The 57,671-nt window shown below is 33.4% G+C and carries 60 protein-coding genes, 1 other RNA gene and 1 pseudogene (2 of these 62 running past the window's edge); 53 read left to right on the top strand and 9 right to left on the bottom strand.

Annotation, left to right across the window (positions count from 1 at the left end; genetic code table 11):
• The 5 genes from P3U32_RS10330 to gdpS all read right to left on the bottom strand — a co-directional run.
• On the bottom strand, positions 1-778 hold the start of the coding sequence (locus tag P3U32_RS10330; protein WP_323704877.1) for an APC family permease. 1,049 nt of this gene lie to the left of the window's left edge; 778 of the gene's 1,827 nt are visible here — the first part of the coding sequence; it begins with the start codon at positions 776-778; the stop codon falls past the left edge of the window.
• Positions 779-1,500: 722 nt separating this feature from the next.
• Positions 1,501-2,727 carry a peptidase T gene (gene pepT / locus P3U32_RS10325; protein ID WP_323703053.1) on the bottom strand — a complete coding sequence of 409 codons (1,227 nt, stop codon included), beginning with the start codon at positions 2,725-2,727 and terminating at the stop codon, positions 1,501-1,503.
• 34 nt (positions 2,728-2,761) lie between these two features.
• Positions 2,762-3,226, bottom strand: coding sequence for a threonine/serine exporter family protein (locus tag P3U32_RS10320; protein ID WP_323703052.1), 465 nt, complete (start codon positions 3,224-3,226; stop codon positions 2,762-2,764).
• A 13-nt stretch (positions 3,227-3,239) separates the two neighbouring features.
• Positions 3,240-4,007, bottom strand: coding sequence for a threonine/serine exporter family protein (locus P3U32_RS10315; protein ID WP_323703051.1), 768 nt, complete (start codon positions 4,005-4,007; stop codon positions 3,240-3,242).
• Between the two features lie 96 nt (positions 4,008-4,103).
• The gene (gene gdpS / locus P3U32_RS10310; protein WP_323703050.1) at positions 4,104-5,174 is read right to left on the bottom strand and encodes a GGDEF domain-containing protein GdpS; all 1,071 of its coding nucleotides are present in this window, start codon (positions 5,172-5,174) and stop codon (positions 4,104-4,106) included.
• A 254-nt stretch (positions 5,175-5,428) separates the two neighbouring features.
• Between gdpS and P3U32_RS10305 the strand changes: the two genes are divergently transcribed.
• The 3 genes from P3U32_RS10305 to P3U32_RS10295 all read left to right on the top strand — a co-directional run bounded on the left by P3U32_RS10305 (position 5,429) and on the right by P3U32_RS10295 (position 7,295).
• Entirely contained in the window at positions 5,429-6,487 is a 1,059-nt protein-coding gene (locus tag P3U32_RS10305) for a glycosyltransferase family 4 protein (protein WP_323703049.1), read from the top strand.
• A 163-nt stretch (positions 6,488-6,650) separates the two neighbouring features.
• Positions 6,651-6,839 carry a type II toxin-antitoxin system HicA family toxin gene (locus P3U32_RS10300; RefSeq protein WP_323703048.1) on the top strand — a complete coding sequence of 63 codons (189 nt, stop codon included), beginning with the start codon at positions 6,651-6,653 and terminating at the stop codon, positions 6,837-6,839.
• Positions 6,840-6,890: 51 nt separating this feature from the next.
• Positions 6,891-7,295 carry a type II toxin-antitoxin system HicB family antitoxin gene (locus tag P3U32_RS10295; RefSeq protein WP_323703047.1) on the top strand — a complete coding sequence of 135 codons (405 nt, stop codon included), beginning with the start codon at positions 6,891-6,893 and terminating at the stop codon, positions 7,293-7,295.
• 52 nt (positions 7,296-7,347) lie between these two features.
• Here P3U32_RS10295 and P3U32_RS10290 read toward each other — a convergent pair whose 3' ends face one another.
• Positions 7,348-7,989, bottom strand: coding sequence for a YigZ family protein (locus P3U32_RS10290; protein WP_323703046.1), 642 nt, complete (start codon positions 7,987-7,989; stop codon positions 7,348-7,350).
• An 80-nt stretch (positions 7,990-8,069) separates the two neighbouring features.
• Between P3U32_RS10290 and P3U32_RS10285 the strand changes: the two genes are divergently transcribed.
• The 24 genes from P3U32_RS10285 (at position 8,070) to whiA (ending at position 32,974) form a co-directional block, all read left to right on the top strand.
• Positions 8,070-8,585, top strand: a complete 516-nt coding sequence (locus P3U32_RS10285) for a hypothetical protein (protein WP_323703045.1) — start codon at positions 8,070-8,072, stop codon at positions 8,583-8,585.
• Between the two features lie 73 nt (positions 8,586-8,658).
• On the top strand, positions 8,659-9,525 hold the full coding sequence (gene fakB1 / locus P3U32_RS10280; RefSeq protein ID WP_323703044.1) for a fatty acid kinase binding subunit FakB1: 867 nt from the start codon (positions 8,659-8,661) through the stop codon (positions 9,523-9,525).
• A gap of 58 nt (positions 9,526-9,583) precedes the next feature.
• Positions 9,584-10,870 (top strand): DEAD/DEAH box helicase family protein, encoded by a 1,287-nt coding sequence (locus tag P3U32_RS10275; RefSeq protein ID WP_323703043.1) that lies wholly within the window; start codon positions 9,584-9,586, stop codon positions 10,868-10,870.
• A complete protein-coding gene (locus P3U32_RS10270) occupies positions 10,867-11,532 on the top strand; it encodes a ComF family protein (protein WP_323703042.1) in 666 nt (221 codons plus the stop codon). Before P3U32_RS10275 ends, P3U32_RS10270 begins: the two co-directional genes overlap by 4 nt.
• Before the next feature lie 66 nt (positions 11,533-11,598).
• Positions 11,599-12,171, top strand: a complete 573-nt coding sequence (hpf, locus tag P3U32_RS10265) for a ribosome hibernation-promoting factor, HPF/YfiA family (RefSeq protein ID WP_323703041.1) — start codon at positions 11,599-11,601, stop codon at positions 12,169-12,171.
• A gap of 164 nt (positions 12,172-12,335) precedes the next feature.
• The gene (secA, locus tag P3U32_RS10260; protein WP_323703040.1) at positions 12,336-14,867 is read left to right on the top strand and encodes a preprotein translocase subunit SecA; all 2,532 of its coding nucleotides are present in this window, start codon (positions 12,336-12,338) and stop codon (positions 14,865-14,867) included.
• 12 nt (positions 14,868-14,879) lie between these two features.
• Positions 14,880-15,987, top strand: a protein-coding gene (prfB, locus tag P3U32_RS10255; RefSeq protein WP_323703039.1) for a peptide chain release factor 2 whose coding sequence is annotated in 2 segments (ribosomal slippage) — positions 14,880-14,951 and positions 14,953-15,987 — 1,107 coding nt in all. Because the reading frame shifts where the segments join, the coding sequence is not laid out codon by codon here.
• Positions 15,988-16,230: 243 nt separating this feature from the next.
• Positions 16,231-16,551 (top strand): cytochrome c551, encoded by a 321-nt coding sequence (gene cccB, locus P3U32_RS10250; protein ID WP_323703038.1) that lies wholly within the window; start codon positions 16,231-16,233, stop codon positions 16,549-16,551.
• Between the two features lie 310 nt (positions 16,552-16,861).
• Positions 16,862-17,794, top strand: coding sequence for a LysM peptidoglycan-binding domain-containing protein (locus tag P3U32_RS10245; protein WP_323703037.1), 933 nt, complete (start codon positions 16,862-16,864; stop codon positions 17,792-17,794).
• 115 nt (positions 17,795-17,909) lie between these two features.
• Positions 17,910-18,485 (top strand): TlpA family protein disulfide reductase, encoded by a 576-nt coding sequence (locus P3U32_RS10240; RefSeq protein WP_323703036.1) that lies wholly within the window; start codon positions 17,910-17,912, stop codon positions 18,483-18,485.
• Complete coding sequence (locus tag P3U32_RS10235) at positions 18,485-19,135, top strand: HD domain-containing protein (RefSeq protein ID WP_323703035.1); 651 nt, start codon at positions 18,485-18,487, stop codon at positions 19,133-19,135. The genes P3U32_RS10240 and P3U32_RS10235 overlap by 1 nt, the downstream gene beginning before the upstream one ends.
• Positions 19,136-19,143: 8 nt before the next feature.
• Positions 19,144-19,374 (top strand): DUF2198 family protein, encoded by a 231-nt coding sequence (locus P3U32_RS10230; protein WP_323703034.1) that lies wholly within the window; start codon positions 19,144-19,146, stop codon positions 19,372-19,374.
• A gap of 178 nt (positions 19,375-19,552) precedes the next feature.
• Positions 19,553-21,538: an excinuclease ABC subunit UvrB gene (gene uvrB / locus P3U32_RS10225; protein ID WP_323704876.1), complete on the top strand. Its 1,986-nt coding sequence runs from the start codon at positions 19,553-19,555 to the stop codon at positions 21,536-21,538.
• 5 nt (positions 21,539-21,543) lie between these two features.
• Complete coding sequence (gene uvrA, locus P3U32_RS10220) at positions 21,544-24,378, top strand: excinuclease ABC subunit UvrA (protein ID WP_323703033.1); 2,835 nt, start codon at positions 21,544-21,546, stop codon at positions 24,376-24,378.
• Between the two features lie 16 nt (positions 24,379-24,394).
• Entirely contained in the window at positions 24,395-24,721 is a 327-nt protein-coding gene (locus P3U32_RS10215; protein WP_323703032.1) for an SHOCT-like domain-containing protein, read from the top strand.
• A gap of 158 nt (positions 24,722-24,879) precedes the next feature.
• Positions 24,880-25,812, top strand: coding sequence for an HPr(Ser) kinase/phosphatase (hprK, locus tag P3U32_RS10210; protein ID WP_323703031.1), 933 nt, complete (start codon positions 24,880-24,882; stop codon positions 25,810-25,812).
• The gene (lgt, locus tag P3U32_RS10205; RefSeq protein ID WP_323703030.1) at positions 25,812-26,630 is read left to right on the top strand and encodes a prolipoprotein diacylglyceryl transferase; all 819 of its coding nucleotides are present in this window, start codon (positions 25,812-25,814) and stop codon (positions 26,628-26,630) included. Before hprK ends, lgt begins: the two co-directional genes overlap by 1 nt.
• 20 nt (positions 26,631-26,650) lie before the next feature.
• A complete protein-coding gene (locus P3U32_RS10200; protein WP_323703029.1) occupies positions 26,651-27,133 on the top strand; it encodes an acyltransferase in 483 nt (160 codons plus the stop codon).
• A gap of 8 nt (positions 27,134-27,141) precedes the next feature.
• Positions 27,142-28,578: a tetratricopeptide repeat protein gene (locus tag P3U32_RS10195; protein WP_323703028.1), complete on the top strand. Its 1,437-nt coding sequence runs from the start codon at positions 27,142-27,144 to the stop codon at positions 28,576-28,578.
• Positions 28,579-28,641: 63 nt separating this feature from the next.
• On the top strand, positions 28,642-29,592 hold the full coding sequence (gene trxB, locus P3U32_RS10190) for a thioredoxin-disulfide reductase (RefSeq protein ID WP_323703027.1): 951 nt from the start codon (positions 28,642-28,644) through the stop codon (positions 29,590-29,592).
• 192 nt (positions 29,593-29,784) lie between these two features.
• Positions 29,785-30,690, top strand: coding sequence for an RNase adapter RapZ (rapZ, locus tag P3U32_RS10185; RefSeq protein WP_323703026.1), 906 nt, complete (start codon positions 29,785-29,787; stop codon positions 30,688-30,690).
• Positions 30,687-31,673 (top strand): gluconeogenesis factor YvcK family protein, encoded by a 987-nt coding sequence (locus P3U32_RS10180; RefSeq protein ID WP_323703025.1) that lies wholly within the window; start codon positions 30,687-30,689, stop codon positions 31,671-31,673. The genes rapZ and P3U32_RS10180 overlap by 4 nt, the downstream gene beginning before the upstream one ends.
• A gap of 77 nt (positions 31,674-31,750) precedes the next feature.
• Positions 31,751-31,900, top strand: coding sequence for a hypothetical protein (locus tag P3U32_RS10175; RefSeq protein ID WP_323703024.1), 150 nt, complete (start codon positions 31,751-31,753; stop codon positions 31,898-31,900).
• A gap of 132 nt (positions 31,901-32,032) precedes the next feature.
• Positions 32,033-32,974: a DNA-binding protein WhiA gene (gene whiA, locus P3U32_RS10170; RefSeq protein ID WP_323703023.1), complete on the top strand. Its 942-nt coding sequence runs from the start codon at positions 32,033-32,035 to the stop codon at positions 32,972-32,974.
• Positions 32,975-33,295: 321 nt separating this feature from the next.
• Here the strand turns inward: whiA and clpP are convergent, their stop codons facing one another.
• On the bottom strand, positions 33,296-33,889 hold the full coding sequence (gene clpP, locus P3U32_RS10165; protein WP_323703022.1) for an ATP-dependent Clp endopeptidase proteolytic subunit ClpP: 594 nt from the start codon (positions 33,887-33,889) through the stop codon (positions 33,296-33,298).
• Positions 33,890-34,329: 440 nt separating this feature from the next.
• On the opposite strand from clpP, the gene P3U32_RS10160 reads away from it, so the two are divergent.
• The 13 genes from P3U32_RS10160 to ssrA all read left to right on the top strand — a co-directional run bounded on the left by P3U32_RS10160 (position 34,330) and on the right by ssrA (position 47,730).
• Positions 34,330-34,572 (top strand): glutaredoxin family protein, encoded by a 243-nt coding sequence (locus P3U32_RS10160; RefSeq protein ID WP_323703021.1) that lies wholly within the window; start codon positions 34,330-34,332, stop codon positions 34,570-34,572.
• A 149-nt stretch (positions 34,573-34,721) separates the two neighbouring features.
• Complete coding sequence (locus P3U32_RS10155) at positions 34,722-35,738, top strand: sugar-binding transcriptional regulator (RefSeq protein WP_323703020.1); 1,017 nt, start codon at positions 34,722-34,724, stop codon at positions 35,736-35,738.
• Positions 35,739-35,787: 49 nt separating this feature from the next.
• The gene (gap, locus tag P3U32_RS10150) at positions 35,788-36,798 is read left to right on the top strand and encodes a type I glyceraldehyde-3-phosphate dehydrogenase (RefSeq protein ID WP_323703019.1); all 1,011 of its coding nucleotides are present in this window, start codon (positions 35,788-35,790) and stop codon (positions 36,796-36,798) included.
• 114 nt (positions 36,799-36,912) lie between these two features.
• Complete coding sequence (locus P3U32_RS10145; RefSeq protein ID WP_323703018.1) at positions 36,913-38,103, top strand: phosphoglycerate kinase; 1,191 nt, start codon at positions 36,913-36,915, stop codon at positions 38,101-38,103.
• A 22-nt stretch (positions 38,104-38,125) separates the two neighbouring features.
• Complete coding sequence (gene tpiA, locus P3U32_RS10140; RefSeq protein ID WP_323703017.1) at positions 38,126-38,887, top strand: triose-phosphate isomerase; 762 nt, start codon at positions 38,126-38,128, stop codon at positions 38,885-38,887.
• Positions 38,887-40,419 carry a 2,3-bisphosphoglycerate-independent phosphoglycerate mutase gene (gpmI, locus tag P3U32_RS10135; RefSeq protein ID WP_323703016.1) on the top strand — a complete coding sequence of 511 codons (1,533 nt, stop codon included), beginning with the start codon at positions 38,887-38,889 and terminating at the stop codon, positions 40,417-40,419. The genes tpiA and gpmI overlap by 1 nt, the downstream gene beginning before the upstream one ends.
• A gap of 32 nt (positions 40,420-40,451) precedes the next feature.
• Positions 40,452-41,756: a phosphopyruvate hydratase gene (eno, locus tag P3U32_RS10130; RefSeq protein WP_323703015.1), complete on the top strand. Its 1,305-nt coding sequence runs from the start codon at positions 40,452-40,454 to the stop codon at positions 41,754-41,756.
• Positions 41,757-41,908: 152 nt separating this feature from the next.
• Positions 41,909-43,252 carry a 3-phosphoshikimate 1-carboxyvinyltransferase gene (gene aroA / locus P3U32_RS10125; RefSeq protein WP_323703014.1) on the top strand — a complete coding sequence of 448 codons (1,344 nt, stop codon included), beginning with the start codon at positions 41,909-41,911 and terminating at the stop codon, positions 43,250-43,252.
• Positions 43,253-43,321: 69 nt separating this feature from the next.
• A complete protein-coding gene (gene secG, locus P3U32_RS10120) occupies positions 43,322-43,555 on the top strand; it encodes a preprotein translocase subunit SecG (RefSeq protein ID WP_323703013.1) in 234 nt (77 codons plus the stop codon).
• 136 nt (positions 43,556-43,691) lie between these two features.
• Positions 43,692-44,432, top strand: a complete 741-nt coding sequence (locus tag P3U32_RS10115; RefSeq protein ID WP_323703012.1) for an alpha/beta hydrolase — start codon at positions 43,692-43,694, stop codon at positions 44,430-44,432.
• Between the two features lie 33 nt (positions 44,433-44,465).
• A complete protein-coding gene (gene rnr / locus P3U32_RS10110) occupies positions 44,466-46,817 on the top strand; it encodes a ribonuclease R (protein ID WP_323703011.1) in 2,352 nt (783 codons plus the stop codon).
• Positions 46,818-46,833: 16 nt separating this feature from the next.
• Positions 46,834-47,295, top strand: a complete 462-nt coding sequence (gene smpB / locus P3U32_RS10105) for an SsrA-binding protein SmpB (protein ID WP_323703010.1) — start codon at positions 46,834-46,836, stop codon at positions 47,293-47,295.
• Positions 47,296-47,373: 78 nt separating this feature from the next.
• Positions 47,374-47,730: a transfer-messenger RNA gene (gene ssrA, locus P3U32_RS10100) on the top strand.
• 49 nt (positions 47,731-47,779) lie between these two features.
• Here ssrA and P3U32_RS10095 read toward each other — a convergent pair.
• A pseudogene (locus P3U32_RS10095) lies at positions 47,780-47,959 on the bottom strand (site-specific integrase); the annotation flags it as partial.
• Between the two features lie 308 nt (positions 47,960-48,267).
• Here P3U32_RS10095 and P3U32_RS10090 point away from each other — a divergent pair.
• The 13 genes from P3U32_RS10090 to P3U32_RS10025 all read left to right on the top strand — a co-directional run bounded on the left by P3U32_RS10090 (position 48,268) and on the right by P3U32_RS10025 (position 57,247).
• Positions 48,268-48,552, top strand: a complete 285-nt coding sequence (locus tag P3U32_RS10090) for a hypothetical protein (RefSeq protein WP_323703009.1) — start codon at positions 48,268-48,270, stop codon at positions 48,550-48,552.
• Positions 48,553-48,618: 66 nt separating this feature from the next.
• Complete coding sequence (locus P3U32_RS10085; protein ID WP_075577747.1) at positions 48,619-48,771, top strand: Rv0909 family putative TA system antitoxin; 153 nt, start codon at positions 48,619-48,621, stop codon at positions 48,769-48,771.
• 427 nt (positions 48,772-49,198) lie between these two features.
• Entirely contained in the window at positions 49,199-49,645 is a 447-nt protein-coding gene (locus tag P3U32_RS10075; protein WP_323703008.1) for a GNAT family N-acetyltransferase, read from the top strand.
• Between the two features lie 181 nt (positions 49,646-49,826).
• Positions 49,827-50,585, top strand: coding sequence for a hypothetical protein (locus P3U32_RS10070; RefSeq protein ID WP_323703007.1), 759 nt, complete (start codon positions 49,827-49,829; stop codon positions 50,583-50,585).
• Between the two features lie 214 nt (positions 50,586-50,799).
• Entirely contained in the window at positions 50,800-51,207 is a 408-nt protein-coding gene (locus P3U32_RS10065; RefSeq protein ID WP_323703006.1) for a YjdF family protein, read from the top strand.
• A 289-nt stretch (positions 51,208-51,496) separates the two neighbouring features.
• Positions 51,497-52,063, top strand: a complete 567-nt coding sequence (locus tag P3U32_RS10060; protein ID WP_323703005.1) for a hypothetical protein — start codon at positions 51,497-51,499, stop codon at positions 52,061-52,063.
• A gap of 409 nt (positions 52,064-52,472) precedes the next feature.
• The gene (locus P3U32_RS10055) at positions 52,473-52,637 is read left to right on the top strand and encodes a hypothetical protein (protein ID WP_323703004.1); all 165 of its coding nucleotides are present in this window, start codon (positions 52,473-52,475) and stop codon (positions 52,635-52,637) included.
• Entirely contained in the window at positions 52,630-52,986 is a 357-nt protein-coding gene (locus P3U32_RS10050; protein ID WP_323703003.1) for a hypothetical protein, read from the top strand. The genes P3U32_RS10055 and P3U32_RS10050 overlap by 8 nt, the downstream gene beginning before the upstream one ends.
• A gap of 192 nt (positions 52,987-53,178) precedes the next feature.
• Positions 53,179-53,733, top strand: a complete 555-nt coding sequence (locus P3U32_RS10045; RefSeq protein ID WP_323703002.1) for a cysteine hydrolase family protein — start codon at positions 53,179-53,181, stop codon at positions 53,731-53,733.
• Positions 53,734-53,756: 23 nt separating this feature from the next.
• On the top strand, positions 53,757-55,121 hold the full coding sequence (locus P3U32_RS10040; protein ID WP_323703001.1) for an MFS transporter: 1,365 nt from the start codon (positions 53,757-53,759) through the stop codon (positions 55,119-55,121).
• Positions 55,122-55,226: 105 nt separating this feature from the next.
• Positions 55,227-55,868, top strand: a complete 642-nt coding sequence (locus P3U32_RS10035) for a DUF3800 domain-containing protein (protein WP_323703000.1) — start codon at positions 55,227-55,229, stop codon at positions 55,866-55,868.
• Between the two features lie 131 nt (positions 55,869-55,999).
• Positions 56,000-56,488, top strand: a complete 489-nt coding sequence (locus P3U32_RS10030; protein ID WP_323702999.1) for a GNAT family N-acetyltransferase — start codon at positions 56,000-56,002, stop codon at positions 56,486-56,488.
• 231 nt (positions 56,489-56,719) lie between these two features.
• Complete coding sequence (locus tag P3U32_RS10025; protein WP_323702998.1) at positions 56,720-57,247, top strand: YagU family protein; 528 nt, start codon at positions 56,720-56,722, stop codon at positions 57,245-57,247.
• Positions 57,248-57,301: 54 nt separating this feature from the next.
• Here the strand turns inward: P3U32_RS10025 and P3U32_RS10020 are convergent, their stop codons facing one another.
• Positions 57,302-57,671: the 3' portion of a sugar O-acetyltransferase gene (locus P3U32_RS10020; RefSeq protein ID WP_323702997.1), read on the bottom strand. 260 nt of this gene lie beyond the right edge of the window; 370 of the gene's 630 nt are visible here — the last part of the coding sequence; the start codon falls outside the window, past its right edge; the stop codon is at positions 57,302-57,304.

The following is a 57,671-nucleotide window of genomic DNA, read 5'->3' as shown; positions in this document are numbered from 1 at the left end:
AAATACTTCCCATCATTACTAATGTCTTAACAGCATTTTTAGGTGCTGGATCTTTAAAGTTATTAACAGCATTTGATATTGCTTCTATCCCAGTTAAAGATGATGCACCAGAAGAAAACGCTTTGAGCAATAGGAAAATCGTGACACCTGGTACAGAAGTGCCAATAGCAGATGTCTGTTGAGGCTCAACTTGACCAGTAGCAACTTTCCATATACCCACGAGAATGAGTGCGATTAATCCGAATATAAATAAATACACAGGATATGACAACACTGTTGCTGATTCAGTTAATCCACGTAAGTTCAGAATTAATATAACGATGACTAAAGAACAAGCAATCAAGATACGCTGATCATATAAATTTGGAAATGCCGCAATAAATGCATCAGTCCCAGAAGAAATACTTACAGCAACAGTTAATATATAATCTACCAGTAAAGAACCACCGGCCAATAAAGACCATTTTTCTCCTAGATTAAATTTTGAAACTGTATAAGCGCCGCCACCTTGAGGGTAAGCGTAAATCACTTGTCTATAAGATAATACTAACGTAATGAGCAGTATCAATATAAACAACGTTAAAGGCAAAGTATACCAAGCAGCAACAGCACCTAGTACCGATAAAACAATTAGAATTTGTTCAGGACCATATGCAACAGAAGACAATGCATCTGACGAAAGAATAGCTAGAGCTTTTTTGTTACTAATCTTTTCATTTTGAAGCTCTTTATTTTTCTTTGGCTTACCAATTAATAATCTCTTAGCTTGTGAAAATATCATTTACAACCACCCATTTATTTTTTTGTTAAAGATATAATACTTTTTAAAATCAGAGGATAACAAAATCATATATATACTTATACGCTTAAACAAAATGAAAGTATATAGCTAAAAACGGAATTATGAGTAAATTTACATCTTTTTTAGAGATTTAATTTTGGTGGAATAATTGTGAAAATAGTATGTTCGGAAAATGAAAGGGAGATAGAGATCGAGGAAATGTGATGGATCTATTGTGGAGTTAACACATGACAAGGGCCAACTCTTGGATTAACTAAGGAGTTAACTCACGACATGGGTGAAGTCTTGGATTAACTGAGGAGTTAACTCACTAGAAGGGAGAAGTCTTGGATTAACTGAGGAGTTAACTCACTAGAAGGGAGAAGTCGTCGCTTAATGAGAGAGTTAATCTACAAGATGAGTGAAGTCGTCGCTTAACGAGAAAGTTAATCTACAAGATGAGTGAAGTCGTCGCTTAATGAGAGAGTTAATCTACAAGATGAGTGAAGTCGTCGCTTAACGAGAAAGTTAATCTACAAGATGAGTGAAGTCGTCGCTTAATGAGAAAGTTAATCTACGAGATAGGCGAAGTCGTCGCTTAACGGAGAAGTTAATCTACGACTCAGACAAAATAATCACTTAATGCCAAAATTAATCTACTCAAATAAAAAGAGAGGCTGGGACATAATAAAATGTCTCAGCCTCATCTAGTCTATAACTTATGATTGTTGTTCAAATTCTGATACGATGCCTACTATTGTTTGTACTGCTTTTTCCATAACGTCTATTGAAACGTATTCAAACGGACCGTGGAAGTTTGCACCACCTGTAAATAGGTTTGGAGTAGGTAAGCCCATATATGATAATTGAGAACCATCTGTACCACCTCTAATTGGTTCAGTGATAGGTTTGATTCCTAATGATTGAATAACTTTCTCTGGTATTGCTGTAAGTTCAGGATGTGGTTTAATTTTTTCCCCCATATTAAAGTATTGATCATTAATCGTAACTTTAATTAAGTCGTCTTCATACTGACTATTTAATAATTTTGCAAGATCGAGTAGATGATTTTTTCTACGTTCAAATTGCTCTCTATCGTGATCACGAATGATATATTGCAATTTTGCTTTTTCTACAGATCCTGACATGTCAGTTAAGTGGTAGAAACCTTCATAACCTTCAGTGTGTTCAGGGACTTCATCAGAAGGTAATTGATCATTAAATGCCATTGCTAATGTGTTTGCATTAACCATAACGTCTTTAGCTGATCCTGGGTGAACGTTGACACCATTAATTTCAATAACTGCTGAAGCGGCATTGAAACTTTCGTATTGTAATTCTCCTTCTAGACTTCCGTCTAATGTATAAGCAAAATCAGCATTAAATCGTTCAACATCAAAGTGATGTGGACCTCTACCAATTTCTTCATCTGGAGTGAAACTAAATCTAATATCACCATGTTTAATTTCAGGATGTTCTTGTAAATAAATGATTGCTTCCATTATTTCAACAATGCCGGCTTTATCGTCTGCGCCTAATAATGATGTACCATCAGTTGTCATTAAAGTATGACCAATGACATTTTTTAGTTGTGGAAATGTTTTAGTACTAAGCACTTTCTCAGTATCGCCAAGTTTAATATCTTTTCCATCATATGACTCTACAATATTAGGTTTCACATTTGTAGCATTGTAATCAGTTGCAGTATCAACATGTGCTAATAAGCCTATTGTTGGAACTTGCTTGTCTGTGTTAGAAGGTAATGTTGCCATTAAATATCCTTTATCATCGACAGACACTTCAAGGTTTAATGCTTGGATTTCTTCTTGAAGTAAGTTGATTAAATCCCATTGTTTTTCAGTAGATGGGGTAGTTAAGCTTGTTGGATCAGCTTGTGTATCTATTTTTACATATCTTTCTAATCGTTCAATGAGACGTTGTTTCAAAATTGCTCGCTCCCTTTACATCAATTTAGGTATATTATACGCCTTTTTGTTTCCTAGACGCAAAGGAACGCTTTGTACGAACGTAAATTTGGAATATAATTTCTGAACATAATATACCAAATGCGATCGCACCTGAAATTAATGTAGCTTGTAACGTTGTGTTGATTGCTAAGTCATAATTACTGATTACTAAATTTTTAGTTGCATCATAAGCTAAGCCACCAGGTACAAGTGGAATGATACCTGCAACGATAAAAATAATCATAGGTCGTTTATAATAACGGCTCATAATATGGCTCATCAATGCAAGAGCGATACTGCCATAAAATGAAGCTTGTACTTTATCTATTCCAAAATCTAATGACACGGTATAAATCATCCATCCCATAGCACCAACAATACCGCATGCGATTAATAGTCGTTTAGGTGCATTGAAAATGACAGAGAAAAATAATGTTGCTGTAAAACTTAATAAAATTTGATAAATATAATCTAACATTTTAAGCACCTCCCTAACTTAATAACAATACAATCGCTACGCCAGCACCAATAGCAAAAGCGGTTAACGCCGCTTCAACCCCTTTAGAAATCCCGGCTAGTAGTTGACCAGCCATTAAATCTCTAATGGCATTCGTAATTAATACACCTGGAACAAGTGGCATAACGGATGCGATTGTAATTAAACTTAAATTAACGCCTATAAAGAAATTGACACTTAAGGTTGCGATGGTTGCAATAATTAATGAACTAATAAATTCGGTAAAGAATTTAATACGAATTGTATTATGGACAAGTGCCATCGTTAAATATCCAGTTCCACCAGCAATAAACGATGGGATAACTTCAGTTTCTTTACCACCGAACATTGGTAGAAAACAAGCTGAAGCAATCGCAGCTGCAAGTACCTTTAACCAAAAGGGAAACTGCAATGATGCATGGTGTAAATGAATTAATTCGGATTTTGCTTCATCAATGGATAATTCATTATTAGCGATTTTTCTCGAAATTTGATTTGTTAATGAAATTTTTTCTAAATCTGTTGTACGTTCATCTATTCTAATCAATCTTGTATTTGTACGATCGTTGAGTGAGAATATTATAGCAGTTGAGGTTACAAAGCTATGCGTATGTTCTAAGCCATAACTAGTCGCAATCCTTGCCATTGTATCTTCCACTCTATATGTTTCGGCACCACTCTCTAGTAAGATTCGCCCAGCGGTCATAACAACATCGATGATTTTGTTTTCATCTATAATCGTGAAGTCTTGTAACTCTTCCATAATAACCTCCCATTTAAATAAAATTTATGTATATTGTGATGTTAAAAAACATTCAACAAAAAACATAGAATTGCTTTTGGCAATTCTATGTTCAGTTTATAACTTAATAATTGGATTGAACATTACTTTGTTCTGTCCTTGTAATTTAGCCTCATGTAACATATCGTCAGCATCTTTAAACACGCGACGTTTTGATTTATTATCTTGTTCACTTAAGTAACCTACACCAATAGAAACTGATAATTTAATCGTTTCTTTATTTGGCAAATGGAATGTAGATTGTTGAACGCTATCACGGATACTTTCAGCTAATTTAATTGCACTATCCAACGATTCATCAACTAATATAATTGAGAATTCCTCACCGCCGTTACGGAATGCTTTAACATCTTTAGGTAAGTAATTAATCAACAACTGTGACATTTGTTTAAGGACAGCATCACCAGCTTTATGTGAGTATGCGTCGTTCACATCTTTAAATCCATCAATATCTATTAACAGTAATGCCATAGACAATTCTTTTTCTGTGATTTCTTCAGTCGTTTTATTTAAATAACGATCGAATTCTTTAACATTGCCTAAACCAGTTAAATAATCAACAGACTCTTCTTTCTGATAGCGAGAAATTAAGTTCTTCATTATCCAAATATCTCTATAAACACTTGCGCTTATAATACTTAGGATAAAGGAAATAGGTACAAGAAACAACCATTCATTTAACCATGTATCTGGATTGGTAAATATCAGTGTTATGGCGATAATAATGATACTGATTAAATATAATAACTGAATACTAACGAAATCGCTTTGTTTAAGAAATGGACCGATGACACCAACAACAATTGCAATAATGATTAAGTGAATATTGTCGAGAAACGGTGTTCCGTATGCGAATATATCTACAAGTATGACTATAGCTACACTTAATAAAGTATAAAATAAATTTGTAAATCTCCCCAAGAAGAGTATAGGTATAAAACTAAGTGTAATAATATAGTCGTTATACTGTATTGGGTTAGAAATTAATAACAATGCAACGCCTGTCATTAATAAAGTGATATAATTTTGTGAAAAAGTCACAGTTCTTGTTTCGTTATATTGTATTCGATGGTATAGGTAAAATGCTGCAATAGTTACTGAAATATTAAAGATAATTGCTTGTATCATTTAACACCATCCTTCTTTTTGTAAGCCATATGATATTGTAATCTATTAGATAGCGTTTGTCACGGTATTAAAGGATATTTTGTTAAAAAAGTTTCTTTTTTCACGCGCTTGAATTGCGCACAATATACATAATTGAATTATTCGTATAGAAATATATGGTATACTATTGTTTTTATAGCATGTTATTGATAATTTTGATATTCTGAAAGTAATATAAAATACTTATACTTCAATTTTAAGATGAAGGTGAATCCATGTTTACGTTGCAATTAATTTTATTATCCATGATTGTAAGTTTAATACTTACTCCGCTAGTAATTGTACTTTCGAAAAAAATTGGTGCTGTTGATATGCCAAATGTCAGAAAAGTACATACTAAGCCGATATCAGTATTAGGCGGATCAGTTATTTTATTATCTTTTCTCATCGGTTTATGGTGGGGAAAACCTGTAGAGCATGAAACGATACCTATTATATTAGGTGCGATTGTTATTTATTTAATAGGCTTGGTCGATGACTTATATGATATGAAACCATTAATTAAGTTGGCTGGGCAAATAGCTGTATCAATCATTGTTGTCATGAATGGTGTCACGCTTGATTTTATTACATTGCCATTTGGTATTGTGATTGAATTTGGCATTTTTAGTATACCGATGACAATTATTTGGGTAGTTGCGGTTATGAATGCAATTAATCTCATTGATGGACTAGACGGTCTTGCGTCAGGTATATCTTGTATCGCATTAGTTACGATAGGTTTTATTGCGATTTTACAACAAAATATATTTATAATGATGATTTGTAGTGTACTGATAGGTTCTTTATTAGGATTCTTAGTGTTTAATTCACACCCAGCAAAAATATTCCTAGGTGACAGTGGCGCATTATTACTAGGGTATATTATAGGGGTATTATCATTGCTAGGGTTTAAGAATATTACATTGATTTCTTTATTCTTCCCAATGGTTATATTAGCTGTACCATTTATTGATATGTTATTTGCAATCATTAGAAGGTTACATAACCGACAATCAATTGTACAAGCAGATAAATCCCATTTACATCATAGGTTGTTGGATTTAGGGTATACACATAGACAGACGGTCATACTTATTTATATGATTGCAATTTTATTTAGTATTTCAAGTGTTATCTTATACTTATCACCACCATATGGTGTGTTGATGATGTTCTTAATGATACTCATTACAATAGAATTGATAGTAGAATTTACAGGGTTAATAAATGAAAATTATAGACCTATCTTAAATTTATTAACGAGAACGAGATATAAAAAAGAAAAACGATAAATTAATTAGATGTCTAATCTCTATAAATAGACTAATTATTCTGGATGTAGTATCAAGGATAATTAGTCTATTTTTTCATATGGTTTTTGCTTAAAAATTTTAATCGCCTCATTATAACGTATGTTTAAACATATGTTATAATGAGGCGAGGAGATAAATCAAGTTGAGCTCATCTAGAGAAGTTATAAAAAAACTTGAAAATGATGGTTGGTATCTAGTGAAAATAATTGGTAGTCATCATCACTTCAAGCATCCTGAACGAATTGGGAAAATAACTGACCCACATCAAAAAAAAGATTTACCATATGGAACTGAACGCGCTATTTTAAAACAAGCAGGATTATTCCATTAGTATTTTTGTTCATATTTTAAAAATTGATCAATTAGAAAGGAGGTTATTGTTATGAAGTATAATTTCTATGCAGTATTAGAAAAAGAAAAAGAAAAAGAATTTTATAATGTCAATTTTCCAGATCTTCCAGGAGCAATTACTTTTGGAGAAAGTATAGAAGAAGGAATTGAAATGGCAAGCGATGCATTAGGTGGTCATTTATTGGTAATGGAAGATGATAACGATATTATTCCTAAACCTTCGAGCTTTACAAATTTAGTTGGTGGATTAAGTACAAATCAACAATTACAATTAATCAGTGTTGATACTTCTATTGTGCGTGCTAAAGAGGAAAATAAAACTGTCAACAAGATGGTGACTCTACCAAAATATCTCGTTGAGCTTGGTAAAAAAGAAAAAATTAACTTTAGTCAAATATTACAAAGTGCTCTAAAGAAAGAATTGGATATAAAATAACATTTAATAATAATCCCCTTTCTAATTTAGAAAGGGGATTTATATTATCTATTTATTCTTCATTATAAGGAAATGGAAGGGCGATGATGTCTTGTCTATTTAATTCGTATTTTCCTTGATTGACTTCATTTAAGAAGGAGATAAATTGATCTTCTTCAGCTGCAACGACGTTGATTGTATATTTAACTTTATCTGTATAATCTGTGTTTACGAGTGCATAATCTGTTTGTTCTAATTCGTGTTCAAAACGACCTGTTTGATCGTAATCTAATGTCACTTCGAATGGAATTGCATCCATCAATATAATTCTTCCTGATTCTTTAACGACTTGGCTAACGGCACTACCGTATGCTCTTATTAAACCACCAGCACCTAATTTAATCCCACCAAAATAACGTGTGACAACGACAACAACATTATGAAGTTGTTGTTTTTTTAATACTTCTAACATAGGTACGCCGGCAGTTCCTGAAGGTTCTCCATCATCGTTTGCTTTTTGAGTCAACATAGTTGGACCAATGACATAACTCGAACAGTTATGTGTTGCGTCATGATGTTCCTTTTTCTTATGTTGAATGAATGCTTTCGCTTCTTCTTCAGTTTCTGCTGGATGAATGCTTGCAATAAATCGAGATTTATTAATAACCAATTCAGTTTCATGTGCTGATTTTATTGTAATAAGTCCTTCTGACATGTTATAACTTCTCCCTTTACATGATAATCTGTTAGGATAAGTATATACTATTGAATTTAGTCGGGAAAGGATTGTATGTAGTGAAGAAAAAATTATTGTTTTTATGTTTATCCCTAGCTATTTTATTAGCCGCATGTAGTTCTAAAGAAGAACCTAAACAAACATCAGACGATGCAAATAATGAGCAGGGTGTGTTATTGGATGATAAAGGGAACCCGAAAGAAACAATTAAAGTGGATTCAAATACTGAAAAAGAAGTCAAAGATGTCATTGAATTGAATCGTAAGTCATTAAATGATGGAGACGTAGATGCATATATTTCTACTATTGATAGTCAGTCAAAACAATTAGATATTAAAGAAGAGAAAAAAGTTTTAACGGATACTTTAAAAAGTTATAAATTCGATAAAAAGATTGATAATATAAAATTCCTTGAAAAGAAAAAAGACAAAGTAGTTGTCTTTTATAATGTAAAAACGACAGCTTATCCTAAGAATAATGATAAAAAAGAAGAAAAGAAATTTAATGAAGTAGTTACACTTGTAAAGAAAGATGGAAATTATAAATTTTCTAGAATGGCACAAGCTGCAATTTAATTTATAAACTTCTTTTCAAATAAGTAAGAATTAGATATGATTGATATTGAAGAGATTCAAGGAGGATATCAATATGAAGATTGCTGTTCTAACAGATTCAACAGCATACTTAGATCAATCTTATTTAGAAAAATATCAAATTAAAACAATTGCTTTAAATGTTATTTTTAATGATGAAGCGTATAAAGAATTATCTGATTTAAATACAGATGATTTCTATAAAAGAATGAGAAATGAGTCACAGTTGCCTACGACTTCTCAACCTGCTATGGGTGAATATGTGAAGTTGCTAGAAGAGTTGAAAGAAGAAGGCTATACAGATGTCATAGCTGTGCATCTATCTAGTGGTATAAGTGGGACATATCAAAGTGCAGTTACTGCTAATGCCATGGTTGATGGTATTAAAGTACATCCTTTTGATTCAGAAATATCATGTGCCGTTCAAGGGTTCTATGCTTTGAAAGCGAGTCAGCTTGTAGAACAAGGTATGACAGTTGTCGACAACATATTAGAACAATTAGAAGCAATGAAAGAAACAACGAATGCTTATTTTATTGTTGATGATTTAAACAACTTGAAAAAAGGTGGGCGACTTAGCAGTGCCCAAGCACTTGTAGGAACAATGTTACAAGTGAAACCGTTGTTGCATTTTGTTGATACGAAAATTGTACCTTACGATAAAGTAAGAACCAAAAAAAGAGCGATGAAACATATCGAAGAACAAGTGAAACTTGAAGTTGAAGGTAATTCAGATTTATCTATTGTAGTCATTCATGGTAATGATGAAGCGGCAGGTCAAGCTTGGAAAGCACAAATTGAGCAACTATTTCCTGAAGCAAATGTGATATTGAGCTACTTTGGTCCTGTAATTGGTACGCATTTAGGCGAAGGCTCACTTGGACTTGGATTTACGACGACACCATTAGAACTAACAATATAATAAAATAACTACAGCACAAAAAGCTTATGCTTTTTGTGCTTTTTTATTGGAGGTATTTATGAAGTTATATGGTCGAATATGTCATGATCTGAATGAAGTCACTACAGAAAGTGTAAGAACACGAGTCCGTGGTGTGACAAACAATCAAGGTAAATATAAATGTAATCAATGTACAAACACCGATCCAAAGTTATTCTTTCAATATTATTGTCATCATTGTAATGAACAGGTTATATATTGTAGATACTGTATCCAATTAGGAAAAGTACAAAGTTGCAAAGATATCTTTATGATTGAAAGTAAACGGGACGAATCAGCTGCCAAATATCATTTGAACTTTGAATTAAGTGAACAACAGCAAATCGCTTCAAATAAAATTAAAGATTGTATACTCAACAATCAACCTTTATTAGTGCATGCGGTAACTGGTGCGGGTAAAACAGAAATGATCTTTGAAGGAATATCTGCAGCTAGACAACAAGGGTATAATGTTGCGGTCGTTTCTCCAAGAGTAGATGTCGTGAAAGAAGTGTATTTAAGATTACGTGATGCATTTCAAGAAGAGCAGATAGATTTAATGTATGAAGGGCATGCCGGTCAATATGATAGTACATTTGTCGTTTCAACTGTACATCAATTAATGCGATACGATTGTCACTTTAATGTCATCATCGTGGATGAAGTCGATGCATTTCCGTTAGAAATGGATAACCAATTAATGCAGATTATAAAGAAGTCATCAACAATGAAATCGAGTCATATCTATTTAACAGCCACACCGCCACCGCAATTACTGTCCACATTTAATGAATCTGAAATTATTAAACTTCCCGCAAGATACCACGGTTCTCCGTTACCCGTACCTGAATTTATCTTTAATGATGTGAAAGAAAACAGAATAAATAAGAAGCTATTAAATTTTTTGAAAGAACAAATTAAAAATAGTAGAAAGACGTTTGTATTTTTTCATGATATTACTTACATGCATCATGTTTTTAAAATATATCAACAGTATTTCTCAAATATTGAATGTGTATCGAGTAAAGACAAACAACGTCACGAAAAAGTAAATCGATTAAGAGCAGGGGAAATCGATATTATGTTTACGACGACGATTCTTGAAAGAGGCGTTACATTAGAATTTTTAGATGTGGTCATTATACGATCTGATGAATTCGAATGTAGTGCAATTGTTCAAATAGCTGGTCGTGTCGGTCGTAAATGGTCATGTACGACAGGAAAAGTGATGTGTTATCACGTTGGAATAACTAAAAAAATGACGCGTGCACGTAATGAAATTGTTAAAATGAATCGTCTCGCTCAAGAAAAGGGGTGGTTAAATTGAAATATTGTCTTGTATGTCAAAATCCAATAAGAGAAGTGATCACGTTAGTTAATTTTTATGCTAAATCTTCTATTATATGTGAAACGTGTAAAGCGGAATTTGAATTTAATCAAGATGTGCGAAGATGCCAAAGATGCTTGAAAGTATTAGGTAAGAATGAAGAAGCGTGTTTAGATTGTCAGTGGCTGTCGCAACGGTACACATTAATTAACCAACTCTATACGCTTTACGATTATCAAGGGATAGTAAAGGAAGTTATTCATCAATATAAACTCATGGGGGATGTTGCCCTTGGACAAATATTTCAATTACCACCAAAGTTAATCAAACAATACGACTATATTATTCCGGCGCCAATTCATCCAAGTAAGAAAACAATACGTACCTTTGACCATGTGTCGTACGTGTTAGAATGTAATAACATTAAATTTACTGAAATATTTACAACAGCAGAACGAAGAAAACAATCTGAACTTACTAAAATGGAACGAGCAAAGCAGTTAAATCCATTTCAAATTTCGAAAGAGATAGACTTAGAAAATAAACGTATTTTATTAGTGGATGATATATATACAACGGGATTAACAATACATCAATTAGCGGAACTTTTATATGTTAGAAAAATCAGAATATTAGATAGCTTAACATTTGCAAGAGGGTAAAAAAATGGTAAAATATAAGTAGGAAGAAACACAAGAGAAATAGAGCGTTAAAGGAGTCGGTGCTTTATGATCAGATTTGAAATTCATGGTGAAAACATCACAGTGACTGATCCGATAAGAAATTATATTGAGGACAAAGTAGGTAAATTAGAAAGATATTTTACTAATGTCCCAGAGGCGATAGCTCATGTTAAAATCAAAACTTATCAGGATTCACGCAGTAAGGTTGAAGTAACTATTCCACTTAAAGATGTTACTTTAAGAGCTGAAGAACGACATGAAGATTTATATGCTGGAATCGACTTGATAACAAGCAAACTAGAAAGACAAGTCCGCAAGTACAAAACGAAAGTAAATAGAAAGTATCGCGATAAAGGGCGAGATAAAGATGTTTTTGCAAATAGCATAGAATCTACACCACCTGAAGAAGTTGAAGATAATGAAAGCGATAGTGAAATTGAAATTATTCGTTCTAAACAATTTGCGTTAAAACCAATGGATTCTGAAGAAGCAGTATTACAAATGAATTTATTGGGTCACGACTTTTACATTTTTACAGATGCAGATACAGACGAAACAAGTATTGTTTACAAACGTAAAGATGGTAAATATGGATTAATCGAAACTTCAATACAATAAATAAATGAACTTAAACTGGTGCAGAATTTCTGTGCCAGTTTCTTTTGTATTAATAGCTTTTCGCGTACAGAGGTGGTAATCTTAAATAGTATAAAAAGACAATTAAACGTGTTATGATATATTGTTGTAAGATTACTAGTTTCCTAGTTGAAGGAGAGAACAAAATGGGTTTTTTATCAAAAATAGCTGATGGCAACAAACGTGTTGTTAAATCACTTGGAAAGTTAGCAGATCAAGTCATTAAATTAGAAGATGAAATGGCTAAATTAACAGACGATGAGTTAAGAGGCAAAACTGAACAATTTAAAAAAGAATTAGCAGAAATAGAAGATTATCAAAAGCAAGAAAAATATTTAGACAAAATATTACCAGAAGCTTATGCAGTTGTAAGAGAAGCGTCAACAAGGGTATTTAATATGACACCATTTAGAGTTCAAATCATGGGTGGTATCGCTATCCATCGTGGTGACATTTCAGAAATGAAAACTGGTGAAGGTAAAACGTTAACAGCAACTATGCCTGTATATTTAAATGCTTTATCAGGTAGAGGCGTACATGTTGTAACTGTCAATGAATATCTTTCTAGCTCACAAAGTGAAGAAATGGCACAACTGTATAATTTCTTAGGATTATCAGTAGGTCTAAATCTGAATGCGTTAGATACGGATCAGAAACGTGAAGCGTACTCATCTGACATTACGTATAGTACAAATAATGAACTAGGGTTCGATTATTTAAGAGACAATATGGTCACATATAAGAAAGACCGTGTTATGAGACCGTTAAACTTTGCGATTATTGATGAAGTCGATTCAATCTTAATTGATGAAGCGAGAACACCTTTAATTATTTCAGGTGAAGCTGAGAAATCTACGACATTATATACGCAAGCGAATGTTTTTGTAAAAATGTTAAAAGGCGAAGATGATTTCAGTTTCGATGAGAAGACAAAAGCGATAACTTTAACAGAACAAGGTATTGATAAAGCAGAACGTATGTTTAAAATTGAAAACCTGTTCGATGTTAAGCATGTTAATTTAATGCACCATATTAATATTGCATTAAAAGCCAATCGTACAATGTTTAAAGATAAAGATTACGTTGTAGAAGATGGAGAAATTATGATTGTTGACCAATTTACAGGTCGTACAATGCCAGGTAGACGTTTCTCAGATGGATTACATCAAGCAATCGAGGCTAAAGAAGGTTTAGAAATTCAAAATGAATCTAAAACGATGGCTTCTATAACATTCCAAAACTTCTTTAGAATGTACAACAAACTTTCAGGTATGACTGGTACAGCTAAGACGGAAGAAGAAGAATTTAGAAATATTTACAATATGACTGTGACACAAATTCCTACAAATAGACCTATTCAAAGGTTAGATGAAGCGGATTTAATCTTCTCATCTCAAAAAGGTAAATTTGATGCCGTTGTTAATGACGTTATTGAATTCCATAAAAAAGGACAACCTGTCTTATTAGGTACTGTAGCCGTTGAAACAAGTGAATATATTTCACAACTATTAAAGAAAAAAGGCGTTAGACATAACGTATTGAACGCTAAGAACCACGAACGAGAAGCTGAAATTATTTTAAATGCTGGTCAAAAAGGCGCTGTTACAATAGCGACAAATATGGCTGGTCGTGGTACCGATATTAAACTTGGCGATGGTGTTATTGATTTAGGCGGATTAGCCGTAATTGGTACTGAACGACATGAATCAAGACGTATCGATGACCAATTAAGAGGACGTTCTGGACGTCAAGGAGATGTCGGTCGAAGTCGCTTCTATTTATCATTACAAGATGAATTAATGGTGCGATTCGGTTCTGAACGTATGCAATCATTAATGGGTAAATTAGGTATGAATGATGATACGCCAATCGAATCTAAAATGGTTTCAAGAGCAGTAGAATCAGCTCAAAAACGTGTTGAAGGTAATAACTTTGATGCACGTAAACGTTTATTAGAATACGATGATGTATTAAGAAAACAACGTGAAATCATTTATGGTGAGCGTAATGATATTATCGAAAAAGAAGACGTCCAAGATATCGTTAAAGATATGATTAAATCGTCATTAGAACGTGGTATCAATTATCATTTATCAACAAATGAAGAAGAAGTGGATTATGATGCACTTGTTCAATTTATCGATGATTCATATTTACACCAAGATACAATTAAAGTTGATGACATTCGTGGTAGAGATCACGAAGATATAGTGGAAATTGTTCTTGAGAAAATTAGAGCACAATATAAAGCGCAACAAGAAGACTTTGGAGATCAAATGTCTGAGTTCGAGCGTATGATTGTATTAAGAACGATTGACCGTAAATGGACAGATCATATCGATACAATGGATCAATTACGTACAGGTATCCATTTGAGATCTTATGGACAAATCAATCCATTGCGTGAATACCAAAACGAAGGTCTCGATTTGTTTGAAACAATGCTTAATGAAATCGAGGATGAAGTGAGTAAGTATATTCTGAAATCAACAATCGACCGTGGTGAACAAGTCGAACGTGAACAAGTTGAAATCGGAGAAGCTAAACACGTAGGCGCTAATGATGGTAAAGAAAAAGTGAAACCAAAACCAATCGTCAATGATGAACAAATTGGACGAAATGAACCATGTCCATGCGGCAGCGGGAAAAAATATAAAAACTGTCATGGCCAAGCATAAAGGAGTATACAAATGGAATTAACGGAAATTAGACAAACATTAAATAAGCATAATGAAAAGTTATTAAATATCAGGGGGTCTCTTTGACTTAGAAAATAAAGAGACTAACATACAAGAATTTGAAGAGATGATGGCGGACCCAAGTTTTTGGGATGATCAAAATAAAGCGCAAGATATTATTAGTCAAAACAATGCCTTAAAATCAGTAGTAGGTGATTTTCATCAATTAGATCAACAAACTGAAGATTTAATGACAACTGTAGAATTGCTACAAGAAGAATATGATGAAGATATGCATGAAATGTTAGAAGATGACTTAGCGACTTTACAGTCAGATATCGACCAATTTGAGTTAAAATTATTGCTTAATGGTGAACACGATGCAAACAATGCAATATTAGAGTTACACCCAGGTGCTGGGGGTACAGAATCTCAAGACTGGGGTTCAATGTTACTTAGAATGTATCAACGCTTTGGAGAACAGAAAGGATTTAAAGTAGAAACTTTAGATTATCAAGCTGGAGATGAAGCGGGAATTAAAAGTGTAACGATATTGATTAAAGGTCATAATGCATATGGTTATTTGAAAGCTGAGAAAGGCGTACACCGTTTAGTGCGAATCTCGCCTTTTGATTCTTCAGGCCGCAGACACACATCATTCGTTTCTTGTGATGTAACACCAGAATTTGATAATGAAAAAATCGAAATAGAAGTTAATTCAGAAGATATTACAGTGGATACTTACAGAGCATCAGGTGCAGGTGGACAACATGTCAATACTACAGATTCAGCTGTACGTATTACCCATCAACCAACAGGAATTGTCGTTACTTGTCAAAACGAAAGATCTCAAATAAAAAATAGAGAACAAGCAATGAAAATGTTGAAAGCAAAACTTTATCAAAAAGAGTTAGATGAACAAGCGGCAGCACTTCAAGCAATTAGAGGTGAACAAAAAGAAATCGGATGGGGAAGCCAAATTCGATCTTATGTATTCCACCCTTATGCCATGGTTAAAGATCATAGAACAAATGAAGAAACAGGAAATACAAATGCGGTTATGGATGGAGATATCGAGCCATTTATAGATGCATACTTAAGAAGTCAAATAGAGCAATAATCATAGAAGAAAGCCTGGACAATTTAAGTCTTAGGTTTTCTTCTTTTTATATGAGGTCTTAATGCGGAGTTGTTATTAGCAAGATTGAGTGAATGTGCAAATAAGAGTGTCTTTATTAGCAAGATTGAGTGAACATGCAAATAAGAAGTGCATTTTAAGTATTCAGTCCTCCAAAAATACATTTTAAAGCATAATATATCATGGTAAAATATAATTGTAATTATATTTTATGGGGTGGTTATAGTGAAAGGTAAAAAAAGTTTGATTATTGCGGTTGCTTTATCTAGTTTGGTATTTGCGGGATGTGGGAATTCATCAGACGACAACAAATCTGAAGCTTATAGCTCTAAAGGTGAAGAAGTATTTAAAAATAATTCTTGTGTAGGTTGTCATGGTAAGGATCTAGAAGGTGCTTCTGGTCCGGCACTAAAAAATATTGGTTCTAAATTATCTGAAGCTGAGATTGAAAAAGTAATCAATGAAGGTAAAGGCAGCATGCCAAGCAAAGTTGTTGACGAAAAGGATGCTAAAGAAGTGGCAAAATGGTTAGCTGAACAAAAATAAATATATAAATGATGGTTTTAGGATTGTAAATCATAATTTGAAAAACTTCTATTTCCTATTTTATAAACAGAGTATGTGATTAATCATCGTATGCTCTGTTTGTTTCTGTTTTCTCTTAAAAGACTGTTGTGGCGGGTTTATTAACAAATTTAACTGTAAAATTATAGGACTTTAACGTTTCTATTACAGAATTGTAACAATGTAAAAATTTAATTTCTAATGTGGTATATTATTCTCGTAATAATTGAGGAAAATTCAATTTGTTGTTTATAATAATAAAATTTTATGAATCTCAGGAGGATTTATCATCATGAAAAAAACTTTCATTGCACTTGCATCAGTTACTGCTTTGACAACATTAGTAGAGCCGTCAGCATTTGCTAATAGCCATAAAGTTGAAAACGGAGAAAATTTAGCTACACTTTCTGAAAAGTATGGAACGTCAGTTTCAGACTTAAAAGCGTTAAATAACATTACTAGCGATGTAACAGTTGGACAAAATATAAAAGTATTAAAAGATAATGTCTATGTTGTTCAAGAAGGTGACACACTTAATAAGATTTCAGAGAAATTTGATGTGTCAGTTTCCGATTTGAAAGAATGGAATGATTTATCTTCTGATGTCATCGTTGTTGGAACTTCATTAAAGGTTTCAGGTGAAGAAGTTGAAGTAGAAGAAAACGCACAAGTAGAAGAAGCAGGCGCGACTGCAGAGCCTACAAGTGTAACAGTTCTAGCGCCTTCGACTGCATCATCTTCAGCTACAACTCATACACATTCTGAAGAACAACATGCATACAGCACGCAATCATATGTAAACGAAGTTGCATATCATCAACCTGAAGTAAGAACATCTTGGAATAACCAAGGGCATGAAGCAACATATACAACAACACCTGTTTCAAGTAACCATTCACATGTTGGTGGGGGAGATAATTTATATACATCTGGTCAATGTACTTATTATGCATTCAGTAAGAGACCGGACTTAGGAAATACTTGGGGTAATGCGAATAATTGGGCAAATGCAGCATCACAAGCAGGATATAAAGTGAACAATAATCCAGCTGCTGGATCAATTTTACAATCTACTGCTGGTGGATACGGACATGTTGCATACGTTGATAAAGTGAATTCAGACGGTTCAATTCAAGTATCTGAAATGAATTATCAAGGTGTAGGTGTTGTATCTTCAAGAACAATATCAGCATCAGCAGCAAAGTCTTATAATTATATACATTAGAAAGTATCAATTTGAAAGCAAGTAGCTAATTCTATTAAGAATTTAGACTATTTGCTTTTTTTTATTTTGATAGTTGATATAATATACGTAAATGGGTGTATAGAGGTTTGAAAACATGAAAAAATGGTTAAAAATCATAATAGTATTAATTTTAGTAAGTATTATAGGAGTAAGTGTTTATAAAGTAATTGGTATTAACCAAGTACAAACACAAGATCAATTTAAAGCACAACAAGGAAAACAAACTGCTCAAAATAGTCATCCTGCCACAGGATTAAACGTGAATGATGAAACTGTAAAAGTATTTTCGAAACAAAACACTGTAAACTTAAAAGAGGTCACTTCTAAGAATGAAATCACTGTGATTAATTTATTCGCATCATGGTGTGATCCATGTAAAAGAGAAATGCCTGAACTTGTAAAATACGCAAAAAATAAAGAAAATGGTGTCGAATTAATAGGCTTGAATGTAAAGGATAAACATAAACCTGCTGAACAATTGATTAAAAATTCAAAAGTGAACTATGATGTTTATGTAGCTGAAGATGATTTTTTGAAAAAATTTAAAGCATATAATATTCCAACGACATTATTTGTGGATAAGAACGGTAAGATTAAAAAAGTGTATTTAGGAGAACTAACTGAAAAGACATTAACTAACATTGTTACACAAGTAAAGGAGGAGAAATAATGGGCGTACACCAATATTTTAAGAGTTTATCAGATTTAGAGAAACTTGTAAGATGTCCTGGGAAATTTAAATATCAAGATCATAACGTGGCGGCACATTCGTTCAAAGTAACTAAAATTGCGCAATACTTAGCAACAGTTGAAGAACAAAATGGTCAAGCGATTGATTGGAAATTGGTATATGAAAAAGCATTAAATCATGACTATCCGGAAATATTTACTGGCGATATCAAGACGCCTGTAAAATATGCATCTTATGAAATAAAAAAATTATTCTCTCAAGTAGAAGAAGAGATGATTGATAAATTTATAACAGAAGAATTTCCTGAAGAATATCAAGAAATTTATAGACATAGATTACAAGAAGGTAAAGACGATAGTATCGAGGGACAAATTTTAAGCGTCGCTGATAAAATTGACTTGTTATATGAATCATTTGGAGAAATTCAAAAACGTAATCCAGAACCACTATTCTTTGAAATTTATGAAAGTTCTTTAGAAACAATTATGCAATTCGATCACTTAGCATCAGTACAGGATTTTATACAACATATTATTCCTGAAATGCTACAAGAGAAATTTATTCCACGTTCGGAATTAAGAGAAACAACAGTGTCGATACTTGAGAAACGTGAATCGAAAAGGAGTTAGTGAGTTGAATGATATGGCCAATTCTTGCATTGTTCCTACCTTGTTTAATGGTTATCATTTTTACACAAATTGCTCAAAACAAGTGGATTGGATTACTCGTTTCTAGTATTGTTATTGGTGTTTCTGTATACAAAGGTTTCTTTCATAATGAACTGATCATTCTATTAGATGTCATTAGTTTAGTTGTTGGCTTCTATATTGTAGATATACTAAAAATGGACAAAATCGAATCAAGATAAGTATTGATTTACATACATAAGAATGGTTTATAATCGACATGCGTCAGTAAAGAGGTTGGGACATAATGAAATGTCTCAACCCTTTTTTATATTTGTAAACATAATGAGAACAAACGTTTGCTTTTTTTTGCCATTTTTTGATAAAATACATGTATATATAAGAGAAATTAAGGAGGTTATTATGCAGCATTTTCCTTTTAAGATACATTCAGATTATTCACCACAAGGGGATCAACCGGAAGCAATAAAATCTCTTGTTAAAGGGATTAAAGACGGCAAGAGACATCAAACATTATTAGGTGCGACCGGAACGGGTAAGACATTCACGATGAGTAATGTGATTAAAGAAGTTGGAAAACCTACCTTAATCATAGCGCATAATAAGACCTTAGCTGGCCAACTCTATAGTGAATTTAAAGAATTTTTTCCAGAAAATAGAGTTGAATATTTCGTGAGTTATTATGATTATTACCAACCAGAGGCATACGTACCACAAACAGATACATTTATTGAAAAAGATGCCTCTATCAATGATGAAATTGATAAATTACGACACTCAGCAACAAGCGCATTATTTGAACGTGATGATGTCATTGTTATTGCAAGCGTGAGTTGTATATATGGTTTAGGTAATCCGGAAGAATATAAAGATTTAGTTGTCAGTACACGTGTTGGGATGGAAATGGAACGTAATGAACTGTTACGAAAACTTGTAGATAACCAATATTCTAGAAATGATATTGATTTTAGACGTGGTACTTTTAGAGTTAGAGGAGATGTTGTAGAAATATTTCCGGCATCAAGAGATGAGTTGTGTGTCAGAGTTGAATTTTTCGGCGATGAAATAGATCGTATTAGAGAAGTGAATTATCTGACGGGTGAAGTTATGGCTGAGCGAGAGCATTTCTTATTCTATCCAGCATCTCACTTCGTTACACGTGAAGAGAAAATGAAAGAAGCAATCCAGCGTATTGAGAAAGAACTTGAAGAACGTTTAACTTCATTAAGAAAAGACAATAAATTATTAGAAGCACAAAGATTAGAACAGAGAACGAATTATGATTTAGAAATGATGAGAGAAATGGGATTCTGTTCTGGTATTGAGAACTATTCTGTTCATTTAACATTACGTCCAAAAGGGTCAACGCCATATACATTATTAGATTATTTTGGTGACGATTGGATGGTTATGATTGATGAGTCTCATGTGACTATACCTCAAATTAGAGGTATGTATAACGGTGACCAAGCAAGAAAAAATGTACTTGTTGAACATGGATTTAGACTGCCAAGTGCACTAGATAATAGACCTCTTAAATTTGAAGAATTCGATCAGAAGACGAAACAACTCGTATATGTATCTGCAACGCCAGGACCATACGAGATTGAACACACGGATGAAATGGTTGAACAAATTATTCGTCCAACTGGATTATTAGATCCGGTTATTGAAGTAAGACCAAGTGAGAATCAAATTGATGATTTACTGTCTGAAATCAATGAGCGCGTGGATAAAAATGAACGTGTTTTAATAACAACTTTAACTAAAAAAATGAGTGAAGATTTAACAACTTATTTGAAAGAAGCAGGGGTTAAAGTTAACTATCTACATTCAGAAATTAAAACGCTTGAACGTATTGAAATTATAAGAGATTTAAGAATGGGTGTATATGATGTACTAGTCGGCATTAACTTGTTAAGAGAAGGGCTAGATATTCCAGAAGTGTCTCTTGTGACCATTTTAGATGCAGATAAAGAAGGCTTTTTACGTTCTGAACGTTCATTAATTCAAACGATAGGTCGTGCTGCACGTAATGACAAAGGTAAAGTTATTATGTATGCGGATAAGATTACTGATTCTATGAGAACAGCTTTAGATGAAACAAGTAGAAGACGTGAAACGCAAGAAGCTTATAACAAAGAACATAATATTACACCTCAAACAATTAATAAGAAAATTAGAGATGTCATTTCAGCAACTGTTGAAACGAATGAAACAAATGAAAAAGATAAGAAAAAAGCACCTAAGAAACTTACAAAACAAGAACGTGAAAAAACAATTCAGCGCATAGAAGAAGAAATGAAAGATGCCGCTAAAGCATTAGACTTTGAACGTGCATCTGAACTAAGAGATATATTGTTTGAATTAAAAGCAGAAAGGTGACTGAGATGAAAAATAAATCCATCATCGTTAAAGGTGCAAGAGCACATAATTTAAAAGACGTAGATATAGAAATACCGAAAGATAAACTGGTAGTGATGACAGGCCTCTCAGGGTCAGGGAAGTCTTCACTAGCATTTGATACTATTTATGCTGAAGGTCAACGCCGATATGTTGAATCTTTAAGTGCATATGCAAGACAATTTTTAGGTCAAATGGATAAGCCGGATGTAGATTTAATTGAAGGATTATCTCCAGCAATTTCAATTGATCAGAAAACGACGAGTAAAAATCCAAGATCGACAGTCGCAACTGTAACAGAGATTTATGATTACTTACGTTTATTATATGCACGTGTAGGTAGACCAATATGTCCAAACCACGGGATTGAAATTAAATCTCAAACTGTTCAACAAATGGTAGACCAAGTAATGACATTAGAAGAACGTACTAAGATTCAAATATTATCTCCAATCGTTTCAGGTCGTAAAGGAACGCATAAGAAACTGATTGAAGATATTGCTAAAAAGGGTTACGCAAGATTGAAAGTTGATGGAGATATCGTCGATGTCGATGATGTGCCGGAATTAAGCAAGAATCAAAATCATTCTATAGATGTTGTTATCGATAGATTAGTCATTAAACCTGGAATTGAAGCAAGACTTGCAGATTCTTTAGAAACTGCATTAGAGTTAGCTGAAGGTAATGCGATTGCTGATATTATTGATGGTGATGAAATAAAATTCTCAGAACATCATGCGTGTCCATTATGTGGTTTCTCAGTGGACCAATTAGAACCGAGAATGTTTTCATTTAATAATCCATTCGGAGCATGTCCTTCATGTGATGGATTAGGAAGTAAATTAACAGTTGATGCTGATTTAGTCGTACCAGATAAAACATTATGTTTAAATGATGGCGCGATATTACCATGGCAGCCAATTAGTTCAAATTACTATCCAACATTACTAAAACAAGCGTGTGAACATTTTAATATTGATATGGATAAACCATTTAATAAACTAACTAAGAAAGAAAAAAATATCGTGTTGCGAGGTCATGACGACGAAATTGAATTTGAATTCAATCAAGATTATGGCGTTAAGACTACACGTTCAAGAAAAATGCCGTTCGAAGGTGTATTGAATAATATTGAACGACGTTACCATGAATCACCTTCAGAGTATGTACGTGAAGTGATGCAGAAGTATATGGTTGAGAAGACTTGTGAAACTTGTGATGGTTACCGTTTGAATGAGAAAGTTCTATCAGTAAAAATCGATGGTCAACATATCGGTGAAGTTGTAAGATATTCCATTTACAATGCGATTAACCATTTTGAACATTTGAATTTAGATGATCGAGAACGTGAAATATCTAAATTGATATTGAAAGAAATACATGAAAGATTGTCATTCTTGAATAATGTTGGTTTAGAATATTTAACATTAAATCGTGCATCTGGGACTTTATCAGGTGGAGAGGCACAACGTATTCGATTAGCTACGCAAATTGGTTCAAGATTATCTGGTGTGTTGTATGTGTTAGATGAACCATCAATAGGCTTGCATCAAAGAGATAATGATCGTTTAATTGACACTTTAAAATCAATGCGTGATATGGGTAACACTTTAATCGTCGTTGAACATGATGAAGATACAATGAAAGCTGCGGATTATTTAGTTGATATCGGTCCGAAAGCAGGTGTCCATGGTGGTGAAGTTGTCGCGATTGGTACGCCAGAAGAAGTCATGGAAAATGAAAATTCACTGACCGGACAATATTTAAGTGGTAAAGAAAAAGTATTTGTCCCATCGAAACGTAGAAAAATAACAAAACGTAAAATTTCTGTTAAAGGTGCAACGAGCAATAATTTAAAAAATATCGATGTAGATTTTCCTTTATCAGTGATGACGTGTGTGACAGGTGTGTCTGGATCAGGAAAGAGTTCATTAGTCAATGAAGTGTTATATAAAGGATTGCAAAAGCAACTTTATAATACGAAGACGAAACCTGGAGAGCATAAATCGATTAAGGGCGTTAATGAAATAGAAAAAATTATAGACATCGACCAATCACCAATTGGACGTACGCCACGTTCTAATCCAGCAACATACACAGGTGTGTTTGATGATATTCGTGATGTGTTTAGTCAAACTAATGAAGCGAAAGTTCGTGGTTACCAAAAAGGGCGATTTAGTTTTAATGTAAAAGGTGGCCGTTGTGAAGCGTGTAAAGGCGACGGTATTATCAAAATTGAGATGCATTTCTTACCAGACGTATACGTACCATGTGAAGTTTGTGATGGAAAAAGGTATAATAGAGAAACATTAGAAGTTACTTATAAAGGTAAAAGTATCTCTGATGTACTAGAAATGACTGTAGAAGATGCTTATCACTTTTTTGAAAGTTTACCTAAGATAAATAGAAAATTAAAAACAATCGTAGATGTTGGTCTTGGTTACGTGAAATTAGGTCAACCAGCAACAACGTTATCAGGTGGAGAAGCACAACGTGTCAAACTTGCTTCTGAGCTTCATAGACGATCTAATGGAAAGTCGTTGTATATACTGGATGAACCGACAACTGGTTTACATGTAGATGACATTAAACGTTTATTAAGTGTATTAAATAGACTTGTTGAGAATGGCGATTCCGTTATAATAATAGAACACAATTTAGATGTGATTAAAACTGCAGACTATATTATCGATTTAGGTCCTGAAGGTGGAGATGGTGGTGGAGAAATCATCGCAACTGGAACACCTGAAGATATAGTAGAAGTTGAAGCGTCTTATACAGGAAGATATTTAAAACCGATACTTGAAAGAGATCGGACATAATCCGGGAGGGAACGTTATGAACGAAGTACAATTAAAAATTTTAGAACTGATTGAAAATGGACAAATTACAGTAGATGAAGCAGTGAAATTACTTGATGCTACTTCTAATAATGAACAAAGTGGTAAATGTTCTTCAAGTCAGTCTAGAGAAAATGTAGAAGCAATGTTTAATGACTTATTAACTAAAGTTAAGACAACTGCTAAGAATGGTAAGACTGAATTTGAAAAGCAATATAATGAAAGAAAGAATACTGAAAATGATCCGATTCAACAATTGGATGAGTCATTAAGAAATATTATTCGCTCTTTCAATAAAAATAATAACCAAGATAAGGATATTTAATTGTTTAGAATTAAATGACGAAATATCATAAAGTAGCCTGGGCAATTGTGTCCAGGTTTTTCTTTTGCTATAAAAGATATGTTCGTACTATCTATAATGATTGCAGTTATGCTTAAAGTTCATTAGAATTAACATATATTAATCTAGAGGTGAACCCTATGATATCAAGTAGTAAATTAATTGAGCAATTTAATATGGAAGTAATTGCTGGTAAGTCTGGATTGCATCGTAAAATTACAGAAACAGATTTATCACGTCCTGGTTTAGAAATGGCGGGATATTTTTCTCATTATTCTTCAGATAGAATTCAAGTATTAGGTACAACAGAGTTATCATTTTATAATTTGTTGCCTGATGAAGATAAAGAAGGGCGCATGTCGAAATTATGTAGACCTGAAACGCCTGCTATCATCATTACAAGAGGTTTAGAAGCACCTCAAGAATTAATCGACAGTTGCGATAAAGATAATACGCCACTATTGAGAACAGATGCTTCTACAACAAAACTGATGGGACAAGTTACTGGTTATTTAGAAAGAGAATTGGCGCCTGAAACTTCACTACATGGAGTGCTTGTCGATGTCTACGGTGTAGGTGTCTTAATAACGGGCGATAGCGGTGTCGGTAAAAGTGAAACAGCGTTAGAACTTGTTAAGCGCGGACATAGACTCGTAGCCGATGATAATGTTGAAATTAAGGAAATTAATAAGAATGAGTTAATCGGGAAAGCACCAAAGATTATTGAACATTTATTAGAAATAAGAGGATTAGGCATTATCAATGTGATGACATTGTTTGGTGCAGGTTCAATCTTAATGGAAAAACGTATTAAATTAAATATTAATTTAGAGACTTGGAATAAAGAAAAGATTTATGACAGAGTTGGATTGAATGAAGAAACATTAAATATTTTAGATTCTAAAATAACTAAAAAAACCATTCCAGTTCGACCTGGACGAAACTTAGCTGTTATTATTGAAGTCGCAGCGATGAACTATCGTTTAAATAATATGGGTATCAATACTGCAGAAGAATTTAATAATCGTCTTAATGCAGAAATATTGAAAAATGCACGTAAGGAGAATGATTAATGGATTTACTAGCTATCGATCCCGTTGCGATACAATTAGGGCCATTATCAATCAGATGGTATGGAATTATAATCGCTTCAGGTATCTTAATAGGCTATCTCATTGCACAACGAACAGCGAAGAAGGTAGGCATTAGGGAAGAAACATTAATTGATTTGATCATTTGGTGTGTTGTTATGGCCATTATTTGTGCGCGTATTTATTATGTTGCATTTGAGTGGCAATATTATAGTCAACATTTAGCAGAGATACCGTTAATAATGAATGGTGGTATTGCGATACATGGCGGCTTAATTGGTGCATTTTTAACTGGGTTTATATTATGTAGAATGAAAGGTTTATCGTTCTTCCAAATAGTAGATATTGTTGCGCCAAGTATTATTTTGGCACAAGCGATTGGAAGATGGGGAAACTTTATGAATCAAGAAGCACACGGTGGACCTGTATCACGTATCTTCTTAGAGAATTTACATATACCAGAATTTATCATCAACCAAATGCAAATTGATGGTATTTATTATCATCCAACATTCTTATATGAATCATTATGGAATGTCGTTGGTTTTATAATATTAATGCTCATTCGACCTCACTTAAAAATTGGTGAAACGTTCTTTGCATATTTAATTTATTATTCTATCGGCCGCTTCTTTATTGAAGGATTGAGAACAGATAGTCTCATGCTGACTGAATTTTTAAGAATTGCACAAGTTATCTCAATTGTGATTATTGTGGTATCTATCCTATGTATTATTTATAGAAGAATACGCTATAATCCAAGTAAATTCAGAGATGTTAAAGGTTATTATCATAACTAAATTTGAAAGAAGTGTTTTGAGTGCGCGCATTGAAAACGAAAAAAATTACGGGATCAAATCCTTTATGGAAAATGTATGAAACAGTACATTTCATAAAAGTGTTTAAAAATGTTATTATCATTGAAATTAGTAGGTATTTACCAAATGTGAAATGGAAACATTTTCTATATAGAAAAGCTTTAAACATGAAGATCGGACCGAAGACAGCTTTTGCATTTAAAGCGACACCTGATATCATGTTTCCTGAAATGATATCGATTGGACAAAACTGTATCATAGGATACAATGCAACGATATTGTGTCATGAATACTTAGTGGAAGAATATAGAGTAGGACATGTAAAGATTGGTAACAATGTCTTAGTAGGTGCTAATGCTACAATTCTAGCAGGTGTTGAAATCGGTGACCAAGCTGTGATTGCAAGTGGCACGATTGTGACCAAGGATGTTCCAGCAAACATGATGGCATTTGGTAATCCTATGCAACTTAAAACGAGGCGGTGAGGCAACCTTTGGGAGACAACTCGAATATTATACACGTAAAGTTTGATAAAGACTTTTATTATCAAAAAGCAATGAAAAAAATGAGAGAACAAGATTTTGCACATGCCGAGTCTTTATTTAAGAAAGCACTTGAGCTATCTCCAGATGACTTCGTTATTATACCGCCTTATGCAGAATGTCTAGTAGAACTTAATCATACAACTCAAGCAGAAGAATTGATGTATGATCAAATTGTGAAAGGTCATTATACGACTGATTATTATTTTTATTTAAGTCAAATGTATATAAAGACGAATGAACCGAATAAAGCATTTTTATTTGGGTTGCGATATGTAACCGAAGAAGAGGATCAAGATTATTTTGAAGAAATGATTCAGATGTTTGAAGTGAAGTATGACGATCAAACGGTCGTTGAAGAAGAAGCTGAACGTTTTGTTATTCAACATATTTTTCAATATTTATTTGCGAAAGGTAGATTACAAGATGCAAATGAATATATAGAAAATCAGCGCTTATCGATGCAAGAAGATAAACATATTATGAATTTAAAAGCGATGTCGCTACTTTACAATGGTCAATATGAAGAAGCGGAAGCGATATTACAAACGTTATTAGAACATAATTCATCTGATATTTATGCGCTATGTCATATGACGTTGTTGCTGTTTAATACAGGACAAGAAGAAAGATATAAACATTATTTAAATCAATTGAGTAAACTACATCCTATAAATGATGAAGAGTCTTTTAAATTAGGTGTTGTATTGAGTTATTTAGGTAAGCACGTATCTTCAAATCAGTTGCTCGTACCACTTCTGAAAAAGGCACAAGCGTCAATGCCACAGTTACATCATGCTTTGAGTTATAATTATTATCACTTAGGTTATGAAGATGAGGCAAAACGACATTGGCAAAGATTTGAAGATAGTGTACAATATCATAGTCAATTACCACCTTGGAAAATCGATGAACTTAAAGGGAGATTAGATAGATTTATATTACCGCTATTAAGAGATGAAGATTATAGATATCGCATATATGGCATATTCTTATTAGGGCATATGAAGCATCGTGAACTTGTCATGTCTCATGAAGTATGGGATTTACTAGAAAACATGCCGGATTATGAAAGATTGTATTTAACATATACGTTCCAAAATCTACATCTCGATAAGTTAGGTTTTATTGATAGAGGTATGAAATTGATTTATAGATCTGATTTTCAGCACTATGGAACAGAGCTATTCGTATCATGGATAGAACATGCAGAAATGCTCATTGCTGAAGACGAATCATTAGAAGAGGTTGATCACTATGTAGCTGCTTCAGTTTATATTTATTTGAAAGTACTTAATAAGAAAATTACAAAAAAAGAAATCAAAGAAGCATTTAATATAACGTCATATCGTTTGAATAAAGCGATAGATGCAATAGTGAGCATATAGATATACTTAAGAAATAGATTGATGTACAATTCTACTGAATTAAGAAGAGGAGGCAGTTTTTAAATGACTACACAAGTAGATTATGATGTAATTATAGTTGGAGCAGGGCCAGCAGGAATGACTGCAGCTGTTTATGCTTCAAGAGCAAACTTATCAACTGTTATGATAGAGCGTGGTATGCCTGGTGGACAAATGGCAAATACGGAAGACGTAGAAAACTTCCCAGGATTTGACCTTATTACTGGACCAGACTTATCAACTAAAATGTTTACACATGCACAAAAATTTGGTGCTAAATATGAATATGGTGATATTAAAGAAATAGAAGATAAAGGCAACCATAAAGTTGTTCATATGGGTGATAAATCATTAACAGCACGCGCAATTATTATTGCAACTGGTGCAGAATACAAAAAAATCGGCGTACCTGGTGAACAAGAACTAGGTGGACGTGGTGTAAGTTACTGTGCCGTATGTGATGGTGCATTCTTTAAAGGTAAAAACCTTTACGTTATTGGTGGCGGAGATTCAGCAGTTGAAGAAGGTATCTTCTTAACTAAATTCGCTGATAAAGTAACAATCGTACACAGAAGAGATGAATTAAGAGCACAAAAAATCATTCAAGACCGTGCATTTAAAAATGAAAAAATTGATTTTATTTGGAACTCAACATTAAAAACAATTAACGACAAAGATGGTAAAGTAGGATCAGTAACATTAGTTTCAACTGAAGATGGAACTGAAACTGAACACCAAGCTGATGGTGTGTTCATTTATATTGGTATGAAACCATTAACAAAACCATTTGAATCATTAGGTATTTTAAATGAGAATGGCTATATCGTAACAAATGACGAAATGGAAACAAATGTTGCTGGTGTTTATGCAGCTGGTGATGTTCGTGATAAAACATTACGTCAAATCGTTACAGCTACTGGTGACGGTAGTATTGCAGCACAAAATGCACAAGCATATATAGAATCATTAGAAGACGAAGAACAATTAATTCAATAAAACGAAGTAAGTAGTGGCTGGGACATAATGTTATGTCTCAGCCTTTTTTAGTATCTAGTCATCCTTGCCGGGGCGGGAATAAGAAATCTTTTTTATAAATTAGATTTCTGTCCCGCTCCCCAGTTAATTAATGTTTTTTATGAAAGAATCATGTAAGATAAAGGTATATAGGATAGGTAAAGGAGTAATGTTATGCAACCTGTTGATAAGACTAATGTGAAAAATGAACTGCTTGTTGTTACGGGGTTATCCGGAGCGGGTAAATCTGTGGCATTACAAGCTTTAGAAGACTTGGGTTATTTTTGTGTAGATAATTTACCGCCCATTTTATTGCAAAAATTTGTTGATTTAATGGATCAAGGGAATCCATCGCTTTCTAAAGTTGCAATTGGTATCGATTTAAGAGGAAAAGATTTCTTTGGTGATTTAAGAGACGAATTGGATTACATTCAAAGCGAAAAAAGAGTCATCGTAGATATTCTGTTCCTTGAAGCAAGTGATACAAAATTAATTTCAAGATATAAAGAAACAAGAAGAACTCATCCTTTAAGTGAAAAAGGTAGTTTATTATCAGCAATTGAACAAGAAAAAGAATTGTTAAGCGATATTAAAGGTATAAGTAATTTTGTAATTGATACGACGGAGATGAAACCGAAAGTATTAAGACAAAAATTAATAGAAACATTTGAAAATGATCCTACGACTACTTTCCAAGTGAGAGTGTTAAGCTTTGGGTTCAAACATGGTATGCCAATCGATGCGGATATCGTATTTGATGTACGATTCTTACCGAATCCATATTATGTAGAAGAACTTAGACCTCTAACTGGATTAGATGATGAAGTTTATCAATATGTTATGAAATGGAAAGAAACAGCGACGTTCTATAAGAAGTTCAGTGAGTTACTTATGTTTATGTTACCAGGATACAAGAAAGAAGGTAAATCGCAATTGACAATCGCAATAGGTTGTACAGGCGGACAACATCGATCTGTTGCACTTGCGAAGCGGTTAGGAGAAGATATTAAAGATAATTTTGATTATGTCGTGTATACGTCACATCGCGATGCACATATTGAAAGCAAGAAGAAAAAATGAAAAAGTTAAAAGTCGTCCTCATAGGAGGCGGGACCGGTCTTTCAGTCTTAGCAAGAGGATTGAAAGATTTTAATATAGATATCACTGCCATCGTAACAGTCGCAGATGATGGCGGTAGTACAGGTAAAATTCGTGATGTGATGGATATACCTGCTCCTGGTGATATTAGAAATGTGTTAGCAGCATTAAGTGATACAGAACCAATGCTTGAAAAACTATTCCAACACCGCTTTGAAGAAGAGAAAATAGGTGGACATTCAGTTGGAAATCTATTGTTAGCAGCTATGACGAATATTACAGATGATTTCGGCCATGCAGTGAAAGAATTAAGTAAAATTCTAAACATTAAAGGGCAAGTGATTCCATCTACAACTAAAAGTGTTGTATTAAATGCAGTAATGTCAGATGGCGAAATCGTTGTTGGTGAGTCTAATATTCCAAAAACATCTAAGAAAATTGAAAAAGTATTTTTAACACCTGAAGATATTGAACCTATGGAAGAAGCAATCGATGCAATACAAGAAGCAGATTTGATTGTTATGGGCCCAGGTTCGCTATATACAAGTATTATACCTAATTTGATATTGAAAAAAGTAAAAGATGCATTGATTCATACAGAAGCTGAAAGGTTATATGTATGTAATTTGATGACACAACAAGGTGAAACGACTGGTTATTCAGTAAGTGATCATGTGAAAGCAATTCATGACCATGTTGGAGATGCGATTATTGATTTTGTTATATGTCAAAAAGAACGTTTTAATGAAGAAATTTTATTAAGGTATGAAAAAGAAGATTCAAAACAAGTTGAATTTGATGGTTGTAAATTAGAAAAAATGGGTGTTCAATGTATTCATGATGAGCAATTAGTAAGTATTACGCCACATCAATATATTAGACATAATAATGTCGTACTTGCGCAAATGATTTATGAAATTGCATTAAGAGAAATTAGCACAATTCAGTATAAGAAAGATAAATAATGGACTGGGACATTACATTATGTCCCGGTCTCAATACCATTTTTTATATAGGGGTATATAAACTGGGGTGATGGATATTGAAAAAAGTTCAATACATGATGGTACTTTTGGGATGTGTCATGTTACTCATTGGATTAACAATTAGTCAGCAAGTAGGAATTTTCTTTTTAGTTGTTGGTTTATTGATGTTAATTGTCGGTGTGATTAAAGAAACAAAACCAAAATGATAAAATGTATAAGTTTAATAACTTGATACGCCCGGCTAATACATGTAATATTATTAAAAAGAGAAACGTATGATATGTCATCTGGCATATCATTATTTTTATGTTTATAAATCGTAGAAAGGATGACATGCTATGAGTTTCGCGTCAGAAATGAAAAATGAACTAACTAGAATCGAAGTTGATGACTGTTGTGCCAAAGCAGAACTTTCAGCTTTGATAAGAATGAATGGGAATTTAAGTATTTCAAACCAACAGTTTGTCATAAATGTACAAACCGAAAACGCAGCGATAGCACGTCGTATATTCTCGCTTATTAAAAAATGCTTTGGAGTAGAAGTTGAATTATTAGTTAGAAAGAAAATGAAACTTAAGAAAAATAATATATATATAAGCAGAATTAAAGTGAAAGCTAAAGAAATTCTTGATGAATTAGGAATATTACAAGACGGCATGTTTAAACACGAAATTGATAAAGATATTTTACAAAAAGACTGCTGTAAACGTAGTTATTTAAGAGGTGCTTTCTTAGCAGGAGGATCAGTAAATAATCCAGAAACATCTTCATATCATTTAGAAATATTCTCACTGTATGAAGAACACTCAGCTGACTTAACAGCATTGATGAATCAATACCAATTAAATGCGAAACTCCTTGAACGTAAAAAAGGCTACATCAGTTATCAAAAAGAAGCGGAAAAAATATCAGACTTCCTAAGTTTAATAGGCGGATATCAAGCATTACTGAAATTCGAAGATGTTAGAATCATTCGAGATATGAGAAATTCAGTTAACCGACTCGTGAATTGTGAAACAGCAAATTTAAATAAAACAGTTAGTGCAGCAATGAAACAAGTAGAAAGTATTCAACTTATAGATCAAGAAATAGGGATAGATAATTTACCTGACCGTTTAAGAGAAGTCGCGCGATTAAGAATAGATAATCAAGACGTATCAATCAAAGAACTCGGCGAAATGGTAAGTACCGGAAAAATATCAAAATCAGGTATTAACCACAGATTGCGTAAATTAAATGAAATGGCCGATAAAATCCGTAATGGAGAATCGGTTAATTAAGAGAAATTTAGGAAAAATATTTTTGGTATGAAATAAGATTGAATGAAGCGGAGGTTGGGATTCTGGCTAACGGACATAATTAAGAATAGTGTCCGTTACACGATTCTAAGGGACATAATTCGGAAAAGTGTCCGTTACACGGTTCTAAGGGACATAATTCGGAAAAGTGTCCGTTACAGCATTCTAACGGTCATAATTCCGAATACTGGCAGTTACAGCAGCCTAATTCTCCCAAATAACCCCTGAAATCCTATAAACAAACCAAATCAAAAAAAGCTGGAACACAATCATTGTGTTCCAGCTTTTATTTTTAATTCTATTTTATGCTTTAACGTCTTCTGGATGCATAACATCATCGATTAAGCCGTATGATTTAGCTTCTTCTGCTGTAAGGAAGTTATCGCGATCTGTGTCTTTTTCAATTTTTTCAATTGGTTGACCTGTACGATCAGATAAAATTTTATTTAATTTTTCACGCGTACGTAAAATGTGTTTAGCTGCGATTTCGATTTCTGTTGCTTGACCTTGAGCGCCACCAAGTGGTTGGTGAATCATTACTTCACTGTTTGGTAAAGCGAAACGTTTTCCTTTTGCACCTGCTGCTAATAGGAATGAACCCATTGAAGCTGCCATACCGATGCAAATTGTTTGTACATCAGGTTTAATGTGTTGGATAGTATCGTAAATTGCGAAACCAGCTGTAACACTTCCGCCTGGAGAGTTGATATATAAATAAATATCTTTCTCAGAGTCTTGTGCTTGTAAGAATAATAATTGTGACACGATTGAGTTTGCTACGTTATCATCAATTGCTGATCCTAGCATTATAATGCGGTCTTTCAATAAACGAGAATAAATATCATAAGCGCGTTCGCCACGGTTTGTTGTTTCTATAACTGTTGGTATTAAATTCATCAGTTAATCCTCCTTTGAATATCTTAATGACCATATCATACACTATAAAGTCAAACATGGTCAAAATATATGACCTACTGATGAAAATTATAACTTAAATTGCTGATTTATACACTGGAAATTTTCGACATGTATTGTCAATGTTTGCATAAATGATATAATAGTTTCCGTAATCAATGAACTGAGTGCAATGGATATGTGTCGCAGGTATGTTGAAGTGTGCGCATCTTTTTTTAATAATTGTCACTGCTTTATGAATGGTCATTTCATTCACTCCCAATTAGTTGATACTTTCATTGTAATGGTTAGTTGTTAAGCTGATATAAATGAAACATTAAGATTATCTCTCCGTAGTGTAAAGGATAACACGCAAGATTCCGGTTCTTGAAATGGGCGTTCAATTCGTCTCGGGGAGGCTTATTATAGATAGGGATGATGAGATGTATATTCAATTTTATATTGGATCGAATTGTAGTTTGTGTGAGGACGCGAAATTACAACTTTCATTTTTCAAGGAAGAACACGATGAAATTTGTATTGATACTATTAATATAGAAGAAGATGATAATCTAATGGAGAAATACATGATGAGAGTGCCGGTCGTTATGTATAAAGGGGTCGTTCTACAAGAAGGCAACATTGATTTTGTTACATTGTCTGAATCGTATGAAAAAATGAAATAATAGCTCATGCTTTTACTTGCAATCTTATAGACCTAGGTGTATCATAAAAATGTAAACAGATATTATTTTTTTGACCCGCATGGGACAAAAAACGTCTAACCTAGGTTAGATACTGCCCATCTGTTAATCTATGAGGAGGCGTCTTGTTTATGGAAGATTTGTTGAAGATACAACATAAACTCGTTCCTGATTTGATAGACAAGATGTACCGACGCTTTAACATCTTATCAACGATTGAGAAGATGCAACCAATTGGTCGTAGATCCTTAAGTGATGTTATGAATATTACTGAACGGGTATTGAGAACAGAAATAGAGATTTTAAAACAACAAGACTTAGTCAGCGTACAGTCAACAGGTATGAAATTGACTGAAACTGGTGATCAAATACGTTCATCGTTGTCCCATTACTTAACGTTATATTCAAGTTTTAATCATATTGAAGATGAAATATTTAATCGATATGGCGTTAAAGCGCATATAGTGAGAGGTAATTCGGACTCAGATGAGATGGTTAAAGCAGAATTGGGTAATGTTACAGCAGAATTACTTGAACAGTCATTGTATACGAATGCTTCTGTTTCAGTAACAGGCGGTTCAACAATGGCTAGGGTGAGTGAATCACTACATCCTTTAGATAAGGATATCTTGTTCACACCAGCACGAGGCGGCTTGGGAGAGAACGTTGTATTCCAAGCGAATACGATATGTGCAAGCATGGCTCATCGAACAGGTGGGTCGTATAAAGTCTTGTATGTTCCTGATCAAGTCAGTGAAAACTCATATGAAACGTTGCTGAGAGAACCAGCAGTTATCGAAGTCCTTGATGCAATTCGTCATTCAGACTTTATAATTCACGGCATTGGTGATGCGCTGAAGATGGCTCAAAGAAGAAAGACTTCTGAAGCAGTATTAAGCCAGTTGAAACATCACTATGCAGTCGGAGAGGCCTTTGGTTATTATTTTAATGCTAAAGGTGAAGTCGTACATCGCGTTAAAACAATCGGTTTGCAGTTGGAAGATTTAGCAACAAAAACGAATATTTTTGCAGTCGCTGGAGGTGCATCTAAAGGGGAAGCAATTAAAGCTTATCTTGAGATCGCACCCAAGAATACAATTCTTATAACCGACGAAGCTGCTGCAAAAGCAATTATCAATTTGGAATAAAAGGTTTAATTACCTTTTTGAAATAACAATTATAAAGGAGGCCATCATAATGGCAACTAAAGTAGCAATTAATGGATTTGGTAGAATCGGTCGTTTAGCATTCAGAAGATTACAAGAAGTAGAAAATATCGAAGTAGTAGCAATCAACGATTTAACTGACGATGCAATGTTAGCTCACTTATTAAAATACGATTCAACTCAAGGTCGTTTCAAAGACGAAGTAGAAGTTATCGAAGGCGGATTCCGCGTTAACGGTAAAGAAATCAAAACTTTCGAAAATGCTAACCCTAAAGAATTACCATGGGGCGATTTAGATATCGACGTAGTATTAGAATGTACTGGTTTCTTCGCTGACAAAGAAAAAGCATCAGCTCACATCGAAGCAGGCGCTAAAAAAGTATTAATCTCAGCTCCAGCATCAGGCGACTTAAAAACAATCGTTTATAACGTTAACCATGACGAATTAGACGGTTCAGAAGAAATCGTTTCAGGTGCTTCATGTACAACTAACTGTTTAGCTCCAATGGCTAAAGTATTAAATGATCAATTCGGTATCGTTGAAGGTTTAATGATGACTATTCACGCATACACTGGTGACCAAAATACTTTAGATGCACCTCATTCAAAAGGTGACTTCCGTCGTGCGCGTGCAGCAGCTCAAAACATCGTACCTAACTCAACTGGTGCAGCTAAAGCTATCGGCTTAGTAATTCCAGAATTAAAAGGTAAATTAGATGGATCAGCTCAACGTGTACCAGTAGCAACTGGTTCAGTTACAGAATTAACTGCAGTATTAGACAAAGAAGTTTCAGTAGAAGAAATCAATGCAGCAATGAAAAATGCTACAAATGATTCATTCGGTTACACTGAAGACGAAATCGTATCTTCTGATATCATTGGTATCACTTACGGTTCATTATTCGATGCAACTCAAACTCGTGTAATGACAGTTGGAGATCGTCAATTAGTTAAAACTGTATCTTGGTATGACAATGAAATGTCTTACACTTCACAATTAGTTCGTACTTTAGAATTTTTAGCTGCTCAAGCTAACAAATAATTTAAATAAATGAACTAAATAGGTTATGCTTATGAGTAAGCGGGGAGCACATCGCTTCTCCGCTTATTTTTAATCAGTCCATATTTTCTATTATCTAGAGGAGGAAGACAAGTCATGGCAAAGAAGAATGTTAAAGATGTTGAATTAAAAGGTAAAAAAGTACTTGTTAGAGCGGATTTTAATGTACCAATGAAAGATGGTGCGATTACTAATGACAATAGAATTGTCCAAGCGCTCCCTACAATAAAATACATTATCGAGCAAGGCGGTAAAGTTATTTTATTCTCACATTTAGGTAAAGTTAAAACTGAAGAAGATAAAAAAGAATTATCACTTAAACCAGTTGCAGAACGCTTAAGTGAACTATTAAATAAAACAGTTGAATTCGTACCTGACACACGTGGAGAAGCATTAGAAAATGCTATCGAAGGTTTATCTGAAGGCGATGTATTAGTATTTGAAAATACACGTTTCGAAGATGTTGACGGTAAAAAAGAATCTAAAAATGATCCTGAATTAGGTAAATACTGGGCTTCATTAGGTGATGTATTTGTAAATGATGCATTTGGTACTGCACACCGTGAACATGCATCAAATGTTGGAATTGCATCAAACCTTGAAACAGCTTCAGGTTTCTTAATGGATAAAGAAATTAAATTTATCGGTGGCGTTGTAAGTGAACCAGAACGCCCACTTGTAGCAATTTTAGGTGGCGCAAAGGTTTCTGACAAAATCGGTGTTATTGAAAACTTATTAACAATTGCTGATAAAGTAATTATCGGTGGCGGAATGGCTTATACATTCTTTAAAGCACAAGGTAAAGAAATCGGCTTATCTTTATTAGAAGAAGATAAAGTGGACTTCGCTAAAGATTTATTAGACCGTGCTGGCGATAAAATTATCCTTCCAGTAGATTGTAAAGTAGCTAAAGAATTCTCAAATGATGCTGAAATTACAGTAGTTTCTGCAGATGAAATTCCAGCTGATCAAGAATCAATGGATATCGGTCCTAAATCAGTTGAATTATTTAGTGAAGCATTACAAGGTGCAAACACAGTTGTATGGAATGGACCAATGGGTGTATTCGAATTAAGTAACTTTGCACAAGGTACAATTGGCGTATGTAAAGCAATTGCTAACTTGAAAGATGCTACTACAATTATCGGTGGTGGAGATTCAGCAGCAGCAGCTATGGATTTAGGTTTCGCTGATGACTTCTCACACATTTCAACAGGTGGCGGTGCTTCTCTAGAATATCTAGAAGGTAAAGCATTACCAGGTATTGAAGCAATTTCAGAAAAATAATTATAAAAGGAGTTTATATATCATGAGAAAACCAATTATCGCAGGTAACTGGAAAATGAATAAAACAGTTCAAGAAGCAAAAGACTTTGTTAATGAACTTCCAGCATTACCAGATACAAACGAGGTAGATTCAGTAATTTGTGCACCAACTTTACATTTAGATGCACTTGTTAATTTAACTAAAGAAGGCGCAGCACAAGGATTACAAATTGGTGCTCAAAATGCATACTTCGAAGATAATGGTGCATTCACTGGTGAAACTTCTCCAGCAGCACTTGAAGATTTAGGCGTTAAATATGTTGTATTAGGACATTCAGAGCGTCGTGAATACTTTGGTGAAACAGATGAAGATGTAAACAAAAAATCATTAGCTGTATTCTCACATAATATGACACCAATCATCTGTGTTGGTGAAACATTAGAAGAAAGAGAATCAGGTAAAGCAGAATCAGTTGTAGGTGGACAAGTAGAAGCAGCGCTTAAAGGATTTAGTGAAGATCAAGTTAAATCTGCTGTAATCGCTTATGAACCTATCTGGGCAATTGGTACTGGTAAATCTTCAACTTCAGAAGATGCTAACCAAATGTGTGGACACGTGCGTAAAGTTGTTGCTGATGCATTTTCACAAGAAGCTGCTGACGCATTACGTGTACAATACGGTGGTAGTGTTAAACCTGAAAACATTAAAGAATATATGGCTCAATCAGATATCGACGGTGCATTAGTTGGCGGTGCTTCATTACAAGTTGAATCATTCGTTGCATTATTAGAGGGTGCAAAATAATGCCTAAACAACCAACAGCACTTATTATTCTTGACGGATTTGCTAATCGTGAAGAAGAACATGGTAATGCGGTGAAACAAGCCAACAAGCCCAATTTCGACCGTTACTACAATCAATTTCCACATAATGAATTATCAGCGTGTGGTTTAGATGTTGGATTACCTGAAGGACAAATGGGTAATTCAGAAGTAGGTCATTTAAATATTGGTGCTGGTAGAGTCGTATACCAAAGTTTAACAAGAATTAATAAGTCAATTGAAGATGGCGATTTCTTTGAAATTGAAGAATTAAAAGAAGCTATGAATCATGTTGCAAAAAATAATTCTACATTACATTTAATGGGACTTTTATCTGATGGCGGCGTACACAGTCATTACAAACATTTATTTGCTTTATTAGAATTAGCTAAGAAGCAAGGTGTAGAGAAAGTCTATGTTCACGGTTTCCTTGATGGACGTGACGTTGATCAAAAATCAGCACTTAAATATATTGAAGAAACTGAAAATAAATTTAAAGAATTAGGTTTAGGACAGTTTGCTTCAATTTCAGGACGCTATTATGCAATGGACAGAGACAACCGTTGGGATCGTGAAGAAAAAGCTTACGACGCAATGTCAAACGGTGTAGGTCCAGTATTCAAAACAGCAATTGAAGGTGTAGAATCAAATTATAAAGAAGGATTAACGGATGAGTTCGTCGTTCCATTTATCGTTAAAGATGAAGAAGAAGGCGTTGAGAATACAGGTGTAAACAGTCATGATGCAATGATATTCTTTAACTTCCGTCCTGATAGAGCTGCTCAATTGAGCCAAGTATATACAAATGAAAAATTTGAAGGTTTCGAACTTAAACGTAAACTTGATGATTTATACTTTGTTACATTTACGAACTACAGTGACGATGTGTTTGCTAAAGTAGCGTTCAAACCAGTTGATATTAAAAATACAATCGGTGAAGTAGCTCAAAAAAATAATTTAAAACAATTAAGAATTGCAGAAACAGAAAAATTCCCACACGTAACTTATTTCATGAGTGGTGGTTCTCATGCAGAGTTTGAAGGTGAACGTCGTGTACTAATCGATTCACCTAAAGTTGCAACATATGACTTAAAACCTGAAATGAGCGCTTATGAAGTGAAAGATGCATTAATTGGTGAATTAGATAAAGGTGATTTAGATTTAATTATCTTGAACTTTGCTAATCCAGATATGGTTGGTCACAGTGGTATGCTTGAACCAACAATCAAAGCAATTGAAGCAGTCGATGAATGTTTAGGTGAAGTTGTTGATAAAATCTTATCTATGAATGGTACTGCTATTATTACAGCCGATCATGGTAATTCAGATGAAGTATTAACAGATAGTGAATCACCTATGACAACTCATACAACAAACCCAGTTCCTGTTATCGTAACAAAAGAAGGGGTAGAAGTAAGAAGTGGCGGACGCTTAGCAGACTTAGCGCCAACACTGATTGACTTACTTGGAGTAGAACAACCAGAAGATATGACTGGTAAATCATTAATCAAATAACAATCAATTAATATGATAAAGGAGTTTTAATTATGCCAATTATTACAGATATTTATGCACGCGAAGTATTAGATTCACGTGGTAACCCAACAGTAGAGGTAGAAGTATTAACAGAAAGCGGTGCTTTTGGTAGAGCATTAGTACCATCAGGTGCTTCAACTGGTGAATACGAAGCAGTTGAATTACGTGACGGAGACAAAGAACGTTACTTAGGTAAAGGTGTTCTTAAAGCAGTTGAAAACGTAAATGAAATTATCGCTCCTGAAATTATTGAAGGCGAATTCTCAGCTTTAGAACAAGTTTCTATCGATAAATTAATGATCGCTTTAGATGGTACACCTAACAAAGCTAAATTAGGTGCTAATGCTATTCTTGGTGTTTCTATTGCAGTAGCTCGTGCTGCTTCAGACTTCTTAGGTCAACCATTATACAAATATCTTGGTGGATTCAACGGAGTTCAATTACCAGTTCCAATGATGAACATTGTAAACGGTGGTTCTCACTCAGACGCACCAATCGCATTCCAAGAGTTCATGATTTTACCAGTAGGTGCTGAATCATTTAAAGAAGCTTTACGTTGGGGTGCTGAAATCTTCCACAACTTAGCTAAAATCTTAAAATCTCGTGGATTAGTAACTGCAGTAGGTGACGAAGGTGGTTTCGCTCCTAAATTTGAAGGTACTGAAGATGGCGTTGAAACAATCTTAGAAGCAATCAAAGCAGTTGGTTTAGAGCCAGGTAAAGATGTATTCTTAGGATTTGACTGTGCTGCATCTGAATTCTACGAAAATGGTGTATATGACTACGCTAAATTCGAAGGTGAAAACGGTGTGAAACGTACTTCTGAAGAACAAGTAAACTTCTTAGAAGAATTAGTTAACAAATACCCAATCATCACAATCGAAGACGGTATGGACGAAAACGACTGGGACGGATGGAAAATCCTTACTGACCGTATCGGCGACCGCGTTCAATTAGTAGGTGACGATTTATTCGTAACTAACACTGAAAAATTATCTGAAGGTATCGAAAAAGGTATCGGTAACTCAATCTTAATCAAAGTTAACCAAATCGGTACTTTAACTGAAACTTTCGAAGCTATTGAAATGGCTCAAAAAGCTGGTTACACTGCAGTTGTTTCTCACCGTTCAGGTGAAACAGAAGATACTACAATTTCTGATATCGCAGTTGCAACAAATGCTGGACAAATCAAAACAGGTTCATTATCAAGAACTGACCGTATTGCTAAATACAATCAATTATTACGTATCGAAGATGAATTATTCGAAACTGGTAAATTTGAAGGTATCAAAGCTTTCTATAACTTAGCAAAATAATTGCGCATAATAAAAGAACCAAAGGAACACGCGATCCTTTGGTTCTTTTTTTTGCTTTTTACTTTAATGCTTTAAACTGTTATGATTTATCGTTTATTTCCACACTAAAATGAGCTATAATGTAGGGAATTAAACTTTTAGGAGGATCATCAATGACGATTAATTTAAAAAGTGCGCAATCTCCATGGTCAGGATTGGAAGGTGTTGAACAATTAACACTGCATCCAATCAATCAATCATTTAATAAAGAAGTAGTGATACCTGGAAGCAAAAGTGTGACTAATAGAGCATTTATATTAGCTGGATTTAGTGAAGGGACTTCAAAACTTTCTGGTTATTTAAAAAGTGATGATACATATTGGTGTATGGAAACATTGAAAAATTTAGGTGCCACTTTTGAATTTATTGGTGATGATATTTTGGTCACAGGTATTGATCGAAATCAATTGGCTGATAAACAACAAGTGTTTATAGGTTCAGCTGGAACAACGGCAAGATTTTTACCTGGAATTTTAGGCACACAAGAACAAAGTGAAATTACAATTACGTCTACTGAACAACTTGCAGTAAGACCACATCAAACTTTACATGAAGCACTTAAACAATTAGGTGTACAAGTAAAGTATGTTGAGGAAGAAGGACAGTTACCAGTTACGATTAAAGGGACTTCTGAAACAGGTGGTAAAGTGTCAATTGCAGGTAATCAGTCCAGTCAATTTATTAGTGGACTATTAATGGCAGCACCTCTATTTAACCATCCAACAGAAATTGAGTTAACGACAAATATTGTTCAAAGTGCCTATGTCGATATCACAATTGAAATGATGGAACAATTCGGCATTCAAGTGAACGTATCTGAAGACTATAAGCATATGACTGTAGAACAAGGACAATATCAAGGAGCGACGTTACCATTAGAAGCTGATTTATCTACGGCGTGTTATTTTATGGCTTTAGCAGCTTTAAATCAATCTACAATTAAAATTAATCATTTGAATTTAAACAGTCATCAGCCTGATCTGGAAGTTGTAGATATACTTGAACGTATGGGGGCAACTGTTGAAAAGGGCGAAGACTATGTTGTGATTTCTGGACCAGAACAATTACAAGGCAACTTGACGATTGATATGAATGCATGTTCTGACCAAGCTTTAACGATAGGGACTTTAGCAACATTCGCAGATGGACCGATTACTATAACTGGTGTCGAACATATTCGTCATCATGAATGTAATCGCGTATCTGCTCTAACAGAAAGTTTGACACAACTTGGTATTCAAGTAGAAGAACATCAAGACGGATGGACAATCACGCCTGGAGAAATAAAAGCAGCGACGTTAGACACATATGACGATCATCGAGTAGCGATGTCATTAAGTCTTATCGGTACAAAAGTAGACGGATTAACTTTGTTGGATCCATCATGTGTCTCTAAAACATGTCCAACATATTTTGAAATGTTACAAAACCTTGGCATATCAATTGACTATAAATAATGAAAACTTGAGTGAATATTGTAAATATGCTATAATTTTACTGTTATAAAAGACAGGAGGACCGAGTCCATGCATACATTTTTAATCGTCTTATTAATCATCGTTTGTATTGCATTGATTACCGTCGTGTTACTACAAGAAGGTAAGAGTACGGGATTATCCGGTGCAATTAGTGGCGGAGCAGAACAACTATTTGGAAAACAAAAGCAACGTGGTATAGATTTAGTGTTACACAGAGCTACGATTATATTATCAATTTTATTTTTCTTATTAATGCTAGCGATCACATACTTTAAAATGTAGATGTATAGTGATAACCTTGCGGGGTGAGACGATGAAATCTAACTTCTCATATTAGATTTCGGTCTCACTCTTTTATTTTATTTAAGCGTAAAAAAGCGATACAATAGTATTAGATTAAGTTAAAGGAAGGTCGATCATGAGAATTCAATTACCTAAACCTTTCTTCTTTGAAGAAGGAAAAAGAGCTGTTCTACTTTTACATGGATTTACAGGTAATTCATCGGATGTTAGACAACTAGGACGTTTCTTACAGAAAAAAGGATACACATCATATGCGCCACACTACGAAGGTCATGGTAGACCTCCAGAGGAAATTTTAGAATCAAGCCCGTTCGTATGGTTCAAAGATTGCTTAGATGCATATGATTTCTTAGAAGAAAAAGGGTATACTGAAATTGCAGTAGCTGGTCTTTCTTTAGGCGGTGTGTTTAGTTTAAAACTAAGTTTAAAAAGAGATGTAAAAGGTATTGTAACAATGTGTTCCCCTATGTATATAAAAACAGAAGGCACTATGTTTGAAGGTGTGCTAGATTACGCAAGAGAATTCAAGAAGTATGAAGGCAAATCACCTGAACAAATTGAAGATGAAATGAAAAACTTTCATCCAACAGATACACTGACTGAACTACAAGAAACGATTCAAGAAGTCAGAGATCAAATTGATGAAGTGTTTGATCCATTATTTGTAGTTCAAGGAAGAAACGATAAAATGATAAATCCTGATTCTGCCAACATTATTTATAACGAGTCATCATCTGATGATAAAAATATGAAATGGTACGAAGAATCTGGTCATGTTATAACAATCGGACAAGAAAAAGAACAAGTGTTTGAAGATGTTTATCAATTCTTAGAATCATTAGATTGGTCCGAATAAGACATAAATTATAAACGAGAAAGGAGGCCCGCTATGAATCTAAGAGAAGAAGTTGAACAAATTATTAGTGAACAAGATTACCGTCCTATGACAGTAAGTGAATTTCAAGATGTTTTGGGATTGAGTAATGCTGATTCATTTAAAGAGTTAATTAAAGTACTCGTTGATTTAGAACAAACGGGTCAACTAGAGAGAACGAAGACAGATAGATATAAAAAGACAAGAGACAAATCAGATCTAGTTAAAGGGACTTTAAGTCAACACAAAAAGGGGTTTGCATTTTTAAGACCTGAAGATGATACAATCGAAGATATTTTCATTCCACCTAATCAAATTAACAAAGCAATGGATGGAGATGTAGTACTCGTTGAAGTCGTGCCATCACGTGGTGACCATAAAGGTAAGATTGAAGGTAGAGTTAAAGCAATTACAACACGTAACATTACGCAAGTTGTAGGAACTTATACAGAAGCGAAACACTTTGGATTCGTACTACCTGATGATAAACGTATTACACAAGATATATTTATACCTAAAGGCAAGCACTTAGGTGCGATTGAAGGCCATAAAGTATTAGTTGAGATAACAGAATACGCAGATGGTACACATAACCCTGAAGGGCATGTTAAAGCTATATTAGGACATAAAAATGATCCAGGTGTAGATATACTTTCTATCATTTATCAACATGGCATTAATATTGAGTTCCCGGATAATGTAATTGAAGCGGCTGAGAATGTACCGGATGAAATTCAATCTGACGAATTAAAAGGCCGTAGAGATTTAAGAGATGAATTGACGATTACAATTGATGGTGCAGATGCTAAAGATTTAGATGATGCTGTATCTGTGAAATCACTTGATAACGGTCTAACAGAATTGACAGTAAGTATTGCTGATGTCAGCTATTATGTTACTGAAAACAGTGACTTAGACAAAGAAGCGTATGATAGAGCGACAAGTGTGTATCTTGTTGATAGAGTTATACCGATGATTCCACATCGACTAAGTAACGGAATTTGTTCGTTAAACCCTAATGTTGATCGCTTAACGTTAAGCTGTAGAATGCAAATCAATCAACAAGGTGAAGTCGTGAATCACGAAATCTTTGAAAGTGTTATCCATTCAGATTATAGAATGACATATTCTGATGTTAACGATATTATCGAAAATGATAATCAAGTGATTAGAGAGCAATATGCAGAAATAACACCAATGCTTGATTTAGCACAACAATTATCTAAACAATTAATCGCTAAACGTAAACGTCGTGGTGAGATTGATTTTGATATTAAAGAAGCACAAGTATTAGTTGATGGAGACGGTATTCCAACAGATATTAAAGTGAGAGAAAGAAATAACGCAGAGCGACTTATAGAAAGCTTTATGTTATCAGCAAATGAAACAATTGCTGAACACTTTAGTAAACTTGAATTACCATTCATCTATCGTGTCCATGAAAATCCTAAAGCAGAACGCTTAAATCAATTCTTTGAATTTATTGCGAACTTTGGTCTTGCTGTTAAAGGCTCAAGTGAAGATATTCATCCATCAACACTACAAAAAATTGTAGAAGAAGTTGCTGGACAAAAAGAAGAAATGGTTATATCTACTTTAATGTTGAGAAGTATGCAACAAGCAAGATATAGCGAAGATAATTTAGGACATTTTGGATTGTCAGCAGATTATTATACACATTTCACATCACCAATTCGAAGATATCCAGACTTAATTGTTCATAGATTAATTCGTAAATATTTAATCGAGAAATCCATGAACAGTAAACAAATTCGTCATTGGGAAGAAATGTTACCTGATATTGCAGATCATACATCTAAACGTGAAAGAAGAGCGATTGATGCTGAACGAGATACAGATGACTTGAAGAAATCAGAGTATATGATTCAACACGTTGGAGAAGTATTTACGGGTATTATTAGCTCAGTAGCGAACTTTGGTATGTTCGTTGAGTTAGAGAATACAATTGAAGGTATGGTACACATTTCTAACTTAACAGATGATTACTATAACTTTGATGAACGCAATATGGCAATTATAGGTGAACGCCAAGCTAAAGTATTTAGAATTGGTGATAAAGTAGAAGTCAAAGTAATCAATGTAAATGTTGATGAAAGAATGATTGATTTCCAAATTGTAGGTATGCCAATTGCTGAGAAGAATAGAGAGCGTTTAGCACGTGAGAAGACAATCAAAGCTAAGAAGCGCGGACCAGCGAAAGATGATGAAAAGCCAAACAAGCATAAAAAAGGCAGAGCTAAAGGCAAACAACAAGGTAATAGAGGCGGTAAGGGTAACAATAAAGACAAGAAACCTTATTACAAAGCTAAATCTGTGAAGAATAAAGCGAGAAGAAAGAAAAAATAGAAAGTAGGTGATGGATGTGCCAAAAGTTCAAAACAAACCACTTGCGCAAAATCGTAAAGCGAGCCACGATTATACAATAGAAGATACGATAGAAGCGGGAATTGTTCTTCAAGGTACTGAAATCAAATCCATTCGCCGAGGTAGTGCAAACTTGAAAGATTCCTATGCACGCGTATACAACGGAGAAATGTATGTTTACAATATGCATATTGCCCCATACGAAGAAGGAAATCGATTTAATCATGATCCATTGAGAAATCGTAAATTACTTTTAAAGAAAAAAGAAATAGATAAACTCTTTGGGATTACGAGAGAAAAAGGGTATGCGTTAATACCTTTAAAACTCTACATTAAACGTGGTTTCTGTAAAGTATTGATAGGCGTTGCTAAAGGTAAACGTGATTATGATAAACGTCATGCTTTGAAAGAAAAAGAAGCAAAACGTGATGTTGAAAGAGCAATGAAGCAACGATATTAAACAATTATATTGATAAATCAATAAAAAATTGTTAAGATTAAATATACTTCTGTTAATTAGAAGTATATTTCTTATTGAGGGGACGTTACGGATTCGACAGGGGTCCCCGAGCTTATGAAGCGTGTCGGAGGGTTGTCTTCGTCATCAACACAACAGTTATAATAACTGGCAAACAAGATAATTTAGCAGTAGCTGCCTAATCGCACTCTGCATCACCTAACAGCATCGCCTATGTGCTGTTAACGTGATTCAACTTAAGTAGGATACGCTTATCACTGCCGTTTGAAGTCTGATGAGAAGAGATTAATCAAGCTAGTGTTCAGTCAGGATGTCAGTCACCTGAGTGAATGCGAAACCTTAATGACTAGACTACACACGTAGAAACATCTGTATCAGGATCTCTGGACGCGGGTTCAACTCCCGCCGTCTCCATACTTGAGCCTAGAAATCACGGGCTTTCAATCGAGCAAGTGTCAAAAAAGTGTCAAGAGAATAATTCTCTCACTTTTTGACCTTGCTCTTTTTTATGTTCATCTAATAAATGTGAGTACACATCTAGTGTTATTGATATATTTGAATGATCTAATCTTTTACTGATGTATTCGATTGGTATGGATTTGCTCAACAAATATGAAGTGTGTCTTAATGCATGAACTGTTATATTATACAGTCTGCAACCCTTGTGGTTGTAGACTTTTTATTTTGGTTGCCACAGTATTGCCACAGCATATAAAAAAATATAAAAGTTGTACTTGAAGTATTGATAATAGTAAAAGTAAAGTAGTTTTCAGAATGCCCCCCTACCAATGCGACAGTGGCACGGTTTCTGGGTAACTGGAGATGTCTAACACTTCGCAACGCGGGGGGGTTTTCATGAAAGGGGGTAAAAATAGTAAAACCTTGTTTAAAATAACGAATTAACATAATATAAAAGGTAGTATTTTTGTTCAATAAATTAAAGGAGGAAAAGCAATGATATCATTGATGATTAATGATAGATATACTACTTTAAAGTCAGTTAATTTAGAAAATGAAGATTGTCAAAATTTATATAGAGATATAGTGAAAAAATTCAAAGATTATGAAATTGAAAATAATATCAAACAATTAAAAGAAATGAATAATTTTATCTATGTTAATTTTATGCCTATCAAGCGTAGCACTAAAACTGCAGCATCGATTATCTCAGAAACATATTATAGCATTGAAATTAAAGAAGAATTATTAAATTATGTGGAAAAAAGAATATTGATGTAATTGATAGTTTATAAGTCGATTTACACAAATTATGACGAAAAAATGAGCGAAATAAAGGAGATACTTGTGAAAAATAAAATTAAAAACACATTCGATAAATTAGTTAAAAACGGTCAACTTGAAAAAGGCTTACACAAAGCAAATGATATGTATAAGAAAAAAAGTGGAAAAGACTATTCGAAGTATATTGATAAAGGTATGGATAAATTAAAGAAATAAAGAAAATATTTTGATGTGAATTTGTATATGGTACAGCAGTTCTACTTAACATTTATATAGAAATTTTATGCCCTACCTAGTTTCCGCTAGATAGGGTTATTTTATAGTAAATATATAGAAAACAAATAGTATTTGTGAAAATCAGTGTTTACAAACAGTTTTCTGTAGATTGTACATCAGTTGATAGGATTTCATTGTTAGAATCATCATTTAAATGTTGAATTGAAACTTTTACACTTCTTTATGATAGAATATTCTGTGAATATATTACGAGCAAGTATAAGTAATGAAAGGGATAAACAATCTATATATCATACAGATCCGGACAGACACAAGATAGAACTACATAGAGATTCTTTGAAAAAGACTATACTATTATAAATTAGCAAAGCCAAATAGGAAATTCAGATTATAGGTAGGTGATATTATGACTAGAGAAATAAGGCTATTTGAAGAGAAGGACTTTCAAAAAATAGACGATTTGCTAGTTTTATATGAAAATTTAGGTTATCCAACAGTAGCAAAGGAATTATTAAATCGATTGAAAAAGATATATAGTCATGAAGATTATTATTTGTTACTTTTAATAAAAGATGATGTGTTAATCGGTATGAGTGGTATGTGTAAAATGTTGTTTTATGAAAAAAATGACGAGTATATGCGCATACTTGCATTCGTTATAAATTCTAAATACAGAGGTCAAGGGTATGGAACGATGTTATTAAATGAGTCAGAGAAATTAGCGACTCAATTGGGATGCAAAGCAATCACTTTAAACAGTGGTAATAGAGAAGAAAGAGATAATGCGCATAGTTTTTATAAAAGTAATGGGTTTGAAAATAAATCATTAGGGTTTTCAAAAGATATTATGTAATAATAACTGTTACTCATTTTCAAGTAATAGCTGTTAGTCTAAATTGGCTAACAGTTATGTACAAAAAAGTCTGTTTGTACATAGATAAAAATTAAACGATAGGATTTTTATTGAACTCATCTTGTATTAGTGTATGGTTTAGAAGATAATTATCAAAATAACAATAAAGAGGAGGTTACTTATGGCAACTACTGCGCAAGTTATTAAAGGTAAAGATATAAAGAATGAGATTATCTATGAAGAAGTGAATGCTTATGATTTGAATGACAATGATAGAAACAAAACGTATTATTGTATAGGATGTGGTATAAAGTTAACTTTAGTAATTTCTAGTAAAGGTAGAGAATTCAATACATTTAGTGCTAGACTTAAAGATAATAAACACGAAGATGGATGTAAATATGATAAAAGTGGTGGATATAGTGATAAAGATAGAGAAAATTTTAATTTTGATTCTTTTATTGACGGTATAATAAAAACTAGTAATCAAAATAAAAGGAATATTAGTAGTAGTTCTAGTAAAGATGAGTATGATAGAGCTAATAAAATTACTAATTTGCGATCCTTTACTGAAATTTGTAGACAATACTCACCAGACAGTTATATAGGTGATATGCTAATTAGAGATTGTTTTCTTGATGGTAGAGTGTTCAATAACTATTTAGATGGCTTTCAGGGTCAAGTTGTAGTTGTACCTCTTTTTCATCGTTATTCCACAAACGAAAAAGTAATGTTTTTTTATTATGGCAACAGAACTCTAAAAGTAAATTTCAAAAATGAAAATTATTTTTTTGAATTGAGAGATGAAATATTTGATATAGGAAAACGCGAAGCTAAAATTGCTATTGCTGGTGAATGGAAAGATGAAGGAGAATTTATAGTAACTACAGTAAGTAAAAAAAGGCAAATGGTAAATGTAACTTCAATTATAAATTCTTAACTCATATAATTCATGTGACCTATCCTTGGATAACGAACGTGTTTAGAGTGAACAATTCTTTAGTAATTCAAGGGTTCCTTTAAGTTACAATAGTCTTAGAAATGTAAAAACACAATTGGGTTGGTAGTCCCAATGCAAATGAAATTGTTTTTTTGTAAGTAACCTTCCTCCTCAGGACGTCCATCATTTCTGATTAAATAAGAGGAGGGATAGCATGGAGCTATCTGTATTTCATGATGGGCAATTTTTTATAGGTTTAGTTGAATATAGTGAAGGTAATAAATCAAAATTTGCTAAGTATACCTTTGGGTCAAATCCAGACGATGGAGAAGTTCTCTATTTTATTGAAAAATATTTGTTAGTATTAATTGAAAATACCAAAACAAGTGTAAACATTAAAAAGAAAAAACAAAGAGTTAACCCTAAAAGATTACAAAGACAAGTAGCTAAAGAACAAAGATCTTCTAATGATTTAACTAAAGCACAACTAGCTTTGAAAGAAGAGCAAGAGTTAAAAAAGAAGCAAAGTAAAAAGCAAAGTAAGGCAAAAAGAGATGCTTTCAATGAAAGAAAAAGAAAAATCAAGAAATACAAAGCAAAAGAAAAGCATAAAGGTCATTAATTAATATCGTATAAAAGAAATTTGAAGTAGCAACTAATGTCTGCCCGATGTTAGTTGTTTTTTTCTATTTGATTTCGATAATATTCAAACCTTCTGAAAGATCAGGTGTTTCAAAGAAACTTGAAATATAACTAGATAATTAAAAATGATGCTTATCATGAAGTGATTAATTGGTAAAATATAAAATATGAAAAATTTGGCGTAATTATAAAATTATGTATACTTATAGCGTCCAATTAGTCTATAATAAAATAAATGTTGTTAATTTTAATTATAAGGGGATAAAAATATGAAAAAGTTATTTGTTTTATTATTTGTTTCGTTATTGGTATTAGGTGCATGTGGTCAAAAAGAGGAAACACCATCAAAAAATGATACTAAAGATACAATGAAAGAAATTAAGAAAGAGAAGTCAGATAAAAAGAAAGATACTGGCAAGAAAGAATCAACTAAAAAAGCTGAAGTAAAATCAAAAGAACAAGCGACTGAAGAAGTTCAAAATACACAAGAAGTTCAAAGTACTCAAGAAGTAAATACGAACGAAGTTGTTACAAACGAACAAGCAGTTCAAGAAACACAATCTATAGAACAGCCAGCACAGGATCAACAACCAGTTGAGCAGAGTGTACAAGAACCAGTGCAACAGAAACCTAGTAAAGATGAAGTTGCAGAACAATTTAGAAATGGTCAAGATGTTAATGGCCAAGTAGATAATGAAGGAAATGAATATGTTCAAGCACAAGGTGGTGGGGATGCGATGGGTTATTATAAACCAGATGGATCATTTTGTACTGTTGGTGGATGTGTAAGTCCTGAGGCACAAGAAAAAATGGATAAAGAAATGGAAGCTGAATAATACAGAATACCTCACAATTAAGTGAGGTATTTTTTTAATGGATAGGTAAAACTAGATATTTGAATTGACTAATTTAATCAGGTAATCAAATAACATAATTGTTGTAAAAGAAAAAAAGAGAGGGTATATTTATAATAACTATTACTTTATCAAGATGGCTATTTATACGGTAGTTGGAACACAAACTAAAAATATCAATAAATAACAAATGAAATTATTGATAGGGTAGAATACGTATTAAATAAGGTAATTAACTATTTAAAAATCTTTTCCAACATTAATGTGTGTAATTCCTAAATTTAAAAAGGTAGGAAGAGTAATAGTATAAAACATTTATTTGTGTAGTTAGTGAATTTGATAGTAACAAAGGAAAGTCTATATCGTTTTGCTATTGAAAGGAGATGGTGAAATGCATATAACAAAAAGTAGAAATATAGGTATATATACAAAAAAAGAACCACGTAAATTAGATTTGAAAAAATTGAAAAAAACAGCAATACGAGTTAATGAAGTTAACGGAAGAATCAAATTAGATAAAAACAATCCCGCGGATGTAGATTGGTATAATGGATAATATATACGAACGTGGAGATATGCATTGGTGTATCGTATTCTTTGATGAGCCAGAAAATAAAGGTGAGTCAAAAAAGAGACCAATTTTTATAGTGGAAAGAGGAGAGAATGAAGTTTATTTCTTTCGAATAACTACTGTAAAGGGTGAACCACATCAAAGAAAATATAGACCGCCTCTATTAAATTGGAGAATGTATGGATTTTCAAAACCCTCGTATATAAATATAGAAGTTCCTTTGTTAATTAGAGATATAAATGTATTCATTAAAGCTACACATATTGCAAAAGCACAAAAAATAGATATACAAATTGTAGAAAATCGATTGATTGAATTAGGTTTCTATGAATAAATTTCATTTATTTGTGTAATGCATCTCTAAGATAAAGATAACGACTAAAGAGATTAAACAACTTACTTTGTTTAATCTCTTTTTTTACGTCTCATTTTAAATTAAGTTCCCCTCCAATAATTAAAGCTACTTATTTCACCCTAGTTATGATACGATACTTGAATAATTAAACATTTGAAAGAAGGAATTGGAATGGAACAGAATACCGCGCTTTTAATTATGGATATGCAAAATGGTATTGCAGGATCATATCCTGGATTAGATGAGCTAGTGAAGACAACGAATGAAGCGATAGCAAAGGCTAGGGAGGCGAATATTCCTATTTTATTTGTTCGACTTGCTTTCTCTAAAAATTTCAGTGAGGTTTCTCCAAACAATATATTGTTTTCTAAAATGAAAACAAGTGGTATTGCTATGACGACAAATGATGAAGCTGCTCAGATTGTTAATGGGCTTGATATTGAATCAGATGATCTTATTGTTACTAAACAGAGAATTAGTGCTTTTACTGGTAGTAATCTCGATGTTTTATTAAGTGGACTACAAGTTGATCATCTCGTTCTAACTGGTATAGCAACGAGTGGTGTTGTATTATCTACTGCAGTTGAAGCTTTTGATAAAGATTACACGTTAACAGTATTGAAGGATGCAGCAGCAGATAGAGATGCGGAAACACATGACTTTTTAGTGGATAATATATTAACTAGATATGGTGATGTAATTACAACAGAAGCATGGATGAAATAATTGAATAAATAGGAGTAATGATTATGGCAGATGTTTCAAGAGGTGTTGATTTTAATAAAAAATTATACCCTCCAATGATTTTAGGCTCTATTTTAAACCCTATTAATTCATCGATGCTTGCTGTTGCTTTAGTTCCAATTGCACAGGCGTTTGGTATACCTTTCTACCAAACTGCTTGGCTTGTATCGTCATTGTATTTGGCTACGAGTATTGGCCAACCAGTAATAGGGAAGTTAATTGATATTTTTGGTCCGCGTGGCCTCTTTTTATTTGCTACAAGTTTAGTTGGTTTAGCGAGCATTATCGCGCTTTTTTCGTCTTCTTTTTATGGTCTAGTCCTTGCCCGATTTTTAATCGGTATTGGTACTTGTGCGGGTTATCCGTCTGCAATGTATCTTATTAAATATGAAGGAGAACGTACGGGGAAAGAAAGTCCAAGCACGATTTTAACTTTGTTATCAATAAGTAACCAAACGATTTCTGTAATCGGACCTACAATAGGTGGATTATTAGTAACGAGTGGTGGCTGGCAAGCGATATTTATAGTGAACTTACCAATGTCGATCTTATCGTTTGTATTTGGATATTTATACTTCCCGAAAATTGTTAACAAAAATAAATTACAATCAATAAAAGTCCAAGTTGATTTTATAGGTATAATCCTATTTACAATCACTTTGTCTACATGGATGATATTTTTTATGGAACCACATAGAAATACCCTTTATTTACTCATCATTGGATTCATAACGTTTGTATCATTTATATTGTTTGAATTAAAATCCAAAAAACCATTTATTGATTTAAGGGTTTTAGGACATAATACGGCACTGAATAATACTTATTTACGTACATTTCTATCGATGATTGTCTCCTACAGTGTGTTATATGGGTATATTCAATGGTTAGAAGATGTTAAAGACCTGACACCTGCACATGCTGGTTTAATGATGTTACCGCAGTTTCTAGTCGGTCTAATCATGGCGCAATTAACAGGGACGCGATTATCTATCAAAGCTAAGTTATATATTGGTACGATAGGTGCAATTATAACAATGGCAGGTTTTCAATTTATAAATGCGCAAACACCGATTATTATATTAATCTTGCTATCGGCTGTATTTGGTCTCCCACAAGGTTTACTCAATTTAGCAAATCAAAATGCTGTATATCATCAAGCACCAAGATCTATCATAGGGATGTCAGCAGGATTGTTACGGACATGTGGTTATATAGGTGCAATTGTATCTTCAACATTAATCGGAATGTTATTTAAAGGTGAAAGTTTAACAGTAGCCATGCATCAATTAGGTTTCATAGCGATGTTGATTTCAATTATAATCATGGTACTTACGGTATTAGGTCGTAATACATTGAATGCGAGGTAAGTATTTCATAAAAAGTACTTATTCATCATTTTAATTGTTTACAACTGGAATGTATTGTTATAATATTTTAAGTAAATACAGGTTGTAAAGATAGGTTGAATAGACATGGAAATCAAAATCGCTTTGGATGAATCAGGGAATTTTGGTATCGATGGTGATTATATCGTTGTAGGTGGTATTCAAGTATCTAATGAGAAACCAATCATTAACTTTATGAAGAACCAAGAGCTAAGATTTAGGAAAGCTTATCCTCATCATTTTGAACATGAAGAAATTAAACATACGAATTCGTTTCCTGCGATGAGGTACTATTACATTCAAAAAATTGTAGAAAAATCAGAGGCCATTCATTATTGTATTTCGAACAAAACGAAATGTGATCAAACGATGTTAAGGGATGAGAATATACTTTATAACTATATGGTTTTTAGGATAGTGAAGCGGATTGTTACTAGCAATGAAGGAATGTCCAAATTAACATTATTATTAGATAATCGAACGATAAAGATAACGAGACGCGATAGTTTAGTCGATTATTTAAAAGGAAAACTATACTTCGATCTAGGCAGACCAGATATAGAACTAGAAGTAACAATGTTAAATAGTAAGCATTCTAGACTCATTCAGGCTGCTGATTTTATTGCAGGTTGTGTATACCATTTCTACACTCACAAAAATAAATTATGCTATAATTTAATTAAAGATAAACTTGACTGTAAATATCGATATCCATATAATAATTTTTAGTGCACATGTAAACCTATATGATTCGTGCTCCATTTTAGAAGCATAAAGGCGTAATCCGTCCTCGAACATATAGTCGTGTGCATTTTTTATATCAAAAATAAGAAAACCACTGATAAAAGGAGTGGAATAATATGATTAGAATGGCTACAAAAGCAGATTTAGAAGGTATTTTACACATTTATAACGACGCAATTAAAAATACGACAGCGGTATATACATATGATGAAACTACTTTAGCAGAACGTGAACAGTGGTTTGAGAATAAATTAGAAAAAAATCAACCCGTCATTGTCTTTGATGTAGACGGAGATGTTGCTGGATTTGCTACATATGGATCGTTTAGAGATTGGGCAGCGTATCAATATACAATCGAGCATTCTATTTATGTTAATTCAAATTATAGAAGACAAGGCATTGCTTCAAAATTATTAATCGAAATCATTGATATGGCAAAGAAAAATGGATTTAAGACAATCGTTGCTGGTATTGATGGTGAAAATAAAGACAGCATTGCATTACATAAAAAATTAGGGTTCAAATATAATGGCACAATTGAAAAAGTAGGATATAAATTTGATAGATGGTTAGATTTAGAATTCTATCAACTGATGTTGAAGTAATAAAATTGTTATTTCTTTTTGCATTCATAGTATTATAATATAGATAACAAGAATCTAGCATAGATAAAGGAATCCCCTCACTATTATGAGTATGTAGTGAGGGGATTTTTGTATATTAGAATACTAATTTTGTCATAAAAATGACTAAAAATTCTAAAATATAATATTGTTAGGTATATATCATTTTAGTAAAATAATGTTAAATATTTCAATATATAAGGAGAGAGATAAATGAAAGAAAGAGAAGGATTATCTTTAACTCAAATGATTTATGCAGCACTGATTGGAGGATTATTATCAGGTGTTGTGAAATTAGGTTGGGAAGTCATGCTACCACCGAGAACGCCTGAACGTAACGCAACGAATCCACCTCAAGAGTTGTTACAGAAATTCGGTTTTAGTTCTGATTTTACTCACATGAGTTATCAATTCTCAGAACAATCTATGCCATGGGTAAGTTTTATCGTCCACTTTGGATTCGCAATTGCATTTGCTTTTATTTATATTATTCTTGTTAAACGCTTTGCAAAAGTATCAATGGGTTATGGTGCCGTATTTGGAGTAGTAGTTTGGATTGCTTTTCATTTAGTTATCATGCCAATGATGCATGTCGTACCTAGTGCTTTTGATCAACCTTTCCATGAACATGTTTCTGAATTATTCGGTCATATTGTCTGGATGATGGTCATTGAACTTGTTAGACGCTACTATGTATATCAGAATGCATTTAAATATCAAAATGATCTTAGTCATAAATAGTTGCTAAAAATAAATGGAGGCTGGGACATAATGTATGTCTCAGTCCCCATTTTACTATTTATATAAAGCTTTTTTACGATGATATTCTTCTTTTAACTTTGACCATTTTTCATAATCTTCATCTGTAATTTGTTTGATGACTTTTGCAGGATTGCCACCGACGATGGTATTAGGTGGCACGTCTTTCGTAACGACGGCACCTGATGCGACAATGGCATTCTTACCGATAGTCACGCCTGGTAGAATGACGGCATTACCACCAACCCAGACGTTATCTTCTATAGTAATAGGTAGTCCAAATTCTAATAATTCATTACGAATTGTAGGATCTGTTGGATGACCAGCTGTGTATAAGCAGACTCTTGGACCAAACATGACGTGATGTCCGATATTAATTTCATTTACATCTAAGAATATGCAATCC

It is taken from the genome of Mammaliicoccus sp. Dog046 (genome assembly GCF_034039665.1).
Taxonomy (GTDB): Bacteria; Bacillota; Bacilli; order Staphylococcales; family Staphylococcaceae; genus Mammaliicoccus.
Note: the sequence above shows the minus strand (reverse complement) of the source record. Positions and strands in the feature narration are given on the sequence as shown.

Coding starts and splice junctions, on each gene's coding strand:
- P3U32_RS10030 (WP_323702999.1), top strand. CDS start 56,000: ATGATTAGAATGGCTACAAAAGCAGATTTAGAAGGTATTTTACACATT.
- whiA (WP_323703023.1), top strand. CDS start 32,033: ATGAGTTTCGCGTCAGAAATGAAAAATGAACTAACTAGAATCGAAGTT.
- clpP (WP_323703022.1), bottom strand. CDS start 33,889: ATGAATTTAATACCAACAGTTATAGAAACAACAAACCGTGGCGAACGC.
- P3U32_RS10275 (WP_323703043.1), top strand. CDS start 9,584: ATGAAGTTATATGGTCGAATATGTCATGATCTGAATGAAGTCACTACA.
- P3U32_RS10045 (WP_323703002.1), top strand. CDS start 53,179: ATGGAACAGAATACCGCGCTTTTAATTATGGATATGCAAAATGGTATT.
- trxB (WP_323703027.1), top strand. CDS start 28,642: ATGACTACACAAGTAGATTATGATGTAATTATAGTTGGAGCAGGGCCA.
- P3U32_RS10320 (WP_323703052.1), bottom strand. CDS start 3,226: ATGTTAGATTATATTTATCAAATTTTATTAAGTTTTACAGCAACATTA.
- P3U32_RS10025 (WP_323702998.1), top strand. CDS start 56,720: ATGAAAGAAAGAGAAGGATTATCTTTAACTCAAATGATTTATGCAGCA.
- P3U32_RS10035 (WP_323703000.1), top strand. CDS start 55,227: ATGGAAATCAAAATCGCTTTGGATGAATCAGGGAATTTTGGTATCGAT.
- uvrA (WP_323703033.1), top strand. CDS start 21,544: ATGAAAAATAAATCCATCATCGTTAAAGGTGCAAGAGCACATAATTTA.
- gap (WP_323703019.1), top strand. CDS start 35,788: ATGGCAACTAAAGTAGCAATTAATGGATTTGGTAGAATCGGTCGTTTA.
- P3U32_RS10160 (WP_323703021.1), top strand. CDS start 34,330: ATGTATATTCAATTTTATATTGGATCGAATTGTAGTTTGTGTGAGGAC.
- P3U32_RS10065 (WP_323703006.1), top strand. CDS start 50,800: ATGGAGCTATCTGTATTTCATGATGGGCAATTTTTTATAGGTTTAGTT.
- P3U32_RS10050 (WP_323703003.1), top strand. CDS start 52,630: ATGGATAATATATACGAACGTGGAGATATGCATTGGTGTATCGTATTC.
- rapZ (WP_323703026.1), top strand. CDS start 29,785: ATGCAACCTGTTGATAAGACTAATGTGAAAAATGAACTGCTTGTTGTT.
- P3U32_RS10115 (WP_323703012.1), top strand. CDS start 43,692: ATGAGAATTCAATTACCTAAACCTTTCTTCTTTGAAGAAGGAAAAAGA.
- P3U32_RS10235 (WP_323703035.1), top strand. CDS start 18,485: ATGGGCGTACACCAATATTTTAAGAGTTTATCAGATTTAGAGAAACTT.
- rnr (WP_323703011.1), top strand. CDS start 44,466: ATGAATCTAAGAGAAGAAGTTGAACAAATTATTAGTGAACAAGATTAC.
- gdpS (WP_323703050.1), bottom strand. CDS start 5,174: ATGATACAAGCAATTATCTTTAATATTTCAGTAACTATTGCAGCATTT.
- P3U32_RS10070 (WP_323703007.1), top strand. CDS start 49,827: ATGGCAACTACTGCGCAAGTTATTAAAGGTAAAGATATAAAGAATGAG.
- P3U32_RS10315 (WP_323703051.1), bottom strand. CDS start 4,007: ATGGAAGAGTTACAAGACTTCACGATTATAGATGAAAACAAAATCATC.
- secA (WP_323703040.1), top strand. CDS start 12,336: ATGGGTTTTTTATCAAAAATAGCTGATGGCAACAAACGTGTTGTTAAA.
- P3U32_RS10215 (WP_323703032.1), top strand. CDS start 24,395: ATGAACGAAGTACAATTAAAAATTTTAGAACTGATTGAAAATGGACAA.
- hpf (WP_323703041.1), top strand. CDS start 11,599: ATGATCAGATTTGAAATTCATGGTGAAAACATCACAGTGACTGATCCG.
- P3U32_RS10040 (WP_323703001.1), top strand. CDS start 53,757: ATGGCAGATGTTTCAAGAGGTGTTGATTTTAATAAAAAATTATACCCT.
- P3U32_RS10230 (WP_323703034.1), top strand. CDS start 19,144: ATGATATGGCCAATTCTTGCATTGTTCCTACCTTGTTTAATGGTTATC.
- P3U32_RS10295 (WP_323703047.1), top strand. CDS start 6,891: ATGAAGTATAATTTCTATGCAGTATTAGAAAAAGAAAAAGAAAAAGAA.
- hprK (WP_323703031.1), top strand. CDS start 24,880: ATGATATCAAGTAGTAAATTAATTGAGCAATTTAATATGGAAGTAATT.
- P3U32_RS10090 (WP_323703009.1), top strand. CDS start 48,268: ATGATATCATTGATGATTAATGATAGATATACTACTTTAAAGTCAGTT.
- P3U32_RS10145 (WP_323703018.1), top strand. CDS start 36,913: ATGGCAAAGAAGAATGTTAAAGATGTTGAATTAAAAGGTAAAAAAGTA.
- eno (WP_323703015.1), top strand. CDS start 40,452: ATGCCAATTATTACAGATATTTATGCACGCGAAGTATTAGATTCACGT.
- P3U32_RS10055 (WP_323703004.1), top strand. CDS start 52,473: ATGCATATAACAAAAAGTAGAAATATAGGTATATATACAAAAAAAGAA.
- P3U32_RS10155 (WP_323703020.1), top strand. CDS start 34,722: ATGGAAGATTTGTTGAAGATACAACATAAACTCGTTCCTGATTTGATA.
- secG (WP_323703013.1), top strand. CDS start 43,322: ATGCATACATTTTTAATCGTCTTATTAATCATCGTTTGTATTGCATTG.
- P3U32_RS10290 (WP_323703046.1), bottom strand. CDS start 7,989: ATGTCAGAAGGACTTATTACAATAAAATCAGCACATGAAACTGAATTG.
- gpmI (WP_323703016.1), top strand. CDS start 38,887: ATGCCTAAACAACCAACAGCACTTATTATTCTTGACGGATTTGCTAAT.
- P3U32_RS10180 (WP_323703025.1), top strand. CDS start 30,687: ATGAAAAAGTTAAAAGTCGTCCTCATAGGAGGCGGGACCGGTCTTTCA.
- tpiA (WP_323703017.1), top strand. CDS start 38,126: ATGAGAAAACCAATTATCGCAGGTAACTGGAAAATGAATAAAACAGTT.
- P3U32_RS10305 (WP_323703049.1), top strand. CDS start 5,429: ATGTTTACGTTGCAATTAATTTTATTATCCATGATTGTAAGTTTAATA.
- fakB1 (WP_323703044.1), top strand. CDS start 8,659: ATGAAGATTGCTGTTCTAACAGATTCAACAGCATACTTAGATCAATCT.
- aroA (WP_323703014.1), top strand. CDS start 41,909: ATGACGATTAATTTAAAAAGTGCGCAATCTCCATGGTCAGGATTGGAA.
- P3U32_RS10060 (WP_323703005.1), top strand. CDS start 51,497: ATGAAAAAGTTATTTGTTTTATTATTTGTTTCGTTATTGGTATTAGGT.
- P3U32_RS10075 (WP_323703008.1), top strand. CDS start 49,199: ATGACTAGAGAAATAAGGCTATTTGAAGAGAAGGACTTTCAAAAAATA.
- P3U32_RS10245 (WP_323703037.1), top strand. CDS start 16,862: ATGAAAAAAACTTTCATTGCACTTGCATCAGTTACTGCTTTGACAACA.
- P3U32_RS10240 (WP_323703036.1), top strand. CDS start 17,910: ATGAAAAAATGGTTAAAAATCATAATAGTATTAATTTTAGTAAGTATT.
- lgt (WP_323703030.1), top strand. CDS start 25,812: ATGGATTTACTAGCTATCGATCCCGTTGCGATACAATTAGGGCCATTA.